Here is a 57,671-nt window from a genome sequence, read left to right on the forward strand (position 1 = left end):
ACCACAATCTACTTAATTCGTTGATTTTTCCATTTTTGGGTGTAAAGCTTGTCACTCAGTTATCCTGAGTTACTTTGTCATGTGTTTAGTCTAAACTCCAGAGCCGAGAAAAGTGATTTTAGCTTTAATTATCAACTGGATGTTAACGGTAAACAATGCCCAACGCAGACTACTGGAGCTTTAGCTGGAAGTACTTTTTATACTAATCGAGAGTTAGATTATACAGTAGTAACTCTAAAGGAAGTTCCTGACTTTGGCGAGCCTTTAATCCTGAAAAGTAAATTAATGCGGCGAGATGAGCGTGTAGCAATTATTCAGCATCCTGGCGGTCATTTAAAGAAAATCTCGCTTCAGAATAACTTTGTCGCTTACGCCGATAATCAAGTGTTGCAATATACTACGAGTACAGAACCAGGTTCATCGGGATCGCCTGTTTTCGATGATGATTTCCAAGTGGTAGGTATTCACCATAGCGGTGGGATGCTACTCGAACCAAATACGCAACAGAAGTATTTACGTAATGCTGGAACGAGTGCGATCGCTATTTTAAACGACCTGAAAAACAATGCACCGGAAATTTACACAAAGTTGCAGAGGTAATTTAGATGCCAGAAATCAGTGGGGAAATTATTCAAGAATTATTGCTTATCCTCAGCCCTTTTATGTGGGATAAACAACAACGCCGCTCTTATCTTGTCATTGCTTTAGGAATTAATGCAAATGTTTTGAATCGTCTGGTATGGGATACACCTGTAGATGTATTCATTCCCCACATGGTAAACGAACTCCTAGTATTTGGAGAAACTACTTCTGGGAAACCTGCAATTTGTGCTTTATTAGAGGTGATTCGTGAAAATGTCGGTGTAGACAAACAGCTAGAAATTGATAATTTACTGCAAAAAATTAATCTTCATTATGTTCGTAATCAAAGCGCATCAAAAAAACAAGTAGATAGTTTAGATAATCGCTACAGAAATATCAAGACCTTGAGTGGACATAATAATTCTATATTATCTGTTGCTATTAGCCCAGATGGAAAAATACTTGCAAGTGGCAGTAGCGATTGCACAATTAAATTATGGAAATTGACGACTGGAGAATTGCTAACTACTCTCACAGGACATTCCAGTTCAGTGTTTGCTGTTGACTTTAGCCCAGATGGGCAAACTTTGGCAAGTGCCAGCGATGTGGAGTATCTGTATGGAAATATCAAGCTGTGGGATGTATGCACAGGTAGAGTTAAACAAACTTTAGGTAGTTCTTTGGTTGCTTTAAGAACTAGTTGTGTAGCCTTTAGTCCTGATGGGCAAACCCTCGCCACTGGACATTTTGACGCAGCTATTAGACTTTGGCATCTCGGTAGTCAAAAACAGATACGTACTTTAAGAGGACACGGATGGGATGTCAATTCTATTACTTTTAGTCGTGATGGGCGGTTTTTAGTCAGTGGTGGGATTGATGGTGCAATCATAATTTGGAATTGGCGCAATGGCGAGAGAATACGTACCCTAAATCGCCCTTCCGACTTTTTTAGTTCGATGGTATCATGGCTTGACCGTTCGGTAGGGTCAATTAGGTCAGTTGCTATTAGCCCTGATGGAGAAACCATTGCTAGTGGAAGTAGTAGTATTGGAGAGAATGGTGTTACTAATCCACCGATAAAGCTATGGAATACAAGCAATGGAACAGAACTACGTATCCTTACTGGACACAAAGATTCTGTGAATGCGATCGCATTTAGTCCGACAGAAAAAATCATTGCCAGTGGAAGTGAAGATAATACCATGAGGATTTGGAATTATCAAACAGGAGAACTGATACAGACTTTTGAAATTAAAAGTCTCGTAAATTCTCTGGCTTTCAGCCCTAATGGCAAAATTTTAGTTACTGGCACTGATGATAAAAAAATTAGGATTTGGGGTGTATCTTGCTAATTTTGCGTATATCTGTTTAATTGCAAACGTGATAAAACTAATACAAGTGGTATTATAACCAAAACTTCCCAGGCATATACACCCCTTTCTATTACTAGTGAACTGATGGCAATAGGTAGCGACTTAATACATAAATTATTGCCTCTGCTCAGACCTCTGATGGAGAATAAAGAAGAGCGTCGAGGACATTTAACAAGGGCGTTGCTTGGTACATCTGTGTTAAACCGTCTGGATTGGAGTTTAACTACTGATTCGTTTATCGTTGATATGTTGGTAAAACTGGGGGACTTTAGTGAAATTACTCCAGGGAAACCAGCAATTTGTGCTTTGTTAGAGGTGATTCGTGAGTATGTGGGCTTTGATGACCAAGCTAATATAGATGCACTGATTGTAGAATTTCTGGCTCCAGCAACAACCCGAACTATTTCTACACCTCCACATTTACTGTTTGATTTACTGCTGCAAATGGACTTTAAGCAGCAAGTACGATTAGTGGAAGATGTATTGGAACAGCATCGAACAGCAGCATTTTTGGTTCACGGCGAACCTGACTGTGGACAAGAGTTATTGGTAAATCGTTTATTCCGAATTAAGCCAGCATGGAAGAATAACTCTCCCATTAAAAATGATGTAACTAATAATGCGGCTTACCGCAGTACTGAACGCTTATGGAAACAGCTAGCTCGTTCGTTTGTAGAGCCAATAGATACTAAACCTAAACCAGAGGACATTCTCGAAAAAATTTGCGATCGCTGGCAAACAAAAGATGTCATTTTTATCTTTGAAAAAGTTGACTGTATGCCACCCAAAATTCTTGAAGATTGGCTTCTAGAGTTTTGGGAACCGTTAGTGAATAAAGGAAAACTCGATCCACCAGAGAAGGATACACATTTGTTAATGTTCCTGGTTGATAATTGTAGTAATGTTTGTAAGTCACAAATAAAGCTGGCAAAGCAATTTGATGAACCGGAGTATCCTCGACTCCCCCTGTACTTGCCACCCGTTAGCCCTTTTTCAACCGATGTCTTAAAAGATTGGCTAAGTGATATGAAAGTATTTCGTGATTTGCAGATACCTAGTGATTTAACTTATCAGCGATTATGGGAAAAGTCCGATAACGGCATTCCTCAATTTGTGTATGAAGAAATTTGCACGCACTTTGATTTGAGTTGGGAAGGAGATTTGGCTCAATGGTTGATTTAGCAAGTGTACTCACTGCCAATGGCAAGCAATATTATACAGGCAAGCCAATTTCACCCCAAGAGTGCCAAAACTACGGACTCTCTCCTTACTTACCATCACCAGAACTCATTCAAGCTGTTAATCTGGCAATTTTCTTAGAAAAACGCCCCTTATTGCTCAAAGGTGAACCAGGATGCGGTAAAACGACTTTAGCACAAGCGGTAGCTTACGAATTGGGCTTACCCTATGAAGCTTGGTCTATTAAGTCTACAACCAGGGCAAGGGATGGACTTTACACCTACGATGCAGTTGGTCGTTTGCATGATGCTCAACTTTCTCGCATGGGGGAAGCAAGCAATTCTCAAGTCAAGGATTTAGATAACTATATCAAATTGGGGCCTTTGGGACGTGCGTTTAAAAATGAACAGCGCACCGTAGTTTTAATTGATGAAATTGATAAAGCTGATATTGACTTCCCCAATGATTTGTTACGGGAGTTAGATGAACAGAAATTTACAATTGAAGAAAAGGGAGAAGAAGTCAAAGCAAATTACCCTCCAATTATTATCGTTACTAGCAACGATGAAAAGGATTTACCAGATGCTTTCCTGCGGCGTTGTCTGTTTTATTATATTCAGTTTCCATACCCACAATTAGCTAATATTGTCACGTCACACTTTTCGGAATCTTCACCCGATTTAGTGGAAGCTGCGGTGCAGCGTTTTAGTGAATTGCGGCAGAAAATGGAGAAGGGGAAAGCAGGTAAAAAAGTTAGCACCAGTGAGTTGTTAGATTGGTTTGCAGTGTTGCGGCAATTTCCTGAAGATGAGGTGTTAAAGCAGTTAGAGGGAGAAATACCTTTTCCAGAAGTTCTGTTAAAGAAATGAGAAGATCATCTGCGGTATTTAAAAAAATATGAAACTTGAAGAACTACCACTGCTAGATATTTTTAACAGCCTGCGACAGAGACATGGTTTGCCGTTGGGGGTTGAAGAATATTTAGTGGTTGTGCGTAGTTTCAAAGCCGGGTTTAGTGTCAATAGTCGCCAGGAATTAGAGCAGCTTTGCTGTATGTTGTGGGCAAAATCTGAAGAAGAAAATCGCCTGATTCAACGCTTATTTGGGGAGATGTGGAAACAAATCGAATTACACCCTATACATTCTCCAGAATCTTTGAATGAACCTACATCTAGTAATGACATTTCAACTTTAATTTCAGAATCATTTACACCAGAAAATGATGAATCCGACTCAATTGAAACAGCTACATCTGAAGAATTTCCTTTTGATGATGAAGTAATATCTAATTTAGAAACAACTCCCACTATTACACCAGAACCAGTGCAAGCTGTCCAAGCGGTGCGGAGTATTCGCAGGGATAGGGAACGCAAACGCCCTCGTTATATGCTGTTGACAGAATATTTCCCTGTGACTAAGCGACAAATGAAGCAATGCTGGCGTTATCTGCGTCGTCCGGTGCGCCAAGGAGTACCTACAGAATTAGATGTGGAAGCGACGGTGGCAAAAATTGGGCGTGAAGGTATTTTACAGCAACCTGTGATGATGCCACCGCGTACAAATCGCACGGATTTGGTGCTACTAATTGACCAGGAAGGCTCAATGGTTCCGTTTCACGATTTATCGCGGCAGTTGGTGGAAACGGCACAACGGGGAGGACGGTTGAGAACAACCAATGTATTTTATTTTCACGACTACCCAGATGAATACTTGTATCGACATCCAGCGATGCTTGAGGTCAAGGCTGTTTCTGAAATGTTAGAGGAAATAGGCGAACGATCTGCTGTATTAATTATTAGCGATGCCGGAGCAGCACGGGGGAATTTTGACCCAGAACGGGTTGATAATACTAAGGTATGGATTGAGCAGTTACAGCAGTCGGTGCGTTATTTTGCTTGGTTGAATCCCATGCCTAGTGAATGCTGGCGGCAAACTACGGCTGAGGAAATTGCCCGTTTTGTGCCGATGTTTGAGATGAGTCCGCAGGGAATGAATGCAGCAATTACTGTGTTGCGGGGTCGATATATCGCTGGGGAGGTAATGTACTCATGGCTGATGTGACGGCAGATATTAACCAAAGTCGTGCGATGAGAATTGCCCAAAGACGGGTTGAAGGGTTTGCCCAGCAGTTTGGGGAAGCACACCGCAACTTAGCTCGTCATGCGGCGTTTCCTTTGGTACTGACACCTGATTTACTTTACCAAATTTGGGCAAACTTTCTTCCTCAAGCCCCTTGGGTGGCAGTTGCTCATGTGTTGCTGTCGCGGTTGTGTCGGCAGGTAGGTTATGAGATGTATGAGATGGATATTAGCGATCGCAATTTACTATTACGGGAATTGAAGGAGGAATTTGGACAAGAAAGATTTGATGAACTAGGGGAATTTTTATTAGATTATGTAGCGCAGCGACTAACTGATGATGATGCAGATACGCAGGATTTGCGGCAAGCGCAGGAGTGGACAGCGTTGGCATATACTAAACCGGATGAAGCGGCGCAGGAGTTAGCACAAGCGCTGAATCAAAGAGTGGAACAAAAAGATATTGGAGAAGTGTTGCGACTTAATTCATTGTTTGAGACTTTGGCGGAGCCTTTATTAGAAGCAGGTTTTACACCTTTACTAGTTTATTCTAAAGCAATGGCGGCTGTTTCACATGGTGAGCAGCAAGGCATAGTCTCTAAACTCAATGAATTTATAAGTATAGGCAACAAACAGTTAGGTAAAATTCTCTCCTACCTGTACGGTAAACTAGAGCAAGATGTTTTTATTGAGTTTATCAACGAGAATTATGATTGTTTGGAAGACTTAGAGCTATTATTATCTGCTATATACAAGAACGAATACCTTGATTTTGAATCATTTGTAGAGTTAGCAATTCAAACATTAAAACCAGATTTTGATGGTAACGTTTTTGTCAAGTATAACAGATATTGGTCTACTTATGATGAGGGAGAGAGGATTCGTGGTGTATTAGATCAACAAGCTGTCCAGATCCATCTGAATCAAGTCCTTGAATTTATAACTGAGACTGATGGCGAGAGTTTAGGCGTTAACTTAGATCAAGAACAAGAGATAGAAATGGTGCTAGCTATCTTAAGTAGCGGGGAGTACGAATTACCTGAAAGTGATATCGAAGAGGGTACTGTTGAAATTTCCATAAAAGAACCTAAGTTACTTGAAGATTCATATCAAGAATATGAAAATGGTGTATATCAGGGAGAAAATGTAGATTATGAAAAAAACGTCTCGTTAGACCTTGATAAAGAAGTTATAGCTAGAGGAGAAAAATTAATATCTGAAGCAACATTATCAATTAATAAGCTTATAAATGTAATTTATTTAAATCATAATTTGATATTTTACGAGATTGAGTCTGAATTAAGTAGTATGCTTCATGGAAGAACTGTTACCTCTTTTCTAATACCTAATGATAATAACGAAGGAACTATTGATGAAGTTGAACAAATAGAAGAAATTAATTTCAATTTTAATAACGTTGAAAACTATGGAAGTTATTTTGTGATACCTTTTAATCTCATAGTTCAATGTAAATTGACATATTTCATATATAAAGCGGACTATTATGCTATGGGAGATGAAGAAGATTCTATTTCAATTTTAGATGATGATTGGAATGACCATCATTTCTGGGCAGGACAAGACTATTCACTAATGGTAGAGGGTTTTGTTTCAGTTCACCCAACATCAGAAAATATTACATCTCAAGATATTTCCGATGATGAGGCATACGAAATTATAGAAAATTCTCAAATTTCTATCGATTCTCTGACAACAGTTGAAATCATTGGTAGTTAAAAAATATTATTTTTCTAATAAAATCTGCCTAAGCTGGTCAAAATTTCTACTTAGGCTTGATACACAATCGTTAAACCAAATCATTAAGCCTCTGTAAAAACTCCCCCCACCCGCAAGCAGCAAAATCTGACCTGTCATAAAACTGAGAATAGCCTCTCACCGGAGAATAAATTGACAATCCCTTAACTCGCTCAAATCTCACCCCAGAAGTTACATTTGCTAAAATTAACTGCGGTTCAACTTCAACAATCATCAAATTCATCACTTCATCAATAACCTGGGTTAATTCATCACTATCCCCAGCGTATTTATCCTGCAAAACTTTCAAAAAATCATACAAATCTACAAAGTCACTATCCTTAAAACGCACAGCTTTACGTTGAGCATGATACATTGCTTTCTCAGTATAAATGTCTTCTTCTGAAACCAATTGACGCAAAATCGTTGCCAATCTTCCCAAAGAATCAGCCAGTTTCTCAACCACTTTTAAATTTGTTGCTGATTGGGTAATTGGAATTACGCTACCCCGCAATTCTCCCTCGTAGTAGCGCCCGTACTCCTGTACAATTAACTTTGCTAACGCCTCCGATGTTATTTCTGGATGGGCGGTTAAATTCTGCAAAATTGCTGTGTAGGGATAACCTGTTAGGGGTTCTACTTCTTGGGATGCAACCATGTAATTAGCATTAGCCCGTAGTTGATAAGCCACTTCCACCATGCCCATTAAACAGGCATCCATACCAATTAAGCTAACTTTTTTACACGTAATTGCTTCTGCTTCCTGAAAAGCCTGCTGAAGTTTGGCATTATCAAGAAAGTCTAGGGAAGAATCATCAAATGCGATCGCCCGCGAATCTTCATCATCTAGTTGCAGCACTTCCGTAATTGACGAAAGGAAAAAAGCACGAGACAACCGCCGATGATTTCGGGTAAGGGAACGCACTTCATCCTGACTCGCTTGAATTTCCACACCACGCGATCGCGCAAAAGCATAGATGTCATCTTCTTTCCAGCCAGTACCGTGATTCCACAAAATTACTGCGTAGTTTTCGGCCGGGTAATTCTCAATCCCCCAAACAATAAAGTCTCGTAATGCACGAGGATCGCCCGTATTCTGCTCTGGGATATTTTCAATTTGCCTGGGTTCTTCTGAAGGGCGGATATATATGCGGTATGTGTGTTCGCGGTCAGATAAAGTATCAAACTGCACTAACACAACCACTTCTGGTGTAGAGCCGACTGCTTCCATCTCTGCAATGTCTTGATAGCCTTGTGCTTCCATTGGGGCCATCAAGCGTTTACCTTGTAGTTGCTCGAAAACCTTACCGTTGTCCCCAGCCATGTAAACCATCACAGTCCAGTGACGCTCATTGTGAGTCATGTTGTAAAATTTCGTATTTAAGTTTCTTCTTTTTATACAAATTTATCGCTGCGATTACCGAAAATTACACAAACTGTTAGTTGATTATTTTGCTTTTGAGTTCGGCAAGTAGTTCCTCTGCTTGGTTAACATCGCGGCTATTAATAGCAGCTTGCAAGTTTCCTAAATTTTCTAGTAGGAGATGATCAGATGACTTGTCTTGATTGATCGCGCGTTGCAGTCGGGTTATCTCTTCTTCTAACTGAAAAATCCGATTAGTCACAGCGTCTTCATTTTCATGCACTTTCGCCTCTTCCAGCTTCTTCTCTACCTCTTGCTGAGTCAAGCGATAAAAGCGGTCAAACGTTTTCTCCACAGGTTGCCCATCGGTGCTGGTATCTTCCGCTAAAACATGGAGAATACCATCGTGGTCAACTGTGAACTTACAATTAACCCGAACTTCTCCAGCCGGACGGGCAGTAGCTAGGTTGAGAACTACTTCACCGATAAATTCATTGTCCCCGGCAATTGGTCGTTCACCTTGGTAAATGCGGAAGCGGATACTTTCTTGTCCATCGCGCTGAGTAGTAAAAGCCTGGGAACCCTTACGCCACTTGGTAACTGGTATTGGTTCATTGGCACTAATAATTGCATCCATCTTGCCGTTAGCTAACTCAAGTCCTAAAGACAAAGGCGTTACATCCCAGAGTTTCACCTCATCCCGAAGATAACCGCATAATCTTGCACCCAATACCGCCGCACCTCTAGCTACAGCTTCATCTGGATTTACAGAATCATTGATTTTCCAACCGAAGCGATCGCGTAATGCTTCTTTGATAGCAGGTAATCTGGTTTGTCCACCAACCAATAACACTTGATCAATATCTGTAGCTTCCAACTTTGCTTCTTTTAAAGTCGCATCACAGATATCTAAGGTGCGGTTGATCAAAAGTTGCACAAGTTTTTCTAACTCAGTCCGAGTTAATGTTGCTTCTAGCCCCAAACACTGGCTTTCTATGGTGAAAAGATTGGGAATGCTAACTTGATATTCTGTACTTTTAGTTAAAGCAATTTTGGCAGCTTCTGCGGCTTTGCGTAACTGCGATCGCACGCCACTATCTTGCTCAATAGATAAATCTACACCATGCTGCTGCTGAAACGCAGCTTTCAGCCATGTGACAATTTCCAAATCAAAATCATCCCCACCTAAATGGGTATCGCCGCTAGTAGCCTTTACCCGAAACAAACCCTTTTCAATCCGCAGAATTGAGATATCGAATGTACCACCACCCAAGTCATACACTGCTACGGTTTGGGGTTCTGTACCCAAACCAAAGGCTAAAGCCGCAGCAGTTGGTTCATTAATGATTCGCGGAACTCGCAAACCAGCTAATTCTCCAGCTTCTTTTGTTGCCTGACGCTGAGATTCACTAAAATAAGCAGGAACGGTAATGACAGCTTGGGAGATTGTTTTACCCAAAGTTGCTTCAGCATCTTCCTTCAGCTTACGCAAGATTTGAGCAGAAATCTGCGGAGGTGTAAAAGTTTCTTCGCCTACAAGAATAGCAACTTTGCTCTGCTGCATTTCGGCGATATTATAGGTAACTTGAGTTTGGTCGTTACGTACCCGTTCATCACGAAAGGTACAGCCCATAAAGCGTTTTACGGAGTAGATGACTTCACTAGGGTGGCTGGTAATAAAACTTAATGCTGATTTACCAACGATGTGTTGATTTTTTTGGGTATCAAACATAACAACTGACGGAGTGAGGCGATCACCTTCTGAGTTGGATAAAACTCTCGCTTTTCCTGTGTCTGGTTCCCAAATGGCAATGGCTGAATTAGTTGTCCCTAAATCAATCCCTAAAACATCTACCTCACTCACTGTCTACTCCCCTTTTAATTTTAGATTTTTTAATATGTGTAGCAACTTAAACCGCAAGCTGTACCTACCCATAATTTAGTCTCTTTATCTTCACCAGTGCTGATGTCCAGTGCTATAACTCGATTTGCCCCTAAGCCACTATTGTGAATGTTAAATTCATTGATTTTCCAGCTATTACCCTGACTCAGTAAACAAAATAGCCCCTTATCTGTTCCAACCCATAAACTACTGTTGTCTCTATCCCATACCAATGCTGTTATGATTCGGTTTTCAAGCTCAGGTATTGGTTCCCAATTGTCAATATTACCTAGATATAATCCCTGACTTGTACCCACCCAAACCTGTTCCGACTCATCTCTATTAATTGCTAGTAGCGATCGCACATCTGCGCTACCTAAGTTACCAATAATGGGGGTCAGTCGTTTTGTATCAGTTTTATATAACAACAATCCTGCTGAAGTTCCTAGCCAAATATGGTTTGTAACGGCTTGGGTAATTGCTTGCAGCCATCCCCTAACGGGTAATTCCTTGTTGGAAATTACTTGTAACCAAGCTGAATCTTTGTAGTGATAAAGACCATCTAAGCCAATTGCCCAGTAGCGATCGCTTCCAGCAGCTAGGGTTAAAATTGGTTCAGAAATATTGGGCGCGGTTTGGAGTTCATTCTGCTGTTTTAAGCCATGTAAACCGCTACTCCAACTCGCAACCCAAATAGTTTCTTGGTCTTGACTGGTTATGATAGCGCGGATATCTTGGTTAGCAAGTTGTCCATAGCGCCGCCAACTTTCGGTAAATAAGTCATATCGAAATAAACCTTGTGTCGTCCCAATCCATAAAATAGAACAGTCTGCCAATTGCTGCACTGACAGCGCTTGCACTAAACTGCTGAAAGTGGGTGGATATTTTTCGCGGGAAGCTAACCCAATGACATCAGGGGGATTGTCTGTTAAGTGCAAAAGTATTTGCTTGTTCTCGCCACGCAGTAGTCCATCATGAGTACCAATCCATACTTGATTATCACTACCTGTTAGCAAGCTGGTGATGGGAGCATTAAATCGCTTTTCTTCCAGTGGTGTCCAACCTGTTTCTGTTGCTAAACCCACCTGTCCACCGCAAGCTGCCCAAACTCCTTGCGGATGAGGAGCTAGGGCAGTAACTTCACCAGGATATGTAGTATTAATTTTGTGCAGTTTGTTTGTTACCAAGTCAATGCGTACCAGTCCGCGAAAAGTACCTAACCACAAGTTTTTACCTTGACGAACTAACGTGAGAAAATCCGGCTGCACGCTGTCGCTAGTACGCATCCAACTAGCATTTTTATAATTATAAACGCCTTGAGCATTGCACAACCAAATATCATTTTCGTTGGCGATCGCCATTGCTCTTGGAGGAAACCCAGCAGGAGGTAATTCTATAGCGGGTTTGCGGTCTGGAGTGTTGATAGCATAAATACCGCTAGCAGTTCCAGCCCAAAGTTTACCAGTAGAGTCCAAGGTCAAACAACTGACCTTTACCTCGCCCAGAATGCGGTAAGGTCGCCAAGTATCATTTTTTAGATAATAAATTCCAAATTGTTCATGAGCAGCCCAAACTTGGCTTGCACCATCTACAGCAACTGCTAACACTGAGTTACCTGGCAAACCATGTTCGCTGGTGTATCTCACAAATCGATTTAATTCCAGCTTCCAGTGCAGTATCCCTCCCCCAGTCGCCAACCATAAATTTTCTTGTGTCAGGTCAAAAGCTAAGTGACGGACATGACGCTGACTAACTAAGTTACCCCACTCCAAAAAAGCTTTATCACTGGGTTGTTCTTGTTGCGGTGCAGCATCAGCAACGGGGATGGGCAAATCTTCTCCCCCTACTGGCACGGGTAAATCAAGTTGGTAGTCTTTACTACTCATAATCTGTTGGTGCTAGTAATGCGCCCCCACTCCTCTTTTAATTTGTCTAACTCAGCTTGTAATTCGTAATTCTGGTCTTGCTGCTGTTCAATACATTGATTGAGAAAATTATGCCAGTGTTCTTGACTTTTTTGCTGTTGCTGCCAAAGTCCATAACGTGAATCTTTATACAACCGTTCTGTTGCTTGTTTTAAATTTTGTAGCTGTCGGTTTAACGCTCCCTCCCAAACCTTCAAACGCTGGTACTGCTGTGTCAAGTTTTCTTGGGAGTTCCGAGTTGTCCAAACTACTCCCCAAGGTAATTCTTCTAAAACATCGGCTAAACTAGCAGCCGCGTCACTGCATAAACCCTGGAGATTAGCGAGTAACTCTGCATCCTCAGCGTTGACATCAGGATCTAGTAACCGAAAAATATGCTCCAGTAGCATATCTTTATCAATTGCTTCTGGGTCTTTTTGGGTAGATTCTGTTGTTTGTTCTTCCTTGTAGAGAAAATTATCGTTTACTACATCCTGCTGTTGGGTGTCGTCTTCATCCTGGGTGAAACGTTGAATTTGGCTACGAAGAGAGGAAATTTCTGCTTGTAAGCGCATCGACTGGCGACGTAATGTACCAACAACTGCCTGAAATTCGTTGTAAGCTGCTGCAAGATTTGTTTCCAATGGTGCAATTGTTTCCCTTGCAGTAGTAATTGAGGAGCGCAGTTGTTGCAGTTGCGTCAGTAACTTATCTAATTCTGCTTGAGTTATTGCTGAGGTAGATGGGTAGTTTGTCATTAGGCGACACCTACTGTAGCCAGGGGTTGAGTTAGTCGATAGTAAGGCGGACTATAAAGACCATAAGCCAGACCTAAAGGGTTATTGTACTCTTCTATAAAATATCTGCGGGTAGCTTGTAGGGCTTCCCCAATTGTCATTTGTTTATCTATAAAAAACGTATAAAATTGTTGAGCAAACGCCGCAGCAAATCGGTCAGGAACTGGACAAGCGGTTGCAATTACCGCCTCAGCACCCCGCTTAATAAACATTTGGGGTAAGTTAAAAGTTTTGCGTAAAGCATCAGTTCCACCTGCTGACTGACAAGCATTGAGAAAGACTAATGGTTGACACTGAAATCGTTTATCTTCTTTTACCAAAATGAAAGATATAGCCCCTAATTTAATCACTAAAGGTTCGCCTTCTTGTCCTTCATCCTTTAACAGAGAAAATAGCAGGGTATCTACATCTAGTTCTTCTGATAGACAGTGACAAGCAAAGTGCAAAATATTATGGTTAGCTTCTATAAAATAATCAAGTAAGTTTTCTCCATTTTCAATTTTTGTTAATTTGCCTACTGCTGAAAGCAGAGAACAACGGCTATTTTGCAAGGTGCGAATCAATTTTTGAATTAGTAGCCATTCATTTTGATGAGCTTCTCGCAGTCGATGATGCAGACAAAACATCATATCTAATGGTGTGGTTCTGTCTGCCAAAAAGCGAGAAATATCTTTTTCGGGAGTAAGAATTCGAGCGGGAGTGTAGCGCAGTCCCCAAAACATTTCTGGATTAGCTTCTTGATAATTATCCCCTGCATACAGTACTTCCCAAGGAAAAAGTACCCGCTCAGATATAAAGGTAGGCGCTGGGGTTTCGCTGCCCATCATTTTACAACGACCTTCGATAATTTGACGGGAGCCTTCCTCTTCAAAAAATCTGCGGTAAGCTGCTAAACCCCACTTTGCCAATTCTCTCATTTCTTCCTGGCAAGTTACCGCATCTAATTTGATACTTTTGGCTTGATTAATTGCTTTTTCTAGTCTCCAAAAAGACTCTAAAACATTATTTGTAAATTTTAGAAGTTCTTCATCACTAGCAGTTATGTTAAACTTTTGCCAGCCAATATTATAATAATTTTCTTTAGGGATTACAATTGGTAAAAAAGATGCCATTGTTTGATGGCGAATAGCGCTACTAATACCGCTCATTCTTCCCTCCCATTCTCAATTTTGAGAGAGAAATTTAGGCTATGAATTGGTCGCATTCCATCTGCAAAGTACACCTGAACTAAAGCTGACTTTTCAGTAATTTCATTAGGTACAACTAGGGTAAACCAGCCTAAATAATCACCTTTAGCAGTAAGTGTCATCGTGACGGGCAAATCTGGAATCACTTGCAGACCATAGGTTACGATATGTACCTGTAGATTTTCAAAGACGAGATTTTCTGCTACTTCTATGACTCTATCTTCATGCCACACAGGGGGATTTCTTCGCAAAGTAACACGAAAACGAATGCTGGCACCAGGGGGCAATGGGTCATCAATTTCCCGTCCTATAGGTTCGACAATAGCATAGCCATCACCAGGAACGGGACGGTAAGGACGCGCCATTGGGTCGCCAAACAGAACATAGGCTAGCCAGTCGAGGGAATCAGGTGCAGCTGCACGGGCTAACTGACGGCTAGTATAAAAAGCTTCGCCCAAGGAAGCGCCAGCCCACAGACGGTTGTAGAAACCGCTAATAAAGGCAGCTTCTACAGACGATTCTACAGCCCAGAGGGAACCTGTGAAGCCGCTACATCCAGCGCGGATAAAGGCAGATGCCCATGTGTTTTCTAATGCTGTCAATTCTATTGCATCGGTTTTTACGTAACTCAAGGTAACAAATGGACGATTGCGCCGCAGGTTTAGTTTGGCGGGACGCATTTGGAGTTCTATGTCTTCTGTGTTGTTGATATTATCTAAAGTTACGGGAGCGTTACGAAGGTCTGCATCTGAGGACTGACTGTAGCGAATTAAATGCAGACCCCGGATAGCTTCAGTGGAATCATGCAATACACCTGCTGGTAAAGGCTGGGGTGGAGGTGCGCCGGGGGCTTCGAGGAGGGTAGACCAGAGTTGAGGTTGTTCGACGTTGGCGTAATGAGCGACGTTAACCGCACCTACGGGAAATTCGTAGGGTCTAGTGTCGTTTAATTCTTGTATCCAACGACCAATGATGAAGCGATCGCCCAAAAATTTCTGTCCGTCGTGCAAAAGTTCCCAAGGTATCCAGGCTTCTTGGTCAGCGAGAATTAAAAGTGTAAAAGTGGAATTTTGGGGTATTAAACTGCGAAAGTCGGTTTGTAGTTCCGTGGGGAAGATATGTCCAAATAAATATTGACCCAGGGAAACCAAACGAGATTTTCCCTCTTGGGGCAAATTATCAGATATGTTTTCGAGTGTAGTTGCTAGCAATCCCCGCACCTGTTCTATCCAAATCGTTAAAAGTGAGTTTGGTGTATAAATGTTGTTACCGGGAAATACTGAGGGAAACCGGAAGCTTTTGAGTTGGTATTGGAATTTGCAAATTGAGTTTGTTTCGTTCCAGATTGTTTGGATACGGAGGATGAAATCTGGTTGAGGAACAGGACGAGGTTGGGTGGTAATACTTTGAGGGATGAAGGTTGCTTCGTCAATGTCAGCGACTTGGATTTGGGTTTCTAGTTTTGTCTCGAAGGTGTCGCCTCGGTAGAGTTCAGCAGTTATGTTCGTGGAACCAGGGCGGAGGGCGGTGAGGCGGAAGCAGGCGGTTTGGGTTTCTTGGGCGATGTCGGGGTCGAGAGGTAGGCTGGCGGTGTTGTCGCCTTTGAGTTGGAAGCCTGGGGCGTTGAGGATGATGTTCAGTTCACTGTTATAAGTTTGGTTTTTTGAAATTGTAATTAGATAAGCACTTTCCTCGAAAATCGCACTATTACCCAGAATTATAGTGACTTCTAATTCACCACCAACCGAAATTTCATATTTTAATACCCTTAGCAGTACAGCATATACAATTGCTGTTTCTGGAACAGATGACGTTTCTGTTATCCTTTCAGATTCTGTTAATTCAAATTCTTGCCTGGATTCATTCTCCAGAACATAAGGATTTAGGTAGATAGCAGACTGAAATCTTAATCGCTGTTTGAGATTTTCATAGTCCTGAATACGACTTGTTACTACCATATCAATATCGTATTCTTTACAAAATTCATTGATTGCAATAACGCAAGCATTTCGTGAATTTACTTTCACTTCTTCCAAACCATCAAGTAATAAAATTACTCGTTTATTGTCAATCCATTTTTTTAAGTTTTCTTGAGGAAGATTATAATTTTTTTTAAATTCTTGTATAAGCCAATCTTCTATAGTTTGATTCCTAAACCAAGTATTAATTCCTCCTTTTTTGATATTCCAAGAGGAAAGCTTAAATATAATAGGAATAGGTTGACTAATATCTTGTTCTGCGCGGTCAATTAACTCACGAGCTAGCTCTAATAGTATTACTGTTTTACCGACACCAGCTTCACCTAAAATAAGGAGAGTATGATACCAATCAAAAAATTGAATCACCTTTATATCATCAGGTGTTAAGATATGCGGAGTTTCTTCAGAAGGAGGATATATATATCCATCAAGTTTTGATTCAAGTTTGAAGTGAATGGATGGTTTTTCCTGTAAAATTTTTTCTAAAACGCCTTGAATCCAGTAATTTTTTAACTGATTCAGTAAAATCTGATAGTTCTGATCTTCTTGCAAAAGAAGAGGTGATTGAGTTTTACTCAAATTTTGAATAGCTTGCAAAGCTTCAGTCGCTGACTGGTAGCGCTCTGAATGATGATATCTCACCATTTTATCTAAAATGGCTGCTAGTTTAGGGGTAACTTTTACTAGATTGCGCCAGATAATTTCACCAGTTGCGGGATCTTCTTGGAACTCACGAGGATTTACTCCAGTAAGGGCTTGGATTCCAGTAATCCCTACAGCATATATATCACTGCTCAATCGAGGCTGTCCCTGAGCTTGTTCTGTGGGCATATAGCCTGGAGTACCAATTGCAACCGTTTGGTCTTCTTCCTGTTTTTGAGATACGGTTCGGTCTTGTTCCTGTTTTTGAGATTCAGTTATTTTAGTACGAATAATTAATTGTTTACTTGCAAGAAAATCAATTATAATTATTTTTTCGTCCGATGCACGTCTGATTAAATTGGATGGTTTTATATCCCGATGTATTACATTATTATTATGAACAAATTCTAGAATCTGCAATATATCTTGTAGTAGAGTTAGGACATAACTTTCGCTTAATTGCTTACCCGGAATAATTTCTCGGCTTAAATCATGCCCATCAATAAATTCTTGAACTAAAAAAAGCTCCTGATATTCTTCAAAATAAGCTATGATTCTAGGAATTTGATCGTGTTCGCCTAGCCGCACTAATAATTCTGCTTCTGATGCAAACAAGCGTTTGATTACTTGTAATGAGAAAGGGTCACGTTGTAACGGCTCTAATTTTTTGACTATGCATTTAGGTCTACCTGGAATGTGAATGTCTTCCGCAAGGTAAGTTACATCAAACCCACTTCTGCTGATCTCTTGTAGAATTCGATAACGTCCTCCCTGTACTGTGCCTAACATTACAGTCATTTAAATGTGTATAAATTACTATCTACCAATTAATTTTACCAAAACAGATGGCTGCCTCACCCGATAACCAGCCGGACTATAAATCCCATAAGCCAACCCCAATGGATTATTAAACTCCTTCAAAAAATACCACCTCGTCGCCCGTAACGCCTCCCCAATTGTCATAATTTTAACAACTTTCTCCCCACTTATTTCATCCCTCACCACCTGTCCCCGCAGAAAAAACTCATAAAACACTTTTGCAAATGCCGCCGCAAACATATCAGGTACAGGACAGGCTGTAGCAATCACCGCCGCCGCGCCATGTTGAATAAACACCTTGGGTAAATTGAAAGTCCTCCGTAACTCATCCACACCCCCAGCCGACTGACAAGCATTAAGAAACACCAACGGCTGACAGAGAAATTTCCCCTGACGCAACAAAAATTTGTAAGTTTCCAACTCTAGCACCAAGCCATTTTCTGTAATCTCCTCATCTTTAATAAAAGAAATCAGCAGTTTATCCCCCAGCCTATTCTCCTTACAATGACAAGCAAAATGCAACATATTGTGGCTGGATTTGTAAAGATATTTAAGTAAATCATCACCCAATGGATCGCAGGATTTACCATTTGTCAAATTGCAAGCTGTCCCCAACAACGTGAAGCGGTCTTTTGCTGTCACCCTCACCAATCTTTCAATTTCTGGCCTTTCTTTTTTATGAGCGTGAAGCAACCTGTGATGCAAGCAAAACAACATATCTGAAGGTTGGGCTTGCTCCAAAACATAATCAGCGATATCTTTTTCTGGGTTGAGAATCCGAGCCGGGGTGTAACGCAGTCCCCAAAACTTATCAGGATTTCCCTGTTCGTAGTCCTCTTCACTCCCTTCAAATAAAACCTCCCAAGGAAAGGGCGTAACTTCAGAAACAAAGGTTGGAGCTACATTTTCGTTTAAGCGACTGGTGAGAATTTTATTTGGTCTATCTTCACCAAAAAATGCTTGGTAGGCTGTTCGTCCCCATTCAGCTAATTTGATTAAATATTGATGGCACAAATCCGCATCTAATGCGAAACTTTTTTCTTTATTGAGAGTTATTCTTAAAGTATCAAAACAATCTAAAATTTCTTCTGTCAGCACTTCCAAAACTTTATTATCTGGTTTAGAAAAGCTCCACCGACCAATTGAGTAGTAATCTTTTTCGATGAGGATTTCTAAGCAAGAAATAGCCAAATTTACACCAACTGGACTGCTAATTCCTCTCATTGCGCCTCACCGTCTTGCTTAACAATATTCAGTGCAAAACGCAAATTGTGAACAGGTTCTATCCCATCCTCAAAGTAAACCTGAACTAAAATTGAGCGACTTTCCATTTCAGTAGGGACAGTGAGTGTAAACCAACCTAAATAATCTCCTGTAGCTGTGCGTGTCATAAGTATTGAATCACCAGGAGTAACCTGCAATCCGGACGTGACGATAAAAACACGTAAATCATCAAAACTTAAATCAAGAGCCACTTCCATTAATCGATTCTCGTACCATACAGGAGGGGTACGGCGCAGGCTAACGCGAAACCTTATTGTGCTTCCTGGGGATACAGGGTCGTCAATTTCTTGACCAATTGGTTCCACAACTGCATAGCCTTGTCCCTGTACTGGTCGGTAAGGACGCGCCATTGGATCGCCAAATAATACATAAGCCAGCCAGTCCAAGGATTCTGGTACAACGGTTTTAGCCAATCTGCGAGCAGTTTGGAACGCCACACTCAAAGTTTGCCCTGCCCAAATGCTGTTATAAAAAGCACTAACAAAAGCTGCTTCCACATTCGGTTGCACCGCCCAGAGGGAACCAACAAAGGCGCTACAACCTGCTCTGATAAAGGTAGAAGCCCAGGTTTGCTCTAATGCTGTTAATTCCGGTTGTCCTGCATTTAGATAACTCAAAGATACAAGAGGATGATTGCGACGCAGACTCAGCTTGGCTGGTTGCATCTCACGCTCAATATCCTGAATATCGCTACTGCTATTCACCCGCACTGGCGCATCCTGGCGGTTTGTTGTGTCCACAGATTGACCATAGCGAATTAAATGCAAGCCACGTATTGATTCAAACAAGCTAATATCATTAAATATACCAGCTTGCATGGAAATAGGTGGCGGTGCGCCTGATGATTGCAAAAGCTCAGCCCAAAGTTCAGGTTGTTCCACACTAGCATAATGGGCAACATTTACCGCACCCACAGGAAACTCATAGGGCCGTGATTTTTCTAACTCCCAAAGCCATCGGCCAATAATAAAGCGATCGCCTAAAAATTTCTGCCCATCATGTAATAATTCCCAAGGAAACCAAGCATCCTGGTCGGCTAATATCAGTAAAGTGAAAGGCTGATTAAAGCTGGCTATGGTGCGAAAGGTATTTTGCAGTTCTTCTGGAAGTAAGGATTGAAACAGGTACCGACCGAGAGAAACAAGGCGAGAACGGAAATCTTCTGTGACGCTACTTGCTGCTTCCTCAAGGGTGGTTTTTAATAATGAGTGCGATCGCTCAACCCAAGTATTAGATAAAGACTGTGAGTTGTAGTCAACGTCATCCGCGAACAGCAAGCGTGGTTGATAGCTATCGATGTGATAATTGAAAGTACACACGGAGATATCTGCGTTCCAAGTAGTACGCACTTGGAGAATTATATCTGGTTGGGGGACGGGACGCGATCGGGCAGCAATGAGTGGGCGTAGTTCTGTTTGTACAAATGGGGTAACTTCTACTTCTGCTTCAAGGGTAGTTTTGTAGGTTTCACCGCAGTAAAGTTCTGCTTTGATTTTGGTATGTCCGGGTCGCAGCGCTATAAGATGAAAAGTTGCTCTTTGGTTAATGTTTGCGGTGTTGTAGTCAAGGAGTAGGCTTGTTGTGTTATTACCGTTAAATTGAAAGCCAGGAGCAGTGAGAATTATATTCAGTTCACTACCAATGGTTTTGCTGTAAGAGATTTCTAATAGATAGGCATTTTTGTCTGTACTATATGAACCGAAATAAACATTTATTTCCAATTCTTCACCAATAGAAGCTTCATCTGGTAATACAGTCAGCAATACATTATAGGCTACTATTGTTTCTTCAATTGCTAAAGTGAGGTGCTGCTTTCTGACATAATCAAACTGCAACTTATGCAACCGCAAATTTCCCGCTTCATCTCGTAAAGCCAGAGATTTACTCACCAATTCATCAATGACATCTTGGGTATCGAACTCATCTAACCCCAAGGGTTGCCAAAAAGTTTGCAAAACTGCTTCGGGTATGGGTGTATCTTCAGGAAACAGCGCAAAATCTAAATATCGCTGTTGGCAATCCTCATCCAAATCGTCCACACTCACTTGAATTGCCTTGAGTAAATTCGGATAAGGATAATTAGGAAACTGTTGTTTGATTTTCTCTAAATCAGCACTGTGCAGTTTTTCTAAAATATTTTGCCAGCGATTTGCAGGTTTCCCCCGCATCATCGCCCCAACCATCGCCAATGCTAAGGGCAAATACCCACATTCTCGCGCTACCTGCAAAGTAACATCATTGTGCGGGCTGGGTTGCAAAATCTCCGGTTGATTTGCCCAATTCGCCAACAGTTCTAACGCCTGTTGTTTACCTAAAACCGCAAGCTGATACTTTTCCCCTCCCAACCCCGTGACTATCGCCCCATCACGAGTAGTAATTAACATCTGACAGCGTTCCCCTAACACATCAAACGCCGTCGCATCATCCAAACGCCAGATATCATCCAAAATCAGCAAGCAAGCTTTCTCGGCAAACAACTCCCGTAACCGCGCTTTCGCCACTCCCACCTCGGTAAAAGCCGCTTGCTTCTCACCCAACGCCGAAGCAAGATAGGATTGCCAAGTTAAAATTTGGGGCGTTTGTCCAAATGTTAGCCAAAACACCCCATCAGGAAACGCCTGTCTAACTTCTTCATCTCGCGCTAAGGCTGTAGCTAAGACTGTTTTACCTATTCCGCCCATCCCTTGCACACCAACACGGCGACTTTTCCCTGTAATCCCCACAAGTTGCTTTGTTGAAGATAATACTTTCTGTTTTAAGGGTGCAAGTTCTTCAGGACGGGGTAAAAAGTGCGGTGGTAACTCCGGGACGTTGGTAAGATTGCCTAAAGGTTGGTGAAGGGGGGTTAAATTGGTTTTTTTTTAAGCTGAGGAATCAACTCACCAGAGACACCAGCCAACTGTATTGCATTCCGCGCAATATTAAAAGCAAATTCTACGGGCGCACCTTCATCATATTCGGGATTGTAAGCCAGAAGCGCATCGTAAAAACCCACAACAAACTCAATCGCGGCTTTATCTCCGATTTGATCGTTCATCCCAATCACATAATTAATGTGTTGGTAAATAGCATCTGCTTGAACTTCCGAGTAACAAGCATTCAACAGCACACACTCTACTTGTTTAGAAAACTGTCCAAATAATCCAGCTAATGCTTCTCTCGTAACTAGCTGTGCTTTTCCCGTTTCATCCTCAAAAGCTAGTCCTTGTATCCCTGCACCATGCCCAGAAAAGTGGATAATATTCGGGAGATAATCCAAAATAGCGCGGCGAATATCCCTCGGACGGACTGCTAAATCATAGCGTAAGTCAAAGTTATCCTGATTGAGCGACCGTTGCAAGCCTTCCTTGATATCACGCAATTCTTGATCGAGGCGTAATCGTGATGTATTGGTGGTATTTGCAGCTAATATCAGGATTTTCTGCGGTTTAACAGTCATTGTCAGCGTCGTGAGAGGCTGTTTTTAAGTATACATGGTGGGAATAAGGAATGCTATACTTTCGCCTGCCAACAGCTTTCATCACCCCAAATTCCGGATAATTCCATATGACTTGTCAAAAAACACTGTTGCTGTGCCTGTATCGCCGTGGCGAGATTTAGCCATGATAAGTTCTAGAATTCCTTGGTCTTCTGTATCTGAGTTATAGTACTCATCCCGGTAAGCCAAGATAATATTATCGGCAACCATCTCTAAAATTCCCGACTGGCTGAGGTCACTCATCATAGGACGCTTATTCTGCCTACTCTCTACTCCCCTAGAAATTTGAGAAAGTGCCAACACAGGAACATTTAAATCACCAGCCATTTTGTAAAGTCCCCTGGCGACATCTCCTAATTCATAACTGCGATTACCCCCAGAGTCTTCTGCCATCATTTGCAGGTAATCGACTACAACTAATCCCAGCTTTCCCTCTTTAGCTTTTATCTGACGACATTCGGAAGCAATTCCAGAAACAGTAATGCCTCTTGAGTCATTCATATAAAGCGGTAATTCTGAGGCGATACCAACAATTTTGGCAATACTGGTGAATTCCCAGCCCTCTAAAGGTTGATTACCTGAACGATGTCTGCGGATGCGATCGCTCTTCAGTGGGATCAAGTCTAAATGCTTGTAGGCATTGGTAACACTAATTAAACTCCACAGTCTGTACTCCAATTGCTTTTTTGTCATCTCCAGCGAGAAGATAGCCACAGGTAAGTCGTGGAGCAGTATCATCTGGAACGCCAGGAACAGCGCGATGAAAGATTTCCCCATTGATGGCCTACCCCCAACTATGGTGAGTGTACCATCTTCAAATCCCAGCATTAAATTATCAAGCTCATGAAGTCCTGTGGGGTAGATGGGATTATCTGAATCTAATTCCTCGTAAGCAGCAATATTAATCGTGCTGTTGTGTTCAGTATTGTTCGTAATAGTTTGATTAGATATTTGAAAAACCTTTTGCTCTGCCTGATCTAGGACAATTGGTAACTCTTTTTCGGTCTCATAACCCAGATGCACAATTTCATTACCCGCTTTAATCAACTGCCGCCGCAGATACTTGTCCATCACCAAAACAGCTAAAGCATCGATGTTAACGGCTGACACTGTGCGGTCTACAAGGGTGGCTAATTTATTTCTCCCACCAATACGCTCAAGTAAATTGTGATCAGCCAGCCAACTGGTGACTGAGAGTAAATCTGTAGGTAAAGATTGGCTCAACAGCCGCAGCGCAGCTTGATAAATATCTTTGTGGGCGCTGATGTAAAAGGCTTCTGGAATTAAGCGATCGCAAATTCTGCTTATTGCTTCTGGATCTAGCATAATTCCGCCCAAAATTGCCTCTTCTGCTTCGATGTTTTGGGGTGGTAGGCGGTCTCTACCTAACCCTTGAAAACTTAGTTCTTCAGCCATAGGTAATTTGAGATTTTCAATTTCATTGGACTAAGCTTTTGCGACGAGGCGATCGCTTCGCTCTCTCTACCTCTTGCTCTTGGGTTTGACGTTCAGCTACCCAAGCTAGCTTTTCTAGTTTCGTTTTAATTTTTTGAGGTAGTCACTGATTCATGTTTGTTTACCGTAATTTTCCATAGCTTGCTGCCTCTGTTGCTCAATTTCTTCTTGAAACTTTTTCATCATTTGGCTACTGCGACGACTTTGAGGTTTTTTGGATTGCGCCTGTTGCCAATCCAGGAATTTCTTGTAGTAAACTTCCCAGCGATTTTGTCCAGCTTTATTCTTATGAGCTAACCAAGCTTCAATGTCGTTGACTGGTTGACTGAGATTTGCAGTTAATTGCTCACAGAAATTCAAAAAATTCGCTCGCTCGTCTTCTGAGAGAGTCTGAATAAATTCTGTATAAGTCTGAGAGATCTGAGGAGAGTTAGAACCATTGCTGTACAAGGATTCTAGCTCTCGATTTGGACAATTCTGTCCAACTCCGGACAATTCTGTCTTAGTTTGGACAATTTTGTCCAACTCCGGACAATTCTGTCCAACTCCGGACAATTCTGTCATTTTTCTCTCGTGAGAAAATTTAGGCTTACTTTCCGATTCTGGACTGTCCTGTTCTGGACAATTCTGTCCAACTCCGGACAATTCTGTCATTTTTCTCTCGTGAGAAAATTTAGGTTTACTTTCAGATTGATTTGCTTTTTTCTTTTGGCGTAGTTCTTTGGCTTGCTTACCTGCTAAATTCTGTCCACGAATTACTACGGGTTCCCATCGGTAAAGTTCTAAATCTTCAAGTTTTGTCAGAGAACGTTTAACCTGTCTTTCACTGACACCGATTGCTTCTGCAATTTCTGGAATTCTTGGTAGTTCTACCATGCGATCGCCGAAAGGCTCAATCATTTGTAGATAAGCCCATAGTGACCAGTCAGCAGCAGTTAACTTGCCGCGAATAGCTTTAATTGCCATTGAGTTAGGAGTTTGGTAGAAGCCATCTAATTCAATACCGAGCATTGGGCAATCAGGGACTACCGTAAGTTGAGTTTGGTTTGACATAGCTAGTCCCTTTGTGCTGGTGTGAGTTCACGGTAGACTTTCAGCCACTCTTTATGCTGAAGTGGGTAAAAACATCCTTGATTTTTTGAATTTGGCTGTGTCATAGTTCTGCTAAGACAAAATAACAAGACAATAAGACAAAATAACAAGACAAAATTTCACCTCTTTCCCAACGGTATCGAGGCTGATTTTTTAGATGTCCGTCATTCATGCTCAGTCAACGAATTTTTATTTTTAATCGTGACAAGGCATTAATTTGATGGTTATGCTAGTGGTTAGAAGATTAAAGATATGTCTAGTGAAAAGCACTTCTAGCAAGAGTTTGGTAAGATTAAGGTAGACATCATCCTGGTTGTTTTATCGGACAACACATAGTATAACCGTTAAATATAAGTATAATTAACAAAGCAATGCAAAGTTTTGTATCAGAGAAAACTCAACGTTATCAGCAGTTATTCGATGAGATGATGAACCGCTTCAATTTGGAAGCGAAGACAACGGCTGCACAGGCTAAAGTTTCAGAGGTGATGTTATCCCGCTTTCGTCGCGGGAAGGCGGATTTAGGAGCATCAAAATTAATAGCGCTACTTTTGGCTGTTCCGGTAGAAGCTAGGGTATGGTATTTATCTGAGTTATTTGGTCAAAGGCCAGGAGTTAGCCTGCGATCGCTAATTGCTGAAGCACCTCCTGAAGAACAAGCCGAAGTTTTACGACTAATCGCTGACATTTTTGTGAATAATAGCCGTGAGGCTACAGACTCAGTGCAGTTACTTAAAGCTTTGTAAGTTAGATAAACAGCTTGAAAATTGGTTGTTTCAAGGGTACTGAATTAAGTTATTTTAAAAAATATAGAGCATTGCGATCGCCGATCAGTTGCAGAAAAACCTAACTGATGAAACACTGGTAAGGTTACTATTCAAGTAAGATTTCATTCTCCTTTAATTTTGCTAAAAGCCTCATCTGTTTGTTAACAAGCGAATTAAGCAAAAGAGTTGACTTTTAGCCCATGAAGTAGCCATGCAATGAGTATGTATTGCTGGTGATTATAGTTACAAATCAAAATCAAGGGTGAACGTTTCACCATCTAAATCCTTTTGTTCTTCGAGTGCAGATGGATTTGTAGTCTGCTCCTCAAGTTGATTTTGGTTTATGGTAATCGGATTAACAACTGGTGTATGTGAAACTGCTTGTTGTATTGGGAAAGCACCTTTTTTAAACGCAAAATAGCAATCAATAATAAAGTAAAGCGTTTCCAGATAACTTTTATCTAATTGTTGTGACTCAGCAAAGATACGCTCACGATAGCTATCTTTAATCCGGATTTTTTCTGGTGTTAAATTTTGTTTATCTGCCATTGTGATTATTTCTCAAATGTGATGAGCTTTCTTTTAGGGTTTGGATTTCAGAGTACGAGAGTTCACCAATCTATAATTTTCAACGAGGCATTGAGCCAATCTGATATGGGTTCACGAATTTTTTTTCACAATCGCTTTAGCCATTTCTAGAAGTCCACAAGCATTAGCTTCTACCGGATTGTCCAGAATTTTGAACCCGTTCTTCTCTAAGAGCTTCTTAAATCCAGGCAACAAGCAACCTCCACCAATCGCCCAAATTTCATCTCCAGTGTGTTTGGCATCAAGTGTGAGATTCACAGGTTTCTTCAAATATTTCTCATACCAGTCTTTTAAACAAGTGCTGTAAACATCTTTGATATCAATGTCACGGCTGTACCTGGTATGTCCCATTTCCAAGCAGAAGCGAATTTTGGATGAATCGCCGATTTTGCCCCCATTGAGATGTTTCATTTTTTGTGAGATATCATCAATCAGCACTTCTACACCTGTGGGGAAGGGAGTGTGAACTTCTCGCTTACCCTGGTTGTAACGAGAATACAGAGTTGTACCGTTGCCAAAGTCTAAAACGGTTAATTTTGGGGGAAGTGGTTGTCCAAACAATGCACCCATTCCTTCTGGTACTACCTTCAGGACTTCTACCTTTACTTCAGATTGCTTACCAGCAAGTATGGGCTGATATTCACCGTTGAGTACTTGTTTCAAGTCTTCTGCCAAAGCGACATCATGTAAACTAACAACTAACTTTAAATGCCAAGCTTTACGATGTGGTAAATGTGCCAAGGCACCCAATAATGTAATTAGTGCATTATTGACTTTGTTCTCGTTGTTATCTGTATTGCGGTCGAAATGATAACCTGTACGAAAAGCAGATTCTCCTACTGTGTAGGCTGTACCATTGAAAACTACTCTTCCGGGAACATCTTCCATCTCAACAGAAGAGATATAACTGGGGACGCGAACAACATCAAAGCCATCGACTAAAAGTTTGATGCTACCGTAACCGTTATCAAAGCCGGAGGGAAAAATTTTTTGTAAGGCATGAATGTTAGTCATGGGGGTCAAGTGGGGTATAAAGTATTAATGAGTCAAAAATACCCTAAGCATCACCTATATATACCCTAAATAGGGGTTAAATTGAGCAAAAAAATTTCCAAGTATTTATGGGGTATATATAGCCCCTATTTGTACCCCATAAAAAATTGTGAAACTTTTTAGGAGAAGTTTTGCAGCTCTACTTAACTGCTATTCTCCAAAACAATAATTATTTAAGAGCAGGACTAGTAAATGTATTTATGAAGTCGGACAATTTCACAGACCTCCGACTTGCACTAAGAAATTTTCAATTGGGTTGAGTTCAGACGAATGGGGTGGTTGAAACAACAACACAATATTTTTTGGGATTTGTAAGTGTTTGGCGTTATGTAACAAGCTATTGTCAACTTGAAGAACGTTGAGTGATTTGGGATAACAAGCCGCGACAGAAGTTCAAAAATTGTTGGTAGCATTCAGTATCAACATGAGAAAACTGCCAAAATCAACTTTTTTCTGTGAGTAGTTCAACTGCCCCGTATAGCCAGAACGCTTGAAACAAACAAGAGCTAATCACTAATAGGCTTAACTCCGGGAAGAGTAATTTTACGTCCTTCAATGGTTTTAAGTCCAAATCGACTGTCATCTTGTACAAAATAACGAATATTTTCGTACTGAGGTAATACCAATTTAAACAAGAATGCAACAGATGCTTAGGTTGGGGAGCCACTGCGTTGCGGAGGACAGTTGCACTTCTTCGGGGTTCCCGACTTGAGGAGCCATTGCGTTGCGGAGGTTCCCCCCGTTGTAGCAACTGATGTTAGAACGAAGTAAAGCCCAATATATACAAGCTGTTGAAGCGTTCAGTTTCGTCCCTTAAACGCCACTCGCCTCAAGCCGAGCCAGCCGCTTGCAGGGGTTTGCGAACTGGCGTGGGAAATCCGTCCACAGCGGTGGCTCCCCAACCCATATCTGTAGCACTCATTCTTCAAATCGGTATTAAATGGAAAACTGTAAGAGTTTACTCAAGAACTTTGAGCGAACACTAGGTTATGCGACTCTTAACTCAATCTTTGTTTTATCTGACTCATGCTCAAGTTGTTAGCTAAGGCATACATATCAAATGGATTCTATAGAAAATTAATTCGTGAAGCATTACTCTTGCTGCATTAATGCTTCGAGTTGTGCCAGCAGTTTTTCTACTTGTGTTTTTTTCTTGGGGTCATCCCACAATTTAGCTTTTTTGAATCGGCGCAGGGTATCATCAACACGCTCTTTGAGGTCTGTCGTCTCTGTTTGATAGGATGAGCGCGATTCAGACTGCTGCTCAAAAACTTGGATTTTCTGTTTGATTTCGCTCAGGGATAGATTATGTTCAATTGCTATGTTGAGCAGTTCATCTCTGGTTTTTTCATTTTTAACTCGTGCGATCGCGCGTGCCTTAGTGTACTCAAGTTTCCCAGAACGCAAAACTGACAGCACATCAGACGGCAGACTGAGCAGTGGAAGGCGGTTGCGAACAAAAGAATCCCACTTCATGCGTCCTAAAGCTATAAATACCTCTTCAACAAGCAGAGTTTGAGAGTTACCCGTAACGTTACGGGTAATTTTACCTTTAGCTTCATTGTCCATTTTTTGCAGCAGTTTGACGGTTTCGTCAACGCTGAGTTCTAACCGCAACGCCAACAGTTCGAGGATACCTTCAGTTTCTTCTAGGGGGTTGAGGTCTTCACGTTGTAGGTTTTCAACGAGGCGTACTTGATATGTAGTCGCATCGTCCATTTCCCTTGCAACAATAGGTACTTCGATTAATCCTGCCATTGTTGCCGCTCTGTAGCGTCGTTCCCCTGCTACCAATTCATAATATCCCCCAGGCAGTGGACGTACTAACAGAGGTTCGAGAATACCTAATTCTTTGATCGAGCGTGATAGTTCTTCAAGCTTTTGGGGGTCAAAGTAGCGCCGGGGTTGCGAGAAAGGCAGCTTGATTTTAGTGATGTCAATAGTTGAACTAGCATTGGCTTGATTATTAGGCTGTGTGGTATCTGCACTGCTACCGAACAGCAGTTCGACGGGTTTTTTGATGGCGGCGTAGGGTTCGTTACGCTTTTTATTCACTGTTTTACTTCGAGTTTATCTAAACTGTTGGCAATTTTTTTGAGTACGCTGATGGCAGAGTGATTTTTATCAAACAATGCTAAAGGTACTCTACGCTCAGACGCATCCGCAAAGGCAATGGATTTAGGGATGGGTGGATATACAGTACCAATATCTGACAGTTGTTCTTGCACAGCTTTAACAGTCCGAGACTCTTGGGCAGTGCGACCATCAAACATTGTGGGAACAAACCCCGCAAATTGTAAACTGGGGTTTGTATGACTGCGGACTTGGGCTACTGTACTAAGTAAAAGTTCTGTCCCTTTAAATGATTTAAACTGGCATTGTATCGGAACAAGAATGTGAGTAGCAGCAGTCAAACTAATAACACTGAGTAACCCTAAAGAAGGGGGACAGTCGATCAGAATAAAGTCGTAATTATCCTGCACTGTGGCAAGTGCATTTTTTAGACGATATTCTCTGGCGATCGCACTTGCTAACTGCATTTCACTAACCGCTAGGTTAATATCAGCAGGGACAAGTGCCATACCGTGAATCAGATCAGGATAGATAGGTAATGACTTGTTGTCAACAATTGTCTGTTGGATACTTTGCTCTAATTCGTCGGGTTCAAGCCCCATGAAAGTAGTCAGGCTAGCTTGTGGGTCCATGTCTACCAACAAGACACGACGTTTTTTAAGTGCAAGGTGATAGCCTAAATTTTGAGTAAGTGTGGTTTTAGCAACACCACCACTTTGGTTAAACAGCGTAATAATGCAGGTTTTGTTCATGTACACTCACAATAAAGTCCTTAAGTAAACAATAAAGTTCTTTTCCAGACAATAAAGTTCTTTAGCAACTGGCACAAGGGATATGGAACTATTTGGTTGTAGGGGACAAAATCATTTACTGTCATTGTAAAGGGCTGCATACTCGTCTATAGACCAGTTAAAGACTTTATTATTTGGACAACAGAGCGCTCCGGTAGTAAGTTGGCTTCAAGTTAGGACTTTATTTGGTAAGGAGAACTCATCTTTTTACCTAACTATTGCTCTTTTGGGCGTTTCTGGTAAATAAGTTTATTGTTTGCGTATAGTTCACAATTTTTGATAAAAGATTTTTTAGATCTCTCCTTAATACGCCAAATTTTATCGGAGGCGGTGATTTTATACAATCTGTAGTGAGTGCGATCGCACTCTTTTTCTGTAATGCAGCAGCTAAGTAAGCGCAATAACTAAATCTTTCTAAATACTTGAAGTCAATCAATCTTGTAGTACTAGTGTAATGCCAGCAGAACTTTATAAAAACGGAATCATCGAGATATCAGAAAACTTAGACTTTACCGAGGAAGAAGAGCTTTGGGATGTATTTGTACACTTCCAAGGGTACATATTTTCTCCAGTAGTAGCAGGGGCAAGCCAAAACAGAGCATTCGAGATAGGGCGAGATTTATACGATTGGATAGAAGAAAATTACTGCCAGGAAATGGGAGATCGCTTTACATGGAAAAGATACTCAGTAAATCGAGAAGATCCAAGGCACTAGGGACTTCCAAGTAAATAACTATTCCATCGCTAGGGCAAGCTGGGGGAGAAAGAGCCTATTCATCGCCTCCGCGATCCAAATAAAATAATTTTTGGAAGTCTCCTAAGACTGTTTTATTACTCTCGTCAAATAAAAATTTGAAACCTCTGGCCAAATAGAGTTTTTCTTCTTGAGATTCGGTTCGTAGGCTCAATGGATACACGATGCCTGCGGCGAGCGTATCCATTACGAATTTCCTTACCAAATATGAATTTCATCATTTAATGATATGAATGTTCTCTACCTATTGATAGAGCCACTTCCTTGTGTAGACTACACAAAATTGATGTATAAATTTAAAAATAATTTTATGTATATTTACTTTATTTTATGAATATCATCCATATTTATAATTACTTAGGATTATATATTTTATGTAGAGTTACACAATTAAAAACTAATTTTCAGTAATCAATTTATCCAGAATAAATCATAAATTCTGAGAAAGAATAAATTGATAATATTCTCACATTAGGCTGATTATTATTAGGATATATACAAGTTATTAAAGATATAGAAAACTTTGTTGTGATTCTCTATGTCTTCAATAAAGCTGTATCCACAACGCCACAAACAGAAGTATTCGACTAATCTGTATCCCATAGTAGTTACTGCAAACGTGGCAATGCTTTTGGATGTAATTATTAACCATAGTCCCCTGAGCTTTTTAACATTTGGCTTAACAACATTAGGGACAGCAGTAATTATTTGGCGGCGTGAGTTAGATGGGCTGCTTAATTTTTGTACCAAGCTAAATCGGCGCTATAAATTCACTACCCCTGCATTGACAATGCTAGGAACTTTTTCATTGTTAGATGCACTATCAACTCCTGCAAAAGCACAGTTCTTCCAAAATGCACAAACTTGGATGACATCAAACTTTACAGGTGCTGGTCAAGCTATTCCTTTAGTATTTAACGTGCTGCGTGGTTTATTTTTGATTTACTTGGGAATTTCTTTAGTAAAAGTCATACAATCAGCTCGTCAAGACGAAGATTGGCAGAATTTAGCCCGAACACCAATGATTATTCTAATTGCAGTGACTATGGGTGATATCTTGGCGAACTTAATTATTGGCAGTGGCGGTACGACTGGTTGAGGTCGAAAATGGTTGATAGTAAATCCAAAACACGCACTGTTAATACCACCATTGGTAAGCAGCCTAACATTGGGCCATTTCCATCTGATCAATTAATTCCTTGGGTAGTGATTTCTGGGGTTTCCTATTATTTATTTCATGGCTTTTTGCGACTTAACTGGATTTGGACTCTAACTCTAGCAACTTGGGGAATTTCGACTTGGTGGGTGCTGACTGCTAACGGAGCTTGGAGAATTTTATCAAAGTTTTTAGCTATTCCTAATTGGACGCGAGTACGTGTGCTGTATCAACCAATTTTGCAGTCCAATGCTAAAAAAGGTCAGAAAACAGAAAAACTGCGAACAAATTTGAAATTTAGAAAATAGTCACGATGAGATATTAGTTAAATTCCCCAAAAGGGTTTACTTAGGAGGTGAGATTTCGGTGAAGTCGAAAGTTGGTAAGCGCATTGTTGATAATGGGGAACGCAAAGTTCGTTTAACACCTCTGGAAGATGCTTTTGCACTAGTTACAATGTTGCAAATTAACCTTCAAGGACGCTCCGTGGGTGCTTACGTACTGCGTAAAGGTACTAACAACTTTATGATTCACTTTGGGTTTGAGTGTGTTGGGATTCACTCAACGTTGCGTACTGAACAAATTGATCCAGTTTTTGATGCTATTGAGTCAGGTTTGAAAGATTTGCCAGAGGGTGAACGCCTGACAATACATTTGAGTTCCTTTACTGATGATAGTTTCAGGCAAGAACAACTCAAGAATTTGAGCGATCGCTCACCCAACAAAGAACTACAATATCTTCTGATGGGAGAACGCTGTCGTACCCAAGAACTGACGAAACTCGGCATCCGTAAACCCAAAACCCTGCGCTTGTACTGTACCTATACAGTAGAACCAGATACCACTGGCACCAGCGATGTCATAGAACAATTGCTCTCAAAACTAGAGCGTTCATGGAAATCTTTCACTGGCGAAATCAATGAGTTGCAGTTTCTTCGCATTGAGCGCCTGCTGCAAGCATCGTTTACTGATGGCTTTCAACTTTGGGAACAATTGCTGTCCAACAAAATGGGGTTAAATGTTCGCCCTTACGATGCTGAAGAACTTTGGACAATTCTCTGGCAACGTTTCAACTCGACTCCACCGCGACCAATTCCCCAACTTTTGATTTTAGATGAGGAGGGACTGCGCGAAGAAATTTACTCAGAAGTTGCGCCTACTTCCATGTTAATGGAGTCCGAATCATCGATTCCTATTGCAGATCGCCGTTGGGTGCATCTACTAGACAAATATATTGGAGCGCTAACCTTTGTTGATAAACCTGGCGGTTGGACAGATAAGGAACACCAGATGCGCTATCTTTGGGAAATTTTATCCAGAGAACGGGTGTATGACACCGAAATTTACTGCCAATTGATGCGGGCTAACGAGACTTTAGTCAAAACCAATATGCAGCGCCTAACCAAACAGGCGAATACAAGCGCAGTTTTGGCCCATGAAAAAAATTCAGTTGATGTCAAGTCTTTAGTCAATATCAAAAAGTCAATTGCTGCTCAGGAAGAACTTTATGAAGGTGCTGTTCCCATTCATACTGGGATTGTGTTTTTAGTTTACCGCTCATCCCGTGAAAAATTAGATGAAGCCTGTCGGTATTTGCAATCTTGTTTTTTGCGTCCAGCCTGGGTAGTCCGCGAAACTGAATATCCTTGGCGGATGTGGTTGCAGACTCTTCCTATCACTTGGGAGCGTTTAATGACCGTTCCCTTTAATCGACGGCTAGTTTACTTAAGTGGTGAAGTACCTGGGTTCATGCCATTAGTACGAACTCAAGCTCGAGATGATAGTGGTTTGGAACTAATTGCCGAAGAAGGAGGAACGCCAGTATTCCTCAATTTGTACACCCAGCACAAGAACTTGGGGCTATTCGCTACTACCCGTGCAGGTAAAAGCGTCCTAGCATCGGGTATCCTCACCCAAGCTTTAGCGCACGGAATGCCAGTGGTAGCAATGGACTATCCTAAACCTGATGGCAGCAGTACTTTTACTGATTACACCCAATTTATGGGTGATGACGGAGCTTACTTTGATATCGGTAAAGAATCAAGTAATTTATTTGAATTGCCGAATTTACGCTCTCTCCCACCTAAGTTGCAGCAAGAACGATTTGAGGATTACAAAGAATTCCTAGCGACGGCAATACTGGCAATGGTTGTGGGTACTCGTAGGGGTGTAACCAATGCCTCGCAAACACTTACGGATGCGATACGTTCCATCATTGCTTTGGCCCTGAAAGCTTTTTTCAGCGATGAGTTAATCCGCGATCGCTATGCTGCTGCCTACATTAATGGTTTTGGTTCACAAGAATGGTTGGTAATGCCCACCTTGCAAGATTTCTTAAGTTTTTGTTCTCACGAGCGCTTACAGCTAGATTCTTCAGGCGGCGATATCAAAGCAGCCCTAGAAACCATAAAATTACGCTTGCGATTCTGGCTTTCTAGTAGAGTTGGACAAGCTCTGGCTCAACCTTCTACATTCCGCAGTGATGCACAGCTATTAATCTTTGCGCTGCGTAACTTATCCAATGACGATGATGCAGCAATTTTAAGTTTAAGTGCTTACAGTGCAGCCCTGCGTCGAGCCTTAGCAGCCCCAGCCAGCGTGTTTTTTATTGATGAAAGCCCTATCCTGTTTGAATACGATTCGATTGCCGCACTGGTGGGTAGACTGTGTGCCAATGGAGCAAAAGCCGGAATCCGAGTAATTTTATCTGCTCAAGATCCTGATACCATTGCCCAATCTCCAACCGGTGCGAAGATTTTCCAAAATCTAACCACTCGGCTAATTGGACGTATCCAACCTACTGCTGTTGATAGTTTTGCGAACATTTTGAAATATCCCCCAGAAATCATTTCTCGCAACGCTACAGAAAGTTTTTTCCCAAAAAAGGAAGGAGTTTATTCCCAGTGGCTGCTAGACGATAACGGGATTTTTACTTTTTGTCGCTACTATCCCGCCTTTAATTTGTTGGCAGCAGTGGCAAATAATCCCGAAGAACAAGAGCAAAGAACTGCTGCTTTATCTCAGCATCCCAATAAGTTTGTAGCTTTGACACAATTCTCCAAACATTTGGTTGAGACAAAGTAAATATCCAAAAAAGGAGGAGTGATGCACAAAATTAAGCGAGCTACTATTATTGGAGCGATCGCTGTCTCTGCAATTGGATTCACTAGCGCTCAGGCATTTTCATTACCAATTTTTCAAGATAGTCCCTCCGCAAGATTCTTCGAGCAATGGCGACAGCAATTGAATCCATTCACTCAAGATGCTTCCTCCCTGGCTCAAAAACTCGAACCTTTAACAAAGTTCTTAGGCAAAGATTTGCAAGCTGCGATTACGGAAGCAATGGGTGTATTGGGTTTACCAGATGCTAATGCAGCCAGGGAAAAAGCTTCTGATAGTGCAGCTACTTCAGATAGTGCCATCAATGCGGCTGAACGAGCTACAAATGAAATTGACCGCCAAATTACCCGTACAGAAGCAGATAGCACTCTTAGCAAAGCAGGCCAACAACAAACCAAAGACCGAATTGAAACAACCCAAAATTCAGTTGCACAAGTTTATGTAGATGCTAATGCTGCTCAAGATGAAGTTGTCACCCAGAATGTCATGAAGCGAATTGCCCAACAAAATGTCCAAACCGCAGCAATTTTAGGAGAAATGCGGGCTGATGGATTGAAATTACGGCAGTCTCAAAATTTAGCTAACCTCAACTTGACGAATATTTCCCGTTCTTTAGATGGTCAAAAGCAAGCGTATCAGAAACAAACGGTGGATCAGGGTTTTAACAATTTAAGGACAGCAGCCCAAGCGCGGTTGTTCTAAGAGGCAGCCCCAATCACAAAATTTCATCGCCATGCATGAAAAAGGGACAAGGAGGACAAGGAGGATAATTAATAACCCTTGACTTTTACTCAGCACTCAGGAACGCCAGTTGCTTCAAATCTGGAAAAGCAATGCCACTGGCTTCACCTGTGAGAAGTCACAGCAGCGTCTACAGCACTTCGAGTCAGAAGGAGGGCGAAGATTGTTGAAATTATTGAAATATGAATTGATACTCGCACAAAGCCAAACTCCTAATCCAGGGCAAGCAGCTTCCACGATTACTAAAGATGGTGCAGCTGCCAGTGAAGCGATCGCACAGACAATGGAAAAACTTTGGGATGACGTACTCGGTGGAGGATTGTACAGTGCGATCGCCTCACTAGGAGTTTTCTTTGCTGTCGGCACTCTGCTGATTTTCATTGTCCAATGGACGCGAGAAATAGTGGATGGTGATAACTCGAAAGCTTTCTCTGAAATGATTTGGCCCATAGTAGTGATAGTTCTGCTAGCCAACAATGCTCAACCTTTGGCGATCGCCACTAAAGGATTGAGAGCCATCATTAATCAAACAAACAACACTCTGCTGACAACTACTTCTGCTTCTATCCAACTCCAAGAAGCATATCAGCAAGTAATGCTGAAGACTGGTAACGCCGATGTCATTCAAGCATTAATTGTCCAGTGCGATGCGATCGCCGATCCGAAGCAACAAGCTGAGTGTTTACAAAAGGCTTCTGAGCAAGCCCAAGAAATTGAAACTCAAGCAGATAATCGCCCCGGTTGGATGAAAGGTATTGGCGAATTATTTAACACCAACATTTTTCAATTAACTCTGCGTGGTTGGTTATTAGCATTTGGTATTGCTTTTCAATGGATAGTCGAAGTTTCCATGCTATTAACTGCACTTTTAGGGCCTTTGGCTGTGGGAGGTTCATTACTTCCCGTTGGTCAAAAAGCGATTTTTGCATGGTTAACTGGCTTCTTCTCTGTAGGAATGATCAAGCTTTGTTTCAATATTATTTCTGGGTTAGTCGCCACAATGGTGCTGAATGCTGATAATAACGACCCCATGATTTTCGCCTTTGCTATTGGTATTCTCGCACCAATTTTATCTGTTGTTTTGGCTGCGGGTGGCGGTATGGCGATTTTTAGAAGTTTGTCTAGTATTGCCAGTTTGGGGCTTTCTTCGGTAGTTACCAGATTGATTAAAAAAATGTAACTAAATTTTAGTTTATGACTAGTTCAGATCGAAATTTCGGCTCAAGAAATGCTAAACACAAACGGTTGAGATTTTTGAATCTTTCTTCTAAAAATATTTCAACTGGCGATACTTTAGCATTATTTGCAGTAGGCACTTTTAGCTTGCACCTTTTGACTCTGTTCTTAATGTTGCTACTGTATGGTTCTTACTCACAGTTGAGTAGAAAAGCACCTCCGTCTCTAGTACAATTAGAAACAGGTAAATCAATTAAAGTTGCCTCAATAGGTAGTTTAGAACGTACTCCTCAAGTTATTTTACATTTTGTTTCTGACACAATGACTTTGATGATGAATTGGTCAGGAACGCTACCATCCACTACAGTAGAAGAAGCTGCTAAACCCAAACCAGATCCTGGTATAGATATTCGCTCTTCAAGTAACGGAAGTGGTAAAGTAACTTCTTCAGCATGGCAAGCATCCCATGCTTTATCGGAAGACTTCCGCAAAGAGTTTTTGCAAATACTAGCTGAAATTACACCACCAGCAGTTTTCAAGGGAACAACGCAAGTAGTTTTAGTTCCGCTTTCTATTCAACCTCCCATCAAAATTGCTGAAGGTAAGTGGAAAGTCAAAATGGTTGCTAACCTTAGCATATTTGACCAAGGAAATAAATTGGGAGAAGTAATTCCCTTTAATAAAGAAATCTTCGTACAAGCCGTTGAAGCTCCTGATATGCCTACAACAAATGATGGATTAGCAGCAGCAATCTATCAGATGCGAGCTAGCGGTTTAGAAATTTATGCAATACGGGATTTACCACAGGAGAATTTATAATGCCTGAGCATCAAAATGGTAAAACACCTACAAATATTCTTGAATTAGAAAAAAAACCTGCTACGGCTAACCAAAAATATGAACAAGAGTTCAATGAACAATTTGATGATGAATGGGATGAAGAAAGTCTAGCGCGATTACTCGGTTATGTATATCCGGCGGTAACTTCAACAACTTCTTCTGAAGTGAATGAACATGAAATAACTTCAGAAGAAGTTGAACATACCGAAAATCAAGCTGAAGTATCTCCGCCAAATGTAGTAGCACCCCATGAGTTATTTGATGACCCACAATTAGGTAAAACACAACAAAATTTCTCCACTAATCCATTTTCTAAATTTGGTGTTGTCGGCTTGGGATTGTTTGTGATATTCGGTGTAGGAGCTACTTTTTTAAATATTATTATTTCCGGTAGACCAAAAGCAGCACCAAAAGTTATGGATCAAGGTTCTGCCCAGCCTACAGTAGAACTTGCTGATAATATAAAACCCCAAGAAGTAGAAACAGGGAAGCTAAAAGCAGAATTAGCGTTAGGAAGTCAAGTAGAAAAAATCAAATCTTTAGAAAGTTCCAAAAGCCCTAAAACTTCTGTAGTCAAAGCGCGTAACCAAACTAAGGATGAGTTAAATAAACGAACTACAGTCAAACAGACTCCACCTGATGTGCGTCCATTACCAATTTCTCGTCCAGTTCAAGTTGCTTATGTCCCTCGTCAAACAACACCAAGAGAATATTATTCGCCTCGTTTTACAACAGTTTCTCGGAATCAAGCACCTGTAAGTAACGTGCCAGTAAATACTACAAGCACAATACCAATATCGCCTCGTACAAACCAATCTACCGACCCAATGCAACAATGGGCGGCAATTAATAGATTAGGAAGTTATGGCAGTAGTGAAATTGCGACTAACACTGAATTGGCAACCAAAACTTACGAACAACCAAATAATAGTGCTGTAGATACTGTTACGAACGGACAAGCAAATTCACCAATAATAATTCCTCGTGCCACCCCAGTTTTAGCTGTTGCTAACACAATTGTGGAAACTGCCGATTCTCTAGAACCACTCTACACAGAAGAAAATGCAATTGTTACAGGTATACCTGTGCGACAACTAACAGTGGGTGCAACTGCATCTGGAAAGTTAATTACTCCGTTAATTTGGAGTGAACGTTCAACTAATAATATTGATGCAAAATCAGTGGCTCCGGCTCAAAAAGACAAGTTTATTGTCCAACTTGTTGAACCGCTAACTGAAGGGGATGGTTTTGTTAGCTTACCAAGAGATACTGAAATTGTTGTCCATGTACGAGACATTGAAGAATCAGGACTTGTGCAACTGGAAGCAACCCAAATTGTGATGGAAGGTAAGGAGTATGTGCTGCCACCGGGAGCAATTACTATTCGCGGCAACTCCGGTCGTCCATTAATGGCATCAAAGTCGAATGATAAAGGTGGCGAAATTGCTTCACGAGATGCAGAAACATTCGTAGTTGGTTCTTTGGCTAAAGTGGGCAAAGTACTCAATCAACCTCAAGACGAACAATACTCCACTTCCACTGGGTTTGGTGGTACAACTACTTTTTCTTCTACTAGGCGAGGTGGCCCTAACATCTTGGGTGCAGTTTTAGAAGGAGGATTTGAACCACTGACTGAACAAATTTTAGAACGCAATCAGCGATCGCTAAGAGAAATCGAACAACGAAAAGCAGTTTGGTATGTCCGCGCAGGTTCAGATATTCAGGTTTTTGTCAACCAATCTTTTCAATTTTAAACTGTCTCCCCCATGCCCAATGCCCCATGCCCTAATTTACTCAGTATGAATCCGATGAAAGTTTTTCTGCAAAATTTGACTGTAACCGCTTCCATCTATACTGTGCTAACTTTTGCTACTGGCCTTTTACCAGTAGTGGCAGGTGAAACATCTCGTTCCAGCCAAACTCCTCAAGGACTGCAACGTATTTCACAAGATATAGCCACTGGGCAGAGTGGAAGTGAAATACCTCTAATTGAATTATCGCCGGGGTATGGAGTCAATATTTCCTTTATCCCCAGTGGTGACATAGTAGAGAAAGTTTGGTTAGATAATCCAGCGATCGCTTCTCTTGATGTTGATGGTTGTTTGTCAGGCTTGGGACGTGAGTGTAACTCTCCAGGGGCAACAGTATTACATCTGCGACGGATCAACCCAATAGATATGCCGCAGTTGCCGAAGATGAATAGCAGCTTGCTGACAGTAGTAGCAAAGGGTAACTCTGGGCGGCGAGTGTATTTATTTCGGGTCGCTACAGCTAATACAAAACCCAAATATCACACAATCGAGGTCACACCTCACACCCAAGAAGAACCTGAAATTAGAGAACTTCTACCACAGTATCAAAATTTACAAGCTATAAGTCGGGGTCTGGAAATTGCCCAAAAACAACGTTTAATTTCGCCCGAATCGCCCTTGTGGCAGCGAATTAAAAACTTTTTAACAAATGTGAAGTCAGGAGAATCAGTATCTAGTGCTGCCCGGAAAGCTGGTATTACTTTGCAGCTAGTTAATCGGCTGATAGAACTGGGACAAACTACTCCCGTTAATACTTTAAGGCAGCGTTTAGTAAATCAATCAAATTACTCAAATAAGATTTGAAATTAAGGCAATGAAATTCCTGAAAATTCCTTTTAGCTTGATATCTGGGCTAAGTTTAACTATCTTAATTTCTGGTACAACTTTAATTTCATCACAAGAGCAAGGATTATCAAATCCTCAGTTAAAAACAGATGAAATCACTACAATCAATTGGCAAAATACTCGTCTGCCTAATTGGAATCAAATTACCTTTGCTAAAATGCCTGGTATTGCCGAATCTGGTTCTTTTCAAGTACCAGAAGGTGTGGCAGAAAAGTTGGGATATGACCCTTCGCGTAGTTGGAATGCTGGACAGACACCTGATTCTTATATGATGTTAGGTGACTTTCAGGATGCTTTCAAACTTCAAAATTTATCAATAAGTGATATTGCCAAAACTGTTGATTTGGATTTAAGTCAAGTTGATTTAGACAAATTTGGCGTAATGAAATTCCAAAGCTTACAGAGCTTGAGTGAGGCTATTCCTAATTTGAAGGATACACCTATTGCTGAAGTTAAACCAGTTTTGGATTTATTATCTCAAAAGCTAGAAACTTCCTTTGATTCCAATCAAACAATCGGGAAGCTATTACAACAATCTCCTCATTTAGGAAAACTACAGTTTGCATCTTTGTACTTAGCATCTTATAGTTTGGATTCTATTCCCGGTTTGGTAATAACACCAATTGGTGCATTTGAGAAATGGCAAGGTGTTTATATTAATGAGATACCAGGATTAGCTGAGGTTCCTTTTTCTCAGTTTCCTAATCCAATTAATGCTGTGGGTGGAAATGTGGGCATTGTTGATATTGCTTTTGCAACCGACGAACAACAGCGCGATCGCACAATCTCTGGTAGTAATAAAGAAGGCTTCGCTGTGCCATGTCAAAAAGATTGCGCTCACATAGAATTATCTGGTTCAGCTTCAGTTTCAGGTAAAGCCTGGGTTAGCGGTAAATATCAACTAGTTAAGGGTGGTAAGGGAATCCTCAGTTCAGTGAATGGGGGTAAAGAACCAACAGGCCGTCATCCCTTTGGTGATGCTTTCAAAGTCGCAGTATGGGATATTTCAGAAGTAGATGGCATGATTTCTCAAGCTTTATTCTTCCGGGCTTGTATGCGGAATAATTTTGTAGATTTAGGCTGTACACCCTATTTTATTGGGCCAGTACCATTCATGACTTTCAAAGAGCAAGAACCTATATTTTTAGGTTTAATTGCAGGAGAAAGCTCTAATTCAGTCTCCACACCCACAGGATTGAAGAGTACAGGATTTAGATTTAAACAATCTCCTGATAGTTCAACAAATAAGTTGTCTTATTTACTGCCCACAATTAAAGGTGATTGCAAGAATCTTCATTCATCAGGAACAAATATCGATGCTTTGATTGCTGCTTTCTATAGTGTCGAAGAAAATTACAACTTAGTCGGTAATTATGTCTGCGACTCATCCGATAACTGTGGACGTGGGCTGGGTGCAATGCAGTTTATGTCATATCGTCTAGATGTGCGAAAGATTATCTCAAGTAAATCTGGCGGTGCAAAGTTTCTATCCAAATTGGATGCAGGTGAAAAAGTTATAGGTGAGGATATGATGCAATATTTTTCACCTGCTGAACAACAAACTTTAATTAAAGCTGATATCACCAACTTACTGAACAGCGCATCTCAACAAATCGACCCAATGACCGAAAAGCCTTTTATAGGCGAGCGATTAATTGAACGTGCTGCTCAAATGAATTTCGCTGGTGTAAATATCCCTATCGATACGGCTGTCAGTGATGTGGATGGAAAAATATCAGTCAGAGAATATGGCAACAAAACATCTGCTAAATATTTTCAAGCTCTGCAATTAATGGGCTGTTCTTAGACTAAAAAAATCCTGTTTAATTTCTGTATTTTTGGTTCAAGTTATGAGTTTTCTATTTCAAAATTTATTCAAAACATTAAGCAGAATATAATATGCAATTAAAACTTAATAAATTCACCCGATTAAAATTGTTTAAATATCAAGCAATATTAGCTATTGCTACTATTTTCAGTTTACTTGTTACAGCATTTTTATTCAAAGTCCATATTGCAAATAACAATCGTACAACAACATGGAGAAATGCCAAAGAAATTGCACCACCATTGCTTATTAAAAAAGTCTTATCTTTGAATCCCATAGCTAGGATTGATGACAAATCACTAAAAGTTATGCAAATCCCATCTCAAGGTGCAGGAGATTTATACATATTTGATTTACGCTCACCTCAGCTTTGTGGCATAGGTGGTTGTCTTTACTTGATTTATCACGAATCCGGTAAGTTGCTTTTGCCCCTAATCGCTAATCCAAACTTACCACCCAAAGAAGAGTTAATGCGTGCTTCAAACACAATAACTGGTAAATTTCCTTGCTTGGTAGTTACGCAACCGACGTTGAATGAGAACATACTATCTCGTACCAAATATTGCTACCAAAATCAAAAATTTATACGGTTTAACGAAGAATTTTTTAGTAGCAACTAAAAGTTAGATTTAAATGATACAAGCTAATGAAAAATTTAACTTCAAATTACTCTTTAGGGATTCAAGTAACGCCTGCCAAATTAGAGACATTACAAATACAAAGATTGACAGAATTGATGAAATCACAGTCTGGGTTGGTACTTTTGAGTTGCTTGATTGCACTTGCTATTTTTCGAGTTCTTTCGGGTGGGAATCGCAAAGGTAAACTTGCTACCAGTTACTGGGGTGGTGGTCGTGAAAAATCTTTGGCTGCACGTAAAGCCAAACAGCAGATATTAAATCCTACGCGCAATTGGGCGGCACTTTACATTGGTACACCTCAACAAATGCGATCGCGCATTGAAAATGAGTGGCGTACCGCAGGTTTACTGAAAACCAAACCAACTGTGACTCAAAAGTTACACAAATTAATATCGCCTAACTCTACTCTGTATGTTCCTGATGTCCAAAGAGGAATAGGCGTTATTGGTGCAGCAGGTTCCGGCAAGACATTCTCTGTAATCGACCCTTTACTTCGTAGCGCTTTTGACCAGGGGTTTCCTGTATGTGCGTATGATTTCAAATATCCCGCACAGACCAAACGGGCTGTAGCTTACGCTATGAAGCGCGGTTACACCGTCAGAATATTTGCGCCGGGGTTTCCTGAAAGTGAAACCTGCAATCCTCTAGATCTGCTGAAAGACGAGGAAGATGCGATCGCAGCAGGTCAAATTACCAGCGTCATTTCGCGTAACTTCGACCGTGGGGGTAATACCAGCAGCGATAAATTCTTTGAAGAAGCCGGGGATAGTTTGGTTGAGGGTATTTTACTACTCACCAAGGCAGTTAAAACCCTAACTGGTGACGACAAATATTGCGATTTGATGATGGCACAAGCAATTTTATCTTTACCCAATCTGCCAGTAAGATTGGAAGCTGCTTCCAGGGACAAGCTGAAAATTTGGACAACACGACCGTTATCTCAGCTAATCAGCGTCAAGGACTCTGAAAAAACTACTGCCAGCATTATTGGAACCGCGCAGCGTATATTTCAGCGATTCCTCAAGAAAGACTTTGTAGGCGCATTCTGTGGTCAGACAACATTACCACTGGACTTGGATGGTAAACAGCTAATTGTGTTTGGGCTAAACAGGAACAACCGTGACATTATCAGTCCACTGCTGGCGGCTATTTTACACATGATTGTTACGCGCAATGTATCCCGTATCCTACCCAGAAAAGACCCGTTAGTAGTGGCTTTAGACGAATTACCCACTTTGTATTTGCCAGCCCTCGTCAATTGGTTAAATGAAAGCCGTGAAGACGGTTTTGTAGGGATTTTGGGATATCAAAACATTGTCCAGTTAGAGAAAGTCTATGGTAAAGAACTGACACGGGCCATCTTAGGAGGTACAGCCACCAAGTTTATTTTCAACCCGCAAGATCCGGACTCTGCAAAGTTGTTCAGTGACTACTTGGGCGAGACGGAAATCAAATTTAATTCCAAATCGCGCAGTACAGGAAAAGGAGGTGCTTCACACAGCACCAACGAACAGCATCAAAAACGCCATTTATTTGAAGCAGCACAGTTTGCCAAGATGAGTACGGGTAAGGCGGTAATTATCAATCCAGCTTACACTCGCGGCACAGAAGCCTATGTTCCCATATTGCAGACTATGAAAGTTCCGGCTGCTGATATTGCTGAGATGAACTGGTCGGAAGGAAAGTGGGATTTTGTTAGAGACAGACTGATTCAAAACAATTCTGTGCAAATTAGCGATTCTGAACGTTCTCAGCAATTTATGGAAAGGCGTGAATTAGCTGAAAAATTATTTCCCATCCCTGAACAATCTAATTCTCTGCCTTCTCCAGAAGAACTTGCCAATGTTTTTTAGGGGTTTTAGGAATGCAATATTCACAGGTTAATTGGAGTAAACAAGTTTCGTCTGTCTTAGCACGTTATCCGCAGTGGCAGCACATAGTTATTGAGGCAAAGAATAAGCCTTTATTCGATGTAAATTATTGCCCAGAGACTATAGAAATATTTGACCAGTTTGGCTTATTAGCAGGTAGAGTATTGAATTCTATTTCTTATGAAAGCACTCGTAATTCTCTCGATAAAAATGAATTTATTGCTTGGTTATTTGATGGAGAACTTGGAGCTTTTTACGTAAATGATGAGGTAGTTATCAATCGGCTGAAATTGTTGACAGAAGTTGCCGGGGGTTATCACCATGACTGATATATTTAAGGTTGCATCTGGAGAAGCTGCTGCCATTCAAAGGCATTACGAACAAATCATAGAAGTTTTGTTGCAAACTTTACTCAATGCCAAACATGATAATCAGCGCCAAGGATTAAAAATATTCGATGGTAACAGACTTGTTTATGGACATGATAAAAATCAATTCCGTGATGAAGTTTCGGGATTATCAGGACAACTTTTAAATCCTCAAATCATTGTCCAGCTAAAACAACTGCGTTCTGCAAGAGTAGGAGGTATGGTAGAAGGAGCGACTAATAAAACAGTTGAGTTAGATGGGCGCATTGTTTTGCAATCTGATGAACAGGGTAGGGTAATTATTAATAATTTATTACAGCCTGAAGTAGTTAAATCTACAAAAAATTACCAGACGCTTGATGCGGAGGAGTCTACCAACCCTGAAGTAGTCAAATCTACAAACAATTACCAGATGCTTAATGAGGATAAGCCTACTAACAGAGAGCATCCAAAACAATTTGATAATCCTGAATTGTTAACTAATAGTACTGGTAGAGAAGAAAAAGAAGTACAAGAAGATAAAAACTTATTTAATAATCCAGGCTCAACACGAGTAATACAATCTCTCCAAGCTTTAGAAGATAGTCCTTTCAAAAATTTACTGGCTAATGAAATTGTCCAGCTACAAGCAGAAATAAAAGCATTACGACAACAGCATAATGTGTATCAAACCTTAATTGAAAAAAGGTTACAACAGCCGCAAAATCTTTCCTGGTGGCAGCAATCAATTAATAATGTCTCACTTGTAGTAGATAGTGTGAATTATGCTGTGAAGATGGGGATTAAAGAATTTAAACAACATTCAGAACAATACCGAATTGCAACATCTTTAAAAACCTTATTTCATACTCAGACACATCCAGGAGCTTTAGAATACCAAGCGACTCAATACCAAATCTCTCGTGATGGTTCATTGTATAAAATCACGGAATCAGAAACAGGCAAACTTTTAATGCAGTTTCGTTCTACAAATTTGGGTGTGCGGGTGGAAGCTGGAAATTTGGAACCTACGCATATTAAAGATATTAATGCTTTAGAGCGATCGCTTAAACGCCATGAACCTATTCCTGCTTCCTTTACTCCTGTAGGTAAGCAAGAAGCTGAGTATTTTGCTCGGATAGATAAGATTACTAATGCGCTTGTGCAATATGCGATCGCTCACCAAAGAGATGTAGAAATTGATGGCTTATTCTCTTATAAATGGCAAGCAACTACCGATGGAAAAGTGAATATTTATGCCAAAGATGGACGTGGAAGTGTATTAGAAAAATCTGAGGGACAACTCAAAAGTTCTATGAGTGAGCGAGATTTAACCTATTTCGAGCAAATCTTACCCAGATTACAGCCTGCTTACCAACGCCAACAGGAATCAACAACATTGCGATCACCTACGGTGGGCGGAACGCCATCGCCTATGGTGGGGCGTAGCTCATCGCCAAAAGTTAATAGTAATGAATTAGAGAGATAGCCATGAACCTATCCCAATTGAATCTATTAATTGACTCTGGTATACATATAGTCTGTGTAACCGCTTCAATATCAGAGCGGATGACAGTTTTAAAGCAAATTCACCAGGAATGTGCAGTTAACAGGAATCTGCCTATGTATTTATGGAATGCTGGTTGGGGATGTTTTAAACAAGTCCAATTTGATTCTGAGCGTTGTGTAAGTTCTCCAACTGTATACTCTAGTAAATTACAGCCTCGCGATGATGGAATCTTTGCGGCTTTCGATGATTTGTTAAATTCTGAAATAGATGGTGTTTTTATTTTTGAGAATTTACAGTCTTTAATTAAACAAGACTCAACATTATATCTAGAAAATTATTCCTTGAAAATAACATCGCAAATAATTAATATTTATTATGAGTTAAAGAATCCCAAGAATAGAAAATATTTCATTATTTTATCACTGGATGAGGTGGAACTACCACAGTCATTGACCCAGTTAATTCCAAATCTGTCTATGCCCTTGCCTTCGCATGAGATAATAGCTGATTTTATTAAAGAATTTTTATTTAATCAAATAACTGATTTCCCAAAAGATTTTGATTTATCTGTTTTGGTAAATGCTGCTTCTGGTTTAACTCTTGAAGAGATACGTTCTGGATGTGCAATAGCAATTAATTCCTGTCCTGAGTTTCATAGTAATACAATAGCCCTACACTTACTAGATTACAAAATTAACCGCTTTCGTGCTTTTAACTTAAACTTTGTCTCTCACTCAAACGTAGCTGACTTTGGCGGTTTAGATTTACTCAAGAAGTTTCTGGAAAATGTCAAGCTAGATTTTGCTCCCGAAGCACGATCTGCCAATATTCCCCTTCCAAAAGGTTGCTTACTGGTAGGGCCACCGGGGACAGGAAAGACTCTGGCGGCGCACGTCAGCGCCAAAACTTTAGGATTTCCCCTTGTGTGTATGGATACCGCAGCAGTAGTGAGTGGTAGTGCAACTCATCTCAAACGCTTGCTAGAGCGTATAGAAGCTTGCGCTCCCGTTGTGCTTTACTTTGATGAATTGGATAAATTGTTTGCAGCATCCACTCCTTCAGGTGAAGATATTGACTCGCGGCGAATCTTGGGAACCCTGCTCACTTGGTTGCAAGAAAAACAGAGTGCTGTGTTCGTGGTAGCCAGCCTTAACCGACTCGACGCACTACCACCAGAATTAACCAGGGTTGGCAGATTTGATGAAATATTCTACGTCGGCTTTCCTCAAGCGATAGAGCGAAAAGAAATTCTGATGATGCACCTAGCAAGATTTGACGAACGATACCGCAATGGTGGCGATCGCCTGACCGAGAAAGAATGGCGGATTCTTCTCAACAAAACCATCAACTGTAACGGTGCTGAACTAGCACGAATGGTAGAAAAAGCAGCGCGTGCATTATTTCATCAGCGCCGGGAGATTCATATTGGGTTGTCCGAACTGTTGGAACAAAGGGAAATGATAGTACCACTCTATGTCAGGGATACTGACAGAATACTGGCTATAGAAAATCGAGCCAAGTATATTTGTCAACCAGCATCGACAAAAGACTCTTCGGTTTTCGCTCCAGCGATTACTACCTATTGGGGAGAACCCTGTGTTCATAGTTAACCGTAACAAGCGATCGCTTATCTACAGTTAATCAACTACTGTTCAAACTCAAACAAACCTGAGAGGATTCGCTGTTACAATACGACCAATCCGCTCAATTAAACGAGACACACCGCTTATGATTACTCAAATGATGGTTCAACCCTCATTCTGGGTAGAATCTGGAATCAAACTCACTCAAGTTAGGAACATATATTTATTTAAATTTACTGAAGAATTACAGTCTCGGCTTGAAGAACTGTCCGAGAAGAAAAAAGCTGGATTGTTAACCTCAGAGGAAGATGCTGAATTGGCAGGCATATTGGAACTTGATAGAATTTTTACCTTGCTCAATGCCAAAATTATTTCTGAATCATGACAGTCAATGATGCCATTAAAAAATTAGTCAGACAAAGAGCTAAATTTCTTTGCGAATACTGTCATTCTTCAGAAGAAGCAAGTACCGCTCTATTTTCTATTGACCATATTGTTCCACAATCACTTTCTGGTTCAGATGACCCCGATAATCTAGCGTTAGCTTGTCAACGTTGTAATGGATATCGTTATAACTTCACAACTGGAATTGATCCAGATACAGGTCAGATGCTACCTCTGTTTAATCCACGTCAGCAAAAGTGGTATGAGCACTTTATTTGGTCAGCAGATGGTCTAAAAATTATTGGCATTACTTCCACAGGACGCGCTACTTGTAATCGTTTAGACCTCAATGATGAACGTCATAACGAAGGATCTATCGTCAAAGCACGTCGTCTTTGGATCAAAGGTGGTTGGCATCCACCGGATGAAGATCCGCGACAAGTATAAGAAAGTCAACCTTGAGTTGAGGTGGCTTTAATTCCTCTTCAAAGCAGAAATTTAAAAACTGTTACCTACTAGATAATAACTTTGCAACTCTAAAGCTAATGCTCTCTTTAGCACAAGCTTTCAAAATAGCAGTAGCTCGTCTATTTCCCTTATTGGCAAAGTACTCCCATATAGATAACCAATCATCGCAGCTGAGAGTATATATCTGTTTAATGCCGTCTGAAGCAGGAATAAGACATTTTACAGGAGATGGCGACAACTTTAATTGTGCAAGAGTTTTTGCTTTTTTGGGAGAATCTTCCAGCAACCAATTCGGGTTACATTGAATGCAATTCAACCCTTCATCATAGCCAATGCGATATTCTCCTGATGGCATGGCTAAAATTTCTAAATTCATGTTGTTGTCTAATTTTATTTGGATTGGCTTGGCTGATACAACTTGATAATTCCTGCTAAAAAATCTAGGGTTTGGTACAAGTGGCTCTCTATTTTGTACATCGTTATTTGTCAATGCTTTAATTAGTTCTTTCCATTCATTACGACTCAAAGATAACGGATGTTGCTCTAACTTCTCTTCTTTGAGGAGTTGGTGTAAATAAGTCGCTACTGTAGGTAAGGTATGACCTTGAATTATGACTTTACTAGGAATTTGTACAGGTATTACTTGCAAATTATTTGACTGGACAAAATTTTTGACATTTCCTTTAGATTGCCCAACAATCAGGGCCATTTGCCTATCACTCATGACCTTGATACCGTTTACTAATTCATATGCTGCCCACGAGTGGTGCTTCCACCACCAGCGAATATTAATTGTTTTTGGTATCTGTGTAGCAATATTTTCTGAAATTTTAAAACTTTCTGTTTTTGTATGGTTTATTGTTGTTTCTGGCTTTATGGCTGTGGATAGATTCATAACCTGTCATCCTTAAAATTGTGGAAAACCTATTTTATAGGCTTGCTCTATGCAGTACTATGTCTGCATATTTTTAATATTGATACTCATAGTTAAGAAAAAATTTAGCTCTTGCCTCTAAGCAATTAATTGCTGTGAGTAAGCATGAAGTTCACAAATATAAATAACTGTCTCGTTAAGCGAAAGTTATTTAAGAAAAATTTCGTTAGTACATTCAAATCTTTAATTTAACTCGGGAATTAAAGATATTTTTTTGCAATTCTACAAACCTAGCTATTAACTACTAAATTGTTTTTAGTCCAATTTATAATAGTCGTGGCCGATTTTTGTTTTAAGCATAGTTTAACAACTGCTTATTACTAGTATAGGCAAATAATAAAAATCGAAAATTAAAAAAATATAAAAAAATAGCTTTTAAATAAATTACTTATACAAGGTAAAGAAAACATCTTGATTTTTCTATCATAAAAAATATTTCATTTTCTGTTTAAATTTATATTTTATGTATGCCTAATTGAATCTAATAAAAAATCTCACTTTTGTGAGATTAGTTGAAAAATAATTCCGTGGTTGGCGGTATTAAATAAGTAAATATCTATTATTTATAGGATTCATATTTGATTTTTGAAAAAAACTCAGTATACTTTGATTCCTTATTCTCTGTTCCCTGTTCCCTGTTCCCTCCCTACGCAAATAATTTCAGGAATTAAAGCGGATTCCTATAGATAGGACTATTATTTTATTTTTGTGAAGCTAGGTACACTTTTATTCCTTCTTCCCTGTTCCCGCGTTATCGCGCTTGCACTGCGCGTAAAGCCTGCGGCATAGCTACGCCCTAAGCGTAGCCGACGCACCAGAAGCGCACCAAGCAAATAATTTCTGCGAATTAAATCGGATTACTATATATTGTAAGAATTATGTCTATGTTATTAGCTTCTTGCTTGTTACCTTGTTTCAAGTAAAGGTCTTTGGCTTGAGCAAGTGATTGTCTACCAGCCTGCTTGTTGTTTTGGCAAATCAAGCTCATTCCTCTTCCTTGATAACCAAAAGCTAATTTGGAGTTGAGAGCGATCGCTTTTTCAAAGTATTGTAGAGCAGTTTTGCAATTAGCTTGACGACGCTCTGGATTGATTCTGGCTATTTCTGGCATATCGGCGTTCATTATTTTGTAGCCCCAATCAACATAATCGGTAGCAGTTTCTAGTCGCCTTGGTTGTGGCGACATATTTGATGTTGGTTTGAACCAGATGTATAGTCCTCCCAAAAATCCCAGCGCTGCCATTCCCAGCAGATATGCCACAGGGTTAAAAGTAATGAAAAGAGAATGTAACATCATTTCCCTTCGTTCGTCATCCCAACGTGACATAGCTTGTATCTCCCTGAAGTTGTTGCAACTGCCGATTCCAAGAAGTTCTCGGTTCTAAATGTTTAGCATGAGATATATCTCCCTCAAGTGTGATTGCTGCTACTTTAGGCATAGCTACAATTACCGTGGGTACGTTTTTGAGAAATTCCACAGGTGCAGGCGCGTGTTTGCTGTCAGATACCAAATACAGAGTTCTCTTTTGATGAGGAGCGTTTAACGCTGCTAGGGACATAGCTTCGATAGGTGTAGAAACTAACATTGCCATGATGGTGGGGCTGTTGAAGTTTCCACCCATACTCAAGTGAAACCAACCATGCTGAGATATTAAGCGTCGCCTACTGCAAAAACTAAAAGCATCACCAGTAGCTCTAGGCGGGTGCAAATATGCTCCCGTCACCTCACAAGAAAGACTGCGGGCTAAAAATACTGCGTTACCTGTACTATCTGCATATATCAATCCACGCTGGTACAGAGTTTGTACCAATTTTTGGGGAAGAGAGCGATCGCGTGTTAGATATCGCTCAATTTCCAACCACCGATTGCGATCCGGTGTTGGGGCCACAAATATAGATGGCGGAACCTGCTGGGCAATATTTAAAGCTTGTCTTCTAGCATGGTGAGTAACCGCAGCCAGCATCTCTTCTTCCCCAAAACAATCGCGCAACCAGACAACTGCATCATCGAAACTACACTGGTTAACGTGCATTACCAAATCCAACGCACCTTGACCAATGCTGTTGTGCAAATCATCGTGAAACGAAGAGTTGCTAATGGCGATCGCGTGATGGTTTGACAACCACTTACTCTGATTGTGCTTGTCTTGATTTAACCCCAGTTCATCAGCCACAGATTCTAAGGATAAATCTTCTAAAAGCTTCATTTCCTGGCGTAGAGCAAGTAATTCTTTTTCTAAACTAGCCCTGAGTTTTTCGCTTCTTAATGCCGTTTTCTCCAATTCGGCTTTTTGTCTGAGCAAGTGAGTGCGATCGCTCAATTGGTAATTAATTATCTCTAGTTTATCCCGGAGAACTTCAATTACCCGTTCTCGATAGGATTCGCTTGCTTCATGTATTCGAGGTTTAGGCAGATAGCTTTCTAAATCGAGAATTTCAGAATCGCTCTCTACTGCGGCGTAATATTTCTTAACTGAGGTGTAGGTAGCAGCACTACCCTTAATGCCACGGGAAATACCTAAATGTGCAACAGCATCAGCAAAACTATCTTGCAGTTGGGATAGCTTTTCTCTAGTGCCAAACAATGCACGACAGTTGAGCTTTCCATTTTTGTCCAATGGCACAATGTAAGCATGAACGTGGGGTGTAATTTCATCTAAGTGTAATTCAGCCCTCAGCAGGCGATCGCCCCAAGCAGAACACAACCATGTAAGTGTTGCTTGTGCAAAGTCTGACAAACGCTGTTTATCCTGTGTCCCCGTCTGAAAAAGTCCTTCAGGACGAAAATACTCAGCACTGGCACTCAGTATCATCTCCACTGCCAAAACAGCATTAGAGCGGATTTTCTGCAACCCGATTTTATCTTTCACCAAGGCTACTAAATTGGCGTTGTCAGAATTACCAAAAAGCGTAACGTTTGTTACTTCTGGGTTTGCATTGAGTGTGTTTCTTGCTCTGGCTGTGTGAGCTTCATTGCCCCCTAGCAATCCCCAGCTTTTAATTTTTTGTATTCTACAGACAGCTAGCGACATAACACTGGCGCGTGATGTAAGTACTTTGTGGATCAGCTGTCACGCTTTTAATTCAAACAAATATTTTTTTCAATCTCTTGTGGGCGAACCACTGCTTTTCAAGGGTAGGTTTTTCAGATTTGACCAATTTTTTGGGTTTTAAAACCAAAATCATCGTCTGAGACCTTAAAACTTTGTTCAATAATTGCGAATATTCTCAATTATTGCTCGGAAAATTAAATACCTATCCTTGAAAGAGAACCACTGCACCCTTCTGACTTGTAGCAAGTAGCGTTAGGACAGAAAGCCCGCCCTGACGCTGCAAGTTGTATGCCCGACAGCTGACATCAATTACATAATTTCATTCGATGTAATTATCACATTACGGTAATTAAAATTGCAAGAAAATCTACCTTTAGTCTTACGTATTCATAAAAATCAGGGTCAATTTTTTTATTAAATTTCTGTGTATTTTAACTGATAAAATCGTTCTTTTAGTTGCTATAGATAGTTGCAATTTGCAATATCATATTTGCAAAAATAGTGTAATTATACACAAAAATATTTTAATACCTATTTGCTGTAACTCATATCAGACAATGGTTTCAGTATTTTTATCTTGGTTCTGGTAGATAAGTAAATTAATATAAATTAAGTATATTTTTAGACAATTTGATTTACTGCTATCTAGGGTAGTAGAGAATCTGTCTGTTGTTCAATGGCAAGGCTTTATCAAAAGTTAGTTACTAAAAGAAGAAAGTAATATTTGAATTTATGGACAGCTTAGTTGAGTTAGTGGACGTTCAATCGCAAAATATTTCTTTTTCATTGATAAGTAACGCTAATAATCATTCCTGGTTGCTCACAAGAGGAAGTTTCAAATTAGCAGATAGGATGAAATCCAAATTTTCTCAGGGTAAACAAATTAATTTTTGGGAATTTCTCTGCCATCAATTGTGTAGTGAGTTCACAATTTTAATTATGAACTCCCGAAAATTTTTTTCAATGTTAAATCTGGAGACTGCGAGTTATGTATTATCAAAGAAGCTTGGAATTGTTATTCATGTGCTGATATCGAATATTTGAATAATTAAACCGACTCTCAAAGCTTTACTCCAAGCATTTTACGTATTTTCAAGGCATTTATTTTGAGTGGAGCCAAATGGAGCCAAACGGAGCCAAATGGAGCCAGATTTTTTCAGAAAATAAGGCTAATTACATAAGCTCAATTAATAATTAGGCTCCAAATGTCTCCAAAATGTCTCCAAAAGGCTCCAAAAGGCTCCAAATTTTGGATTAAAAAATTAATTCTGATTCTTATCCATGAGAAAAAAAAGTGCGATTAAGAATAATCAGGAAATTCCTCCCCTGGTTGTTATTGCCTTAGATTTTGGAGGAAGTGGTACAAAAGGAATTTATTCTTTATACGGCAGTTCGGAAACTTATTCCCTGTTCATGGAACCGGAAGTAGGAGATGTGACAGTGGAATCAATTAAAACTCACGAACAGAATTTGATGGGAGTGACTGATCCAGAGAATAGGGCGTGGGTGTCGGTGAATGGCAAGACAAAGGTAGTAGGATATTTAGCTCAAAGTAAGTACTACAGCAATACCGGACTAGTTGAGTTGAAGTACGAGCGGGCTGTTTATAAAACCTTAGCCGCAATTTGGGTAGTTAAGGAGAAACTGAAATTGCCATCCAAAATCAGAATAGTTCTCTTAGTTCTGCTACCTCCAGGAGAATTTGAGAACAAAGCGGAATTTGAACGATTAGTGCGTACTTTTGGTGCTGACTACTTAGCTGTTGGTTTGCAAATGCAGGTAGAGTGTGTGATGTTTCAATGCTTACCAGAGGGGGCAGGGGTATTTTTATCGCACCAAAAGCGGGTGGGACAAGCATTGAAACAGAGAGTATGCGCGGTGGTGATGGTTGGCTTTCGCAATGCATCAGTCTTAATTTCAAAAAGAGGCATTGTTTCCAAGGAAGGAAAAATGTCAGATTTAGGCATGGTGAAGATGGTCGAGAAAGTAGTCGCTGCAACATCAGGTCAAACTGTAGAGCGGTTAACGAGAGCGATCGCCCAAGCAGGAAATGACATTGATACTCGTCCCCTAGTGCGGGTCTTGCGTTCTCGAACTAGAGAAGGACGTACATCTGAGTTAACAACAATTGTGAAGGCAATTAGGGCAGCTCGACATGAATATGTTGCAGCACTAACGAGTTGGCTAGACCAAGTTGTGCCGCCAGATGTAGAAGAAATACTATTTTGCGGTGGTACTGCGGATTATATAAAGAAAGAATTGAATTCACATTACCCAGCTACACCTTGTATATTTTCTGGTGTTTCTATTCCCAAAAATGTAGATCAGCACTTTCTCGGCAATCGCTTGGCAGATGTTTATAGTGCATTTTTGTATTTTGACGAAAGAGTGAAACAGCATTTTGCTCATCATGCTGAGGTGATTGGTCATGTCTAAGCAGATGCGGATGAATTTTCGCTGGCGGTATCAGCCGCGCAATGAAATGGATGCTTTTATGCTCGATTACATTGCTGCTAGTAGTGTTAGAGATACTACGGAAATGATATTGCTAGCACTAAGAGCATTCTGGCTACCAATAGCTGTTGTTAACTCAAAAGAATTTGATGAAGCTACAAAACAAAGGGTAGTCACTGATGCTTGCTACACATTGTTACACCAACTCAGGCAGATTCACGCAGCAGCAGGGTTATCTAATTCTCAAGATTTGCGTTTGACTTTAAATCCAGAGCGATCGCCTTCATCAACCGACTCTAAATTCAATGCCCAAACCGTACAAGCTCCTCCCACTATAGAGGAACAAAAAGAGATGATAGGACAGTTTGATTATGACATCAATTCTTTTGAAAACTGGTAAGTCAGTTAGCAACACTATTCACTGCATTGTTGACACATATAGCAGCCCGCTTTTATTTTTGAACTTACTTCTTTAGGTAGGTAATAGGAAAGAAGCGTCTTCGAGTTTCAGCTTTTTCAAAAATTCAAGAGGATTCTTATATTGTCCAATTCCTACTTCTATCACTAACGTAATACCAATTCTCCAAAATTCAGCAACAAGAAACACTTTTGAGGTTGAGATTTTTGATTTCTACCCTACGGGAAGCCCCTCAGCGTCTACGCTGCGCTCGCAACGCGAAGCGATTTTGAATTTTGAATTTGTATAAATTGTCCAGTTACTACTTCAATCGAAAACTAATTGGCATTATGAACTTTACAGCACCAACTCCTAATCCTGAAAAAAGAAAAAGAGGCAGACCAAGAAAGAATGCTAGTAATTTTGCTAATGACAACCTTAACCAGTCATCAAACTCCAAAGTAGAAAATGATGCTATGTCTACAATCAATGAAAATCTTCAAATAAAAGATGTCGCTTGGGAACAAGAAATAGAAGATAATTCGATTCAGTTAGAAGGTGATATCCAAAAATTCGATGACATAGATACTAAAGGAGATTTACTGATAGAAGGAGAAAATCTTGATAATCCTACTATCTTCCTTGAATCTGAAGCAGATTTAGTAGCGAATGAAAATCCAGAAGAGTTGCAGCTACCAACACCTGTTGATGGCAAAGTTAACCTAAACAAGCCGGAAATAAATTTTAAAATATCTACTACTATTCACATTGTAGATGGGGAAAAAGGAGGCGCAGGTAAATCATTTGTATCCAGAGCATTTATTGAATACTGCGCTGCTATTGGTCATGACGTTTCAATTGTAGATGCGGATACAAGTAATCAGGATATTGTCAATATTTACGACAATGTAGAAACGGCATATTTCAGTGATGATGACAAGCTAGCTAAAGAGGCAGACACAATTTTTGACTTGGCATTTGAAAACTCAGTAATTGTCAACTTGCCTGCTCAGGTTTACTCAAAAGTGACTAATTGGATAAAAGATAACGATCTGACTGAAATAGGCAAGGAAAATTCGATTAAATTTGTTAAATGGTTTGTGTGTACTGGTGGGGTTGATTCCGTAAATTTCTTCCTCCAGTCTTTAGAAGATTTGGGAGACAGTATGCTCCATGTATTTGTGAGAAATCTGGGATTGTGCGATGACTGGAAATATATTCAGGAGATGCCAGAGTTTGTAGCCGCTCAAACCAAATATAATTTCATCGTCATGGACTTTCCCAAATTTCCCTTTTGGGAGCGGAACATGGTTGACCGATTGGGAGTGACTTTTGAAGCTGCGATCGCCCATCCCGATCTCAAGGTAATATCAAAGCAACGAGTCAAGAACTTCCTCAAGGAAGCTTACGCAGCCTTTGCTGGTACGGGGATAGTGCAATGACAAGCAAACAAGTAGATAGATTTGACGAAGATTTTTTTCCCACCCCTACTGACCAACCAGCCGTACCTTTTACTCCCGATAAATTGCTAGCCGAAGCCTTGCAGGGAAAAAGCGAAGCCTTTAAGCGCCGAGTCATGGATTTTGCCCTTAGTAGCGGTCTATCCCAAGATGATCCTTTATTCTTGGTGTTAGTT

The 57,671-nt window shown here is 40.5% G+C and carries 46 protein-coding genes (1 of these 46 running past the window's edge); 28 read left to right on the forward strand and 18 right to left on the reverse strand.

Annotated features, from left to right (window positions below; all coding sequences use genetic code 11):
- The first annotated feature begins 48 nt into the window (after positions 1 to 48).
- The 6 genes from AACW45_RS16220 (at position 49) to AACW45_RS16245 (ending at position 6,949) form a co-directional block, all read left to right on the forward strand.
- A complete protein-coding gene (locus tag AACW45_RS16220) occupies positions 49 to 600 on the forward strand; it encodes a trypsin-like serine peptidase (RefSeq protein WP_242045679.1) in 552 nt (183 codons plus the stop codon).
- 5 nt (positions 601 to 605) lie between these two features.
- Positions 606 to 1,934, forward strand: coding sequence for a WD40 repeat domain-containing protein (locus AACW45_RS16225; protein WP_190633569.1), 1,329 nt, complete (start codon positions 606 to 608; stop codon positions 1,932 to 1,934).
- A gap of 105 nt (positions 1,935 to 2,039) precedes the next feature.
- Positions 2,040 to 3,137 carry an XRE family transcriptional regulator gene (locus tag AACW45_RS16230; protein ID WP_277880405.1) on the forward strand — a complete coding sequence of 366 codons (1,098 nt, stop codon included), beginning with the start codon at positions 2,040 to 2,042 and terminating at the stop codon, positions 3,135 to 3,137.
- Positions 3,125 to 4,003, forward strand: a complete 879-nt coding sequence (locus AACW45_RS16235; protein ID WP_190633571.1) for an AAA family ATPase — start codon at positions 3,125 to 3,127, stop codon at positions 4,001 to 4,003. The genes AACW45_RS16230 and AACW45_RS16235 overlap by 13 nt, the downstream gene beginning before the upstream one ends.
- Before the next feature lie 28 nt (positions 4,004 to 4,031).
- Positions 4,032 to 5,195 carry a hypothetical protein gene (locus AACW45_RS16240; RefSeq protein WP_190633572.1) on the forward strand — a complete coding sequence of 388 codons (1,164 nt, stop codon included), beginning with the start codon at positions 4,032 to 4,034 and terminating at the stop codon, positions 5,193 to 5,195.
- Complete coding sequence (locus AACW45_RS16245; RefSeq protein WP_190633573.1) at positions 5,183 to 6,949, forward strand: hypothetical protein; 1,767 nt, start codon at positions 5,183 to 5,185, stop codon at positions 6,947 to 6,949. Before AACW45_RS16240 ends, AACW45_RS16245 begins: the two co-directional genes overlap by 13 nt.
- Before the next feature lie 70 nt (positions 6,950 to 7,019).
- Here the strand turns inward: AACW45_RS16245 and AACW45_RS16250 are convergent, their stop codons facing one another.
- From AACW45_RS16250 to AACW45_RS16300, 11 genes are all read right to left on the reverse strand, one after another.
- Positions 7,020 to 8,330 carry a clostripain-related cysteine peptidase gene (locus AACW45_RS16250; RefSeq protein ID WP_190633574.1) on the reverse strand — a complete coding sequence of 437 codons (1,311 nt, stop codon included), beginning with the start codon at positions 8,328 to 8,330 and terminating at the stop codon, positions 7,020 to 7,022.
- 76 nt (positions 8,331 to 8,406) lie between these two features.
- On the reverse strand, positions 8,407 to 10,194 hold the full coding sequence (locus tag AACW45_RS16255; RefSeq protein ID WP_190633575.1) for an Hsp70 family protein: 1,788 nt from the start codon (positions 10,192 to 10,194) through the stop codon (positions 8,407 to 8,409).
- Positions 10,195 to 10,223: 29 nt separating this feature from the next.
- Positions 10,224 to 12,098: a ligand-binding sensor domain-containing protein gene (locus AACW45_RS16260; RefSeq protein ID WP_190633576.1), complete on the reverse strand. Its 1,875-nt coding sequence runs from the start codon at positions 12,096 to 12,098 to the stop codon at positions 10,224 to 10,226.
- Positions 12,095 to 12,874, reverse strand: coding sequence for a hypothetical protein (locus AACW45_RS16265; protein WP_190633577.1), 780 nt, complete (start codon positions 12,872 to 12,874; stop codon positions 12,095 to 12,097). The genes AACW45_RS16260 and AACW45_RS16265 overlap by 4 nt, the downstream gene beginning before the upstream one ends.
- On the reverse strand, positions 12,874 to 14,061 hold the full coding sequence (locus AACW45_RS16270) for a CHAT domain-containing protein (protein WP_190633578.1): 1,188 nt from the start codon (positions 14,059 to 14,061) through the stop codon (positions 12,874 to 12,876). Before AACW45_RS16270 ends, AACW45_RS16265 begins: the two co-directional genes overlap by 1 nt.
- Positions 14,058 to 17,519 carry a protein kinase domain-containing protein gene (locus tag AACW45_RS16275; RefSeq protein WP_242045680.1) on the reverse strand — a complete coding sequence of 1,154 codons (3,462 nt, stop codon included), beginning with the start codon at positions 17,517 to 17,519 and terminating at the stop codon, positions 14,058 to 14,060. The genes AACW45_RS16270 and AACW45_RS16275 overlap by 4 nt, the downstream gene beginning before the upstream one ends.
- 18 nt (positions 17,520 to 17,537) lie before the next feature.
- Positions 17,538 to 18,764 carry a CHAT domain-containing protein gene (locus tag AACW45_RS16280; protein WP_190633579.1) on the reverse strand — a complete coding sequence of 409 codons (1,227 nt, stop codon included), beginning with the start codon at positions 18,762 to 18,764 and terminating at the stop codon, positions 17,538 to 17,540.
- A complete protein-coding gene (locus tag AACW45_RS16285; RefSeq protein ID WP_190633580.1) occupies positions 18,761 to 21,547 on the reverse strand; it encodes an NB-ARC domain-containing protein in 2,787 nt (928 codons plus the stop codon). The genes AACW45_RS16280 and AACW45_RS16285 overlap by 4 nt, the downstream gene beginning before the upstream one ends.
- Positions 21,548 to 21,669: 122 nt before the next feature.
- Positions 21,670 to 22,263: a CHAT domain-containing protein gene (locus tag AACW45_RS16290; protein WP_190633581.1), complete on the reverse strand. Its 594-nt coding sequence runs from the start codon at positions 22,261 to 22,263 to the stop codon at positions 21,670 to 21,672.
- An 81-nt stretch (positions 22,264 to 22,344) separates the two neighbouring features.
- Complete coding sequence (gene dnaB / locus AACW45_RS16295) at positions 22,345 to 23,718, reverse strand: replicative DNA helicase (RefSeq protein ID WP_190633582.1); 1,374 nt, start codon at positions 23,716 to 23,718, stop codon at positions 22,345 to 22,347.
- Positions 23,719 to 23,868: 150 nt separating this feature from the next.
- Positions 23,869 to 24,810 carry a hypothetical protein gene (locus tag AACW45_RS16300; protein ID WP_190633583.1) on the reverse strand — a complete coding sequence of 314 codons (942 nt, stop codon included), beginning with the start codon at positions 24,808 to 24,810 and terminating at the stop codon, positions 23,869 to 23,871.
- 410 nt (positions 24,811 to 25,220) lie between these two features.
- Here AACW45_RS16300 and AACW45_RS16305 point away from each other — a divergent pair, with 410 nt between their 5' ends.
- Positions 25,221 to 25,595 (forward strand): XRE family transcriptional regulator, encoded by a 375-nt coding sequence (locus AACW45_RS16305; RefSeq protein ID WP_190551725.1) that lies wholly within the window; start codon positions 25,221 to 25,223, stop codon positions 25,593 to 25,595.
- 264 nt (positions 25,596 to 25,859) lie between these two features.
- On the opposite strand, the gene AACW45_RS16310 is transcribed toward AACW45_RS16305, so the two are convergent.
- The 4 genes from AACW45_RS16310 to AACW45_RS16325 all read right to left on the reverse strand — a co-directional run bounded on the left by AACW45_RS16310 (position 25,860) and on the right by AACW45_RS16325 (position 30,082).
- Entirely contained in the window at positions 25,860 to 26,165 is a 306-nt protein-coding gene (locus tag AACW45_RS16310) for a hypothetical protein (protein ID WP_190633584.1), read from the reverse strand.
- A 111-nt stretch (positions 26,166 to 26,276) separates the two neighbouring features.
- Positions 26,277 to 27,218: a ParM/StbA family protein gene (locus AACW45_RS16315; protein ID WP_190633585.1), complete on the reverse strand. Its 942-nt coding sequence runs from the start codon at positions 27,216 to 27,218 to the stop codon at positions 26,277 to 26,279.
- A 1,131-nt stretch (positions 27,219 to 28,349) separates the two neighbouring features.
- Complete coding sequence (locus tag AACW45_RS16320; protein ID WP_190633586.1) at positions 28,350 to 29,312, reverse strand: ParB/RepB/Spo0J family partition protein; 963 nt, start codon at positions 29,310 to 29,312, stop codon at positions 28,350 to 28,352.
- Entirely contained in the window at positions 29,309 to 30,082 is a 774-nt protein-coding gene (locus AACW45_RS16325; protein ID WP_190633587.1) for a ParA family protein, read from the reverse strand. Before AACW45_RS16325 ends, AACW45_RS16320 begins: the two co-directional genes overlap by 4 nt.
- Positions 30,083 to 30,575: 493 nt before the next feature.
- Here AACW45_RS16325 and AACW45_RS16330 point away from each other — a divergent pair, with 493 nt between their 5' ends.
- The 17 genes from AACW45_RS16330 (at position 30,576) to AACW45_RS16410 (ending at position 49,176) form a co-directional block, all read left to right on the forward strand.
- A complete protein-coding gene (locus AACW45_RS16330) occupies positions 30,576 to 30,836 on the forward strand; it encodes a hypothetical protein (RefSeq protein WP_190633588.1) in 261 nt (86 codons plus the stop codon).
- 577 nt (positions 30,837 to 31,413) lie between these two features.
- On the forward strand, positions 31,414 to 31,974 hold the full coding sequence (locus tag AACW45_RS16335; RefSeq protein WP_190633589.1) for a hypothetical protein: 561 nt from the start codon (positions 31,414 to 31,416) through the stop codon (positions 31,972 to 31,974).
- A gap of 8 nt (positions 31,975 to 31,982) precedes the next feature.
- Positions 31,983 to 32,339: a hypothetical protein gene (locus AACW45_RS16340; protein WP_190633590.1), complete on the forward strand. Its 357-nt coding sequence runs from the start codon at positions 31,983 to 31,985 to the stop codon at positions 32,337 to 32,339.
- Between the two features lie 52 nt (positions 32,340 to 32,391).
- Entirely contained in the window at positions 32,392 to 35,115 is a 2,724-nt protein-coding gene (locus tag AACW45_RS16345) for a hypothetical protein (protein ID WP_190633647.1), read from the forward strand.
- A gap of 21 nt (positions 35,116 to 35,136) precedes the next feature.
- Positions 35,137 to 35,853 carry a hypothetical protein gene (locus tag AACW45_RS16350; protein ID WP_190633591.1) on the forward strand — a complete coding sequence of 239 codons (717 nt, stop codon included), beginning with the start codon at positions 35,137 to 35,139 and terminating at the stop codon, positions 35,851 to 35,853.
- A 202-nt stretch (positions 35,854 to 36,055) separates the two neighbouring features.
- A complete protein-coding gene (locus AACW45_RS16355; RefSeq protein WP_190633648.1) occupies positions 36,056 to 37,072 on the forward strand; it encodes a hypothetical protein in 1,017 nt (338 codons plus the stop codon).
- A gap of 14 nt (positions 37,073 to 37,086) precedes the next feature.
- Positions 37,087 to 37,887: a hypothetical protein gene (locus AACW45_RS16360; protein ID WP_190633592.1), complete on the forward strand. Its 801-nt coding sequence runs from the start codon at positions 37,087 to 37,089 to the stop codon at positions 37,885 to 37,887.
- Positions 37,887 to 39,662 carry a TrbI/VirB10 family protein gene (locus AACW45_RS16365; protein WP_190633593.1) on the forward strand — a complete coding sequence of 592 codons (1,776 nt, stop codon included), beginning with the start codon at positions 37,887 to 37,889 and terminating at the stop codon, positions 39,660 to 39,662. Before AACW45_RS16360 ends, AACW45_RS16365 begins: the two co-directional genes overlap by 1 nt.
- Positions 39,663 to 39,674: 12 nt before the next feature.
- Positions 39,675 to 40,523 carry a hypothetical protein gene (locus tag AACW45_RS16370; RefSeq protein WP_190633594.1) on the forward strand — a complete coding sequence of 283 codons (849 nt, stop codon included), beginning with the start codon at positions 39,675 to 39,677 and terminating at the stop codon, positions 40,521 to 40,523.
- A gap of 10 nt (positions 40,524 to 40,533) precedes the next feature.
- On the forward strand, positions 40,534 to 42,372 hold the full coding sequence (locus AACW45_RS16375) for a hypothetical protein (RefSeq protein ID WP_190633595.1): 1,839 nt from the start codon (positions 40,534 to 40,536) through the stop codon (positions 42,370 to 42,372).
- Positions 42,373 to 42,464: 92 nt separating this feature from the next.
- Entirely contained in the window at positions 42,465 to 43,013 is a 549-nt protein-coding gene (locus AACW45_RS16380) for a histidine kinase (RefSeq protein WP_190633596.1), read from the forward strand.
- A 26-nt stretch (positions 43,014 to 43,039) separates the two neighbouring features.
- On the forward strand, positions 43,040 to 44,887 hold the full coding sequence (locus AACW45_RS16385) for a type IV secretory system conjugative DNA transfer family protein (protein WP_242045681.1): 1,848 nt from the start codon (positions 43,040 to 43,042) through the stop codon (positions 44,885 to 44,887).
- An 11-nt stretch (positions 44,888 to 44,898) separates the two neighbouring features.
- Positions 44,899 to 45,234, forward strand: a complete 336-nt coding sequence (locus AACW45_RS16390; protein WP_190633597.1) for a hypothetical protein — start codon at positions 44,899 to 44,901, stop codon at positions 45,232 to 45,234.
- Positions 45,227 to 46,741, forward strand: a complete 1,515-nt coding sequence (locus AACW45_RS16395) for a hypothetical protein (protein WP_190633598.1) — start codon at positions 45,227 to 45,229, stop codon at positions 46,739 to 46,741. The genes AACW45_RS16390 and AACW45_RS16395 overlap by 8 nt, the downstream gene beginning before the upstream one ends.
- A gap of 2 nt (positions 46,742 to 46,743) precedes the next feature.
- A complete protein-coding gene (locus AACW45_RS16400; RefSeq protein WP_190633599.1) occupies positions 46,744 to 48,372 on the forward strand; it encodes an AAA family ATPase in 1,629 nt (542 codons plus the stop codon).
- A gap of 118 nt (positions 48,373 to 48,490) precedes the next feature.
- The gene (locus AACW45_RS16405; protein WP_190545877.1) at positions 48,491 to 48,730 is read left to right on the forward strand and encodes a hypothetical protein; all 240 of its coding nucleotides are present in this window, start codon (positions 48,491 to 48,493) and stop codon (positions 48,728 to 48,730) included.
- Positions 48,727 to 49,176: an HNH endonuclease gene (locus tag AACW45_RS16410; RefSeq protein ID WP_190633600.1), complete on the forward strand. Its 450-nt coding sequence runs from the start codon at positions 48,727 to 48,729 to the stop codon at positions 49,174 to 49,176. The genes AACW45_RS16405 and AACW45_RS16410 overlap by 4 nt, the downstream gene beginning before the upstream one ends.
- 61 nt (positions 49,177 to 49,237) lie before the next feature.
- Here the strand turns inward: AACW45_RS16410 and AACW45_RS16415 are convergent, their stop codons facing one another.
- The 3 genes from AACW45_RS16415 to mobV form a co-directional block, all read right to left on the reverse strand.
- Entirely contained in the window at positions 49,238 to 50,092 is an 855-nt protein-coding gene (locus AACW45_RS16415) for a hypothetical protein (protein ID WP_190633601.1), read from the reverse strand.
- 886 nt (positions 50,093 to 50,978) lie between these two features.
- Positions 50,979 to 51,458: a hypothetical protein gene (locus tag AACW45_RS16420; RefSeq protein ID WP_190633602.1), complete on the reverse strand. Its 480-nt coding sequence runs from the start codon at positions 51,456 to 51,458 to the stop codon at positions 50,979 to 50,981.
- Positions 51,442 to 53,163, reverse strand: coding sequence for a MobV family relaxase (gene mobV, locus AACW45_RS16425; protein WP_190633603.1), 1,722 nt, complete (start codon positions 53,161 to 53,163; stop codon positions 51,442 to 51,444). Before mobV ends, AACW45_RS16420 begins: the two co-directional genes overlap by 17 nt.
- 1,302 nt (positions 53,164 to 54,465) lie before the next feature.
- On the opposite strand from mobV, the gene AACW45_RS16430 reads away from it, so the two are divergent.
- The 4 genes from AACW45_RS16430 to AACW45_RS16445 form a co-directional block, all read left to right on the forward strand.
- On the forward strand, positions 54,466 to 55,620 hold the full coding sequence (locus tag AACW45_RS16430) for a ParM/StbA family protein (RefSeq protein WP_190633604.1): 1,155 nt from the start codon (positions 54,466 to 54,468) through the stop codon (positions 55,618 to 55,620).
- Positions 55,613 to 56,038, forward strand: coding sequence for a hypothetical protein (locus AACW45_RS16435; protein ID WP_190633605.1), 426 nt, complete (start codon positions 55,613 to 55,615; stop codon positions 56,036 to 56,038). The genes AACW45_RS16430 and AACW45_RS16435 overlap by 8 nt, the downstream gene beginning before the upstream one ends.
- Before the next feature lie 347 nt (positions 56,039 to 56,385).
- On the forward strand, positions 56,386 to 57,477 hold the full coding sequence (locus AACW45_RS16440; RefSeq protein ID WP_190633606.1) for a cobalamin biosynthesis protein CobQ: 1,092 nt from the start codon (positions 56,386 to 56,388) through the stop codon (positions 57,475 to 57,477).
- On the forward strand, positions 57,474 to 57,671 hold the start of the coding sequence (locus tag AACW45_RS16445; protein WP_242045682.1) for a DUF6753 family protein. It continues 549 nt past the right edge of the window; 198 of the gene's 747 nt are visible here — the first part of the coding sequence; its start codon is at positions 57,474 to 57,476; its stop codon lies beyond the right edge, outside the window. The genes AACW45_RS16440 and AACW45_RS16445 overlap by 4 nt, the downstream gene beginning before the upstream one ends.

This window comes from Calothrix sp. FACHB-168, assembly GCF_963889195.1.
Taxonomy (GTDB): domain Bacteria; phylum Cyanobacteriota; class Cyanobacteriia; order Cyanobacteriales; family Nostocaceae; genus Aulosira; species Aulosira anomala_A.

Excerpts from the sequence above, each read along its gene's own strand:
- AACW45_RS16315 (WP_190633585.1), bottom strand. The coding sequence starts at position 27,218 with ATGACTAACATTCATGCCTTACAAAAAATTTTTCCCTCCGGCTTTGAT.
- AACW45_RS16340 (WP_190633590.1), top strand. The coding sequence starts at position 31,983 with ATGGTTGATAGTAAATCCAAAACACGCACTGTTAATACCACCATTGGT.
- AACW45_RS16380 (WP_190633596.1), top strand. The coding sequence starts at position 42,465 with ATGCAATTAAAACTTAATAAATTCACCCGATTAAAATTGTTTAAATAT.
- AACW45_RS16440 (WP_190633606.1), top strand. The coding sequence starts at position 56,386 with ATGAACTTTACAGCACCAACTCCTAATCCTGAAAAAAGAAAAAGAGGC.
- AACW45_RS16410 (WP_190633600.1), top strand. The coding sequence starts at position 48,727 with ATGACAGTCAATGATGCCATTAAAAAATTAGTCAGACAAAGAGCTAAA.
- AACW45_RS16250 (WP_190633574.1), bottom strand. The coding sequence starts at position 8,330 with ATGACTCACAATGAGCGTCACTGGACTGTGATGGTTTACATGGCTGGG.
- AACW45_RS16370 (WP_190633594.1), top strand. The coding sequence starts at position 39,675 with ATGCCCAATGCCCCATGCCCTAATTTACTCAGTATGAATCCGATGAAA.
- AACW45_RS16430 (WP_190633604.1), top strand. The coding sequence starts at position 54,466 with ATGAGAAAAAAAAGTGCGATTAAGAATAATCAGGAAATTCCTCCCCTG.
- AACW45_RS16335 (WP_190633589.1), top strand. The coding sequence starts at position 31,414 with ATGTCTTCAATAAAGCTGTATCCACAACGCCACAAACAGAAGTATTCG.
- AACW45_RS16230 (WP_277880405.1), top strand. The coding sequence starts at position 2,040 with ATGGCAATAGGTAGCGACTTAATACATAAATTATTGCCTCTGCTCAGA.
- AACW45_RS16235 (WP_190633571.1), top strand. The coding sequence starts at position 3,125 with ATGGTTGATTTAGCAAGTGTACTCACTGCCAATGGCAAGCAATATTAT.
- dnaB (WP_190633582.1), bottom strand. The coding sequence starts at position 23,718 with ATGGCTGAAGAACTAAGTTTTCAAGGGTTAGGTAGAGACCGCCTACCA.
- AACW45_RS16310 (WP_190633584.1), bottom strand. The coding sequence starts at position 26,165 with ATGGCAGATAAACAAAATTTAACACCAGAAAAAATCCGGATTAAAGAT.
- AACW45_RS16275 (WP_242045680.1), bottom strand. The coding sequence starts at position 17,519 with ATGACTGTAATGTTAGGCACAGTACAGGGAGGACGTTATCGAATTCTA.
- AACW45_RS16280 (WP_190633579.1), bottom strand. The coding sequence starts at position 18,764 with ATGAGAGGAATTAGCAGTCCAGTTGGTGTAAATTTGGCTATTTCTTGC.
- AACW45_RS16400 (WP_190633599.1), top strand. The coding sequence starts at position 46,744 with ATGAACCTATCCCAATTGAATCTATTAATTGACTCTGGTATACATATA.
- AACW45_RS16360 (WP_190633592.1), top strand. The coding sequence starts at position 37,087 with ATGACTAGTTCAGATCGAAATTTCGGCTCAAGAAATGCTAAACACAAA.
- AACW45_RS16260 (WP_190633576.1), bottom strand. The coding sequence starts at position 12,098 with ATGAGTAGTAAAGACTACCAACTTGATTTACCCGTGCCAGTAGGGGGA.
- AACW45_RS16435 (WP_190633605.1), top strand. The coding sequence starts at position 55,613 with ATGTCTAAGCAGATGCGGATGAATTTTCGCTGGCGGTATCAGCCGCGC.
- AACW45_RS16365 (WP_190633593.1), top strand. The coding sequence starts at position 37,887 with ATGCCTGAGCATCAAAATGGTAAAACACCTACAAATATTCTTGAATTA.
- AACW45_RS16405 (WP_190545877.1), top strand. The coding sequence starts at position 48,491 with ATGATTACTCAAATGATGGTTCAACCCTCATTCTGGGTAGAATCTGGA.
- AACW45_RS16415 (WP_190633601.1), bottom strand. The coding sequence starts at position 50,092 with ATGAATCTATCCACAGCCATAAAGCCAGAAACAACAATAAACCATACA.
- AACW45_RS16330 (WP_190633588.1), top strand. The coding sequence starts at position 30,576 with ATGCCAGCAGAACTTTATAAAAACGGAATCATCGAGATATCAGAAAAC.
- AACW45_RS16420 (WP_190633602.1), bottom strand. The coding sequence starts at position 51,458 with ATGTCACGTTGGGATGACGAACGAAGGGAAATGATGTTACATTCTCTT.
- mobV (WP_190633603.1), bottom strand. The coding sequence starts at position 53,163 with ATGTCGCTAGCTGTCTGTAGAATACAAAAAATTAAAAGCTGGGGATTG.
- AACW45_RS16240 (WP_190633572.1), top strand. The coding sequence starts at position 4,032 with ATGAAACTTGAAGAACTACCACTGCTAGATATTTTTAACAGCCTGCGA.
- AACW45_RS16265 (WP_190633577.1), bottom strand. The coding sequence starts at position 12,874 with ATGACAAACTACCCATCTACCTCAGCAATAACTCAAGCAGAATTAGAT.
- AACW45_RS16385 (WP_242045681.1), top strand. The coding sequence starts at position 43,040 with ATGAAAAATTTAACTTCAAATTACTCTTTAGGGATTCAAGTAACGCCT.
- AACW45_RS16270 (WP_190633578.1), bottom strand. The coding sequence starts at position 14,061 with ATGAGCGGTATTAGTAGCGCTATTCGCCATCAAACAATGGCATCTTTT.
- AACW45_RS16350 (WP_190633591.1), top strand. The coding sequence starts at position 35,137 with ATGCACAAAATTAAGCGAGCTACTATTATTGGAGCGATCGCTGTCTCT.
- AACW45_RS16300 (WP_190633583.1), bottom strand. The coding sequence starts at position 24,810 with ATGTCAAACCAAACTCAACTTACGGTAGTCCCTGATTGCCCAATGCTC.
- AACW45_RS16375 (WP_190633595.1), top strand. The coding sequence starts at position 40,534 with ATGAAATTCCTGAAAATTCCTTTTAGCTTGATATCTGGGCTAAGTTTA.
- AACW45_RS16390 (WP_190633597.1), top strand. The coding sequence starts at position 44,899 with ATGCAATATTCACAGGTTAATTGGAGTAAACAAGTTTCGTCTGTCTTA.
- AACW45_RS16325 (WP_190633587.1), bottom strand. The coding sequence starts at position 30,082 with ATGAACAAAACCTGCATTATTACGCTGTTTAACCAAAGTGGTGGTGTT.
- AACW45_RS16225 (WP_190633569.1), top strand. The coding sequence starts at position 606 with ATGCCAGAAATCAGTGGGGAAATTATTCAAGAATTATTGCTTATCCTC.
- AACW45_RS16395 (WP_190633598.1), top strand. The coding sequence starts at position 45,227 with ATGACTGATATATTTAAGGTTGCATCTGGAGAAGCTGCTGCCATTCAA.
- AACW45_RS16245 (WP_190633573.1), top strand. The coding sequence starts at position 5,183 with ATGGCTGATGTGACGGCAGATATTAACCAAAGTCGTGCGATGAGAATT.
- AACW45_RS16305 (WP_190551725.1), top strand. The coding sequence starts at position 25,221 with ATGCAAAGTTTTGTATCAGAGAAAACTCAACGTTATCAGCAGTTATTC.
- AACW45_RS16290 (WP_190633581.1), bottom strand. The coding sequence starts at position 22,263 with ATGACTGTTAAACCGCAGAAAATCCTGATATTAGCTGCAAATACCACC.